At 71.7% G+C, this 53,725-nt stretch carries 66 protein-coding genes and 1 pseudogene (2 of these 67 cut by a window edge); 52 read left to right on the top strand and 15 right to left on the bottom strand.

All coding sequences use genetic code 11. The features are described 5' to 3' along the window. Both B086_RS0102260 and B086_RS0102265 read right to left on the bottom strand, forming a co-directional pair. Positions 1-257, bottom strand: the 5' end (the start) of a protein-coding gene (locus B086_RS0102260) for a LysR family transcriptional regulator (RefSeq protein ID WP_037872661.1). Its footprint begins 712 nt before the window's first position; the window shows 257 of its 969 coding nt (coding positions 1-257); it begins with the start codon at positions 255-257; the stop codon falls past the left edge of the window. Positions 258-473: 216 nt separating this feature from the next. Then, complete coding sequence (locus B086_RS0102265; RefSeq protein ID WP_018564796.1) at positions 474-1,094, bottom strand: hypothetical protein; 621 nt, start codon at positions 1,092-1,094, stop codon at positions 474-476. Positions 1,095-1,426: 332 nt separating this feature from the next. On the opposite strand from B086_RS0102265, the gene gdhA reads away from it, so the two are divergent. Then, positions 1,427-2,785, top strand: coding sequence for an NADP-specific glutamate dehydrogenase (gene gdhA, locus B086_RS0102270; protein WP_018564797.1), 1,359 nt, complete (start codon positions 1,427-1,429; stop codon positions 2,783-2,785). Positions 2,786-2,876: 91 nt separating this feature from the next. Here the strand turns inward: gdhA and B086_RS0102275 are convergent, their stop codons facing one another. Next, positions 2,877-4,397 carry an MFS transporter gene (locus B086_RS0102275; RefSeq protein ID WP_018564798.1) on the bottom strand — a complete coding sequence of 507 codons (1,521 nt, stop codon included), beginning with the start codon at positions 4,395-4,397 and terminating at the stop codon, positions 2,877-2,879. Between the two features lie 356 nt (positions 4,398-4,753). Here B086_RS0102275 and B086_RS38960 point away from each other — a divergent pair, with 356 nt between their 5' ends. Then, positions 4,754-5,248, top strand: a complete 495-nt coding sequence (locus B086_RS38960; protein ID WP_018564799.1) for a MarR family winged helix-turn-helix transcriptional regulator — start codon at positions 4,754-4,756, stop codon at positions 5,246-5,248. Positions 5,249-5,287: 39 nt separating this feature from the next. Here the strand turns inward: B086_RS38960 and B086_RS0102285 are convergent, their stop codons facing one another. Beyond that, positions 5,288-6,187 (bottom strand): hypothetical protein, encoded by a 900-nt coding sequence (locus B086_RS0102285; protein ID WP_018564800.1) that lies wholly within the window; start codon positions 6,185-6,187, stop codon positions 5,288-5,290. A 273-nt stretch (positions 6,188-6,460) separates the two neighbouring features. Beyond that, positions 6,461-6,727 (bottom strand): annotated as a pseudogene (locus tag B086_RS38965) (ATP-binding protein); the annotation flags it as partial. A gap of 34 nt (positions 6,728-6,761) precedes the next feature. Here B086_RS38965 and B086_RS0102295 point away from each other — a divergent pair. From B086_RS0102295 to B086_RS0102460, 33 genes are all read left to right on the top strand, one after another. Further along, entirely contained in the window at positions 6,762-7,013 is a 252-nt protein-coding gene (locus tag B086_RS0102295; RefSeq protein ID WP_018564802.1) for a DUF397 domain-containing protein, read from the top strand. Positions 7,014-7,539: 526 nt separating this feature from the next. Continuing rightward, positions 7,540-7,848, top strand: a complete 309-nt coding sequence (gene rpsJ, locus B086_RS0102300; protein ID WP_003948644.1) for a 30S ribosomal protein S10 — start codon at positions 7,540-7,542, stop codon at positions 7,846-7,848. Positions 7,849-7,865: 17 nt separating this feature from the next. Then, on the top strand, positions 7,866-8,510 hold the full coding sequence (rplC, locus tag B086_RS0102305) for a 50S ribosomal protein L3 (protein ID WP_018564803.1): 645 nt from the start codon (positions 7,866-7,868) through the stop codon (positions 8,508-8,510). Positions 8,511-8,518: 8 nt separating this feature from the next. Further along, positions 8,519-9,178, top strand: a complete 660-nt coding sequence (gene rplD / locus B086_RS0102310; RefSeq protein WP_018564804.1) for a 50S ribosomal protein L4 — start codon at positions 8,519-8,521, stop codon at positions 9,176-9,178. Continuing rightward, positions 9,178-9,597 carry a 50S ribosomal protein L23 gene (rplW, locus tag B086_RS0102315; protein ID WP_018564805.1) on the top strand — a complete coding sequence of 140 codons (420 nt, stop codon included), beginning with the start codon at positions 9,178-9,180 and terminating at the stop codon, positions 9,595-9,597. Before rplD ends, rplW begins: the two co-directional genes overlap by 1 nt. Positions 9,598-9,650: 53 nt before the next feature. Further along, positions 9,651-10,487, top strand: a complete 837-nt coding sequence (gene rplB, locus B086_RS0102320; protein ID WP_018564806.1) for a 50S ribosomal protein L2 — start codon at positions 9,651-9,653, stop codon at positions 10,485-10,487. A gap of 12 nt (positions 10,488-10,499) precedes the next feature. Beyond that, on the top strand, positions 10,500-10,781 hold the full coding sequence (gene rpsS, locus B086_RS0102325; RefSeq protein WP_003948639.1) for a 30S ribosomal protein S19: 282 nt from the start codon (positions 10,500-10,502) through the stop codon (positions 10,779-10,781). 44 nt (positions 10,782-10,825) lie between these two features. Continuing rightward, a complete protein-coding gene (gene rplV / locus B086_RS0102330) occupies positions 10,826-11,173 on the top strand; it encodes a 50S ribosomal protein L22 (protein WP_026252021.1) in 348 nt (115 codons plus the stop codon). Then, on the top strand, positions 11,173-12,003 hold the full coding sequence (rpsC, locus tag B086_RS0102335; protein WP_018564809.1) for a 30S ribosomal protein S3: 831 nt from the start codon (positions 11,173-11,175) through the stop codon (positions 12,001-12,003). Before rplV ends, rpsC begins: the two co-directional genes overlap by 1 nt. 5 nt (positions 12,004-12,008) lie before the next feature. After that, on the top strand, positions 12,009-12,428 hold the full coding sequence (gene rplP, locus B086_RS0102340; RefSeq protein ID WP_018564810.1) for a 50S ribosomal protein L16: 420 nt from the start codon (positions 12,009-12,011) through the stop codon (positions 12,426-12,428). Continuing rightward, positions 12,428-12,652 carry a 50S ribosomal protein L29 gene (gene rpmC / locus B086_RS0102345; protein WP_018564811.1) on the top strand — a complete coding sequence of 75 codons (225 nt, stop codon included), beginning with the start codon at positions 12,428-12,430 and terminating at the stop codon, positions 12,650-12,652. Before rplP ends, rpmC begins: the two co-directional genes overlap by 1 nt. Next, positions 12,649-12,933: a 30S ribosomal protein S17 gene (gene rpsQ, locus B086_RS0102350; protein ID WP_018543912.1), complete on the top strand. Its 285-nt coding sequence runs from the start codon at positions 12,649-12,651 to the stop codon at positions 12,931-12,933. Before rpmC ends, rpsQ begins: the two co-directional genes overlap by 4 nt. Before the next feature lie 105 nt (positions 12,934-13,038). Then, positions 13,039-13,407, top strand: a complete 369-nt coding sequence (rplN, locus tag B086_RS0102355) for a 50S ribosomal protein L14 (RefSeq protein ID WP_003998823.1) — start codon at positions 13,039-13,041, stop codon at positions 13,405-13,407. Between the two features lie 2 nt (positions 13,408-13,409). After that, positions 13,410-13,733, top strand: a complete 324-nt coding sequence (gene rplX / locus B086_RS0102360) for a 50S ribosomal protein L24 (RefSeq protein ID WP_024883202.1) — start codon at positions 13,410-13,412, stop codon at positions 13,731-13,733. Then, complete coding sequence (gene rplE / locus B086_RS0102365) at positions 13,733-14,290, top strand: 50S ribosomal protein L5 (RefSeq protein ID WP_018564813.1); 558 nt, start codon at positions 13,733-13,735, stop codon at positions 14,288-14,290. Before rplX ends, rplE begins: the two co-directional genes overlap by 1 nt. A gap of 5 nt (positions 14,291-14,295) precedes the next feature. Beyond that, positions 14,296-14,481 (top strand): type Z 30S ribosomal protein S14, encoded by a 186-nt coding sequence (locus B086_RS0102370; RefSeq protein ID WP_003948630.1) that lies wholly within the window; start codon positions 14,296-14,298, stop codon positions 14,479-14,481. A 212-nt stretch (positions 14,482-14,693) separates the two neighbouring features. Beyond that, a complete protein-coding gene (gene rpsH / locus B086_RS0102375; protein ID WP_026252022.1) occupies positions 14,694-15,092 on the top strand; it encodes a 30S ribosomal protein S8 in 399 nt (132 codons plus the stop codon). A gap of 24 nt (positions 15,093-15,116) precedes the next feature. Next, the gene (gene rplF / locus B086_RS0102380) at positions 15,117-15,656 is read left to right on the top strand and encodes a 50S ribosomal protein L6 (RefSeq protein ID WP_018564815.1); all 540 of its coding nucleotides are present in this window, start codon (positions 15,117-15,119) and stop codon (positions 15,654-15,656) included. Positions 15,657-15,659: 3 nt separating this feature from the next. Beyond that, entirely contained in the window at positions 15,660-16,043 is a 384-nt protein-coding gene (rplR, locus tag B086_RS0102385) for a 50S ribosomal protein L18 (protein WP_018564816.1), read from the top strand. Between the two features lie 40 nt (positions 16,044-16,083). Further along, positions 16,084-16,689, top strand: a complete 606-nt coding sequence (gene rpsE / locus B086_RS0102390) for a 30S ribosomal protein S5 (RefSeq protein WP_007494753.1) — start codon at positions 16,084-16,086, stop codon at positions 16,687-16,689. A 2-nt stretch (positions 16,690-16,691) separates the two neighbouring features. Then, entirely contained in the window at positions 16,692-16,874 is a 183-nt protein-coding gene (rpmD, locus tag B086_RS0102395; protein WP_009190145.1) for a 50S ribosomal protein L30, read from the top strand. Between the two features lie 2 nt (positions 16,875-16,876). Then, positions 16,877-17,332, top strand: a complete 456-nt coding sequence (rplO, locus tag B086_RS0102400) for a 50S ribosomal protein L15 (RefSeq protein WP_018564817.1) — start codon at positions 16,877-16,879, stop codon at positions 17,330-17,332. Positions 17,333-17,574: 242 nt separating this feature from the next. Continuing rightward, a complete protein-coding gene (secY, locus tag B086_RS0102405; protein ID WP_018564818.1) occupies positions 17,575-18,888 on the top strand; it encodes a preprotein translocase subunit SecY in 1,314 nt (437 codons plus the stop codon). Beyond that, positions 18,888-19,550: an adenylate kinase gene (locus tag B086_RS0102410; protein ID WP_018564819.1), complete on the top strand. Its 663-nt coding sequence runs from the start codon at positions 18,888-18,890 to the stop codon at positions 19,548-19,550. Before secY ends, B086_RS0102410 begins: the two co-directional genes overlap by 1 nt. A gap of 120 nt (positions 19,551-19,670) precedes the next feature. Next, positions 19,671-20,507 (top strand): type I methionyl aminopeptidase, encoded by an 837-nt coding sequence (gene map / locus B086_RS0102415; RefSeq protein WP_018564820.1) that lies wholly within the window; start codon positions 19,671-19,673, stop codon positions 20,505-20,507. 233 nt (positions 20,508-20,740) lie between these two features. Beyond that, entirely contained in the window at positions 20,741-20,962 is a 222-nt protein-coding gene (infA, locus tag B086_RS0102425; protein ID WP_004927214.1) for a translation initiation factor IF-1, read from the top strand. Between the two features lie 70 nt (positions 20,963-21,032). Then, positions 21,033-21,146, top strand: a complete 114-nt coding sequence (gene rpmJ, locus B086_RS0102430; protein ID WP_003974245.1) for a 50S ribosomal protein L36 — start codon at positions 21,033-21,035, stop codon at positions 21,144-21,146. Between the two features lie 202 nt (positions 21,147-21,348). Beyond that, positions 21,349-21,729: a 30S ribosomal protein S13 gene (rpsM, locus tag B086_RS0102435; RefSeq protein ID WP_018564821.1), complete on the top strand. Its 381-nt coding sequence runs from the start codon at positions 21,349-21,351 to the stop codon at positions 21,727-21,729. A gap of 66 nt (positions 21,730-21,795) precedes the next feature. Further along, positions 21,796-22,200, top strand: a complete 405-nt coding sequence (rpsK, locus tag B086_RS0102440) for a 30S ribosomal protein S11 (protein ID WP_003956432.1) — start codon at positions 21,796-21,798, stop codon at positions 22,198-22,200. Between the two features lie 140 nt (positions 22,201-22,340). Then, positions 22,341-23,363, top strand: a complete 1,023-nt coding sequence (locus B086_RS0102445) for a DNA-directed RNA polymerase subunit alpha (RefSeq protein WP_003966937.1) — start codon at positions 22,341-22,343, stop codon at positions 23,361-23,363. 171 nt (positions 23,364-23,534) lie between these two features. After that, positions 23,535-24,020 carry a 50S ribosomal protein L17 gene (rplQ, locus tag B086_RS0102450; protein ID WP_018564822.1) on the top strand — a complete coding sequence of 162 codons (486 nt, stop codon included), beginning with the start codon at positions 23,535-23,537 and terminating at the stop codon, positions 24,018-24,020. A 123-nt stretch (positions 24,021-24,143) separates the two neighbouring features. Next, entirely contained in the window at positions 24,144-24,998 is an 855-nt protein-coding gene (truA, locus tag B086_RS0102455) for a tRNA pseudouridine(38-40) synthase TruA (protein WP_018564823.1), read from the top strand. A 51-nt stretch (positions 24,999-25,049) separates the two neighbouring features. Next, positions 25,050-25,838 carry a polyprenol monophosphomannose synthase gene (locus B086_RS0102460; protein ID WP_018564824.1) on the top strand — a complete coding sequence of 263 codons (789 nt, stop codon included), beginning with the start codon at positions 25,050-25,052 and terminating at the stop codon, positions 25,836-25,838. 32 nt (positions 25,839-25,870) lie between these two features. Here the strand turns inward: B086_RS0102460 and B086_RS0102465 are convergent, their stop codons facing one another. Beyond that, entirely contained in the window at positions 25,871-26,749 is an 879-nt protein-coding gene (locus B086_RS0102465) for a hypothetical protein (protein WP_018564825.1), read from the bottom strand. A 317-nt stretch (positions 26,750-27,066) separates the two neighbouring features. Here B086_RS0102465 and rplM point away from each other — a divergent pair, with 317 nt between their 5' ends. From rplM to glmM, 3 genes are all read left to right on the top strand, one after another. Next, the gene (rplM, locus tag B086_RS0102470) at positions 27,067-27,510 is read left to right on the top strand and encodes a 50S ribosomal protein L13 (RefSeq protein WP_018564826.1); all 444 of its coding nucleotides are present in this window, start codon (positions 27,067-27,069) and stop codon (positions 27,508-27,510) included. Positions 27,511-27,552: 42 nt separating this feature from the next. Continuing rightward, positions 27,553-28,065: a 30S ribosomal protein S9 gene (rpsI, locus tag B086_RS38970; protein WP_018564827.1), complete on the top strand. Its 513-nt coding sequence runs from the start codon at positions 27,553-27,555 to the stop codon at positions 28,063-28,065. A gap of 294 nt (positions 28,066-28,359) precedes the next feature. Next, positions 28,360-29,718 (top strand): phosphoglucosamine mutase, encoded by a 1,359-nt coding sequence (gene glmM / locus B086_RS0102480; protein ID WP_018564828.1) that lies wholly within the window; start codon positions 28,360-28,362, stop codon positions 29,716-29,718. Positions 29,719-29,748: 30 nt separating this feature from the next. Here the strand turns inward: glmM and B086_RS0102485 are convergent, their stop codons facing one another. Beyond that, on the bottom strand, positions 29,749-30,699 hold the full coding sequence (locus tag B086_RS0102485; RefSeq protein ID WP_018564829.1) for a DUF389 domain-containing protein: 951 nt from the start codon (positions 30,697-30,699) through the stop codon (positions 29,749-29,751). 28 nt (positions 30,700-30,727) lie between these two features. Then, on the bottom strand, positions 30,728-31,696 hold the full coding sequence (gene coaA / locus B086_RS0102490) for a type I pantothenate kinase (RefSeq protein WP_018564830.1): 969 nt from the start codon (positions 31,694-31,696) through the stop codon (positions 30,728-30,730). 170 nt (positions 31,697-31,866) lie between these two features. Between coaA and glmS the strand changes: the two genes are divergently transcribed. The 3 genes from glmS to B086_RS0102505 all read left to right on the top strand — a co-directional run bounded on the left by glmS (position 31,867) and on the right by B086_RS0102505 (position 34,447). Beyond that, positions 31,867-33,714, top strand: a complete 1,848-nt coding sequence (gene glmS, locus B086_RS0102495) for a glutamine--fructose-6-phosphate transaminase (isomerizing) (RefSeq protein ID WP_026252024.1) — start codon at positions 31,867-31,869, stop codon at positions 33,712-33,714. Between the two features lie 113 nt (positions 33,715-33,827). After that, positions 33,828-34,040 (top strand): DUF4287 domain-containing protein, encoded by a 213-nt coding sequence (locus B086_RS0102500; protein WP_018564832.1) that lies wholly within the window; start codon positions 33,828-33,830, stop codon positions 34,038-34,040. Positions 34,041-34,075: 35 nt separating this feature from the next. Further along, positions 34,076-34,447, top strand: a complete 372-nt coding sequence (locus B086_RS0102505) for a holo-ACP synthase (protein ID WP_018564833.1) — start codon at positions 34,076-34,078, stop codon at positions 34,445-34,447. Positions 34,448-34,466: 19 nt separating this feature from the next. Here the strand turns inward: B086_RS0102505 and B086_RS38975 are convergent, their stop codons facing one another. Next, positions 34,467-36,254: a PP2C family protein-serine/threonine phosphatase gene (locus tag B086_RS38975; protein WP_018564834.1), complete on the bottom strand. Its 1,788-nt coding sequence runs from the start codon at positions 36,252-36,254 to the stop codon at positions 34,467-34,469. A 102-nt stretch (positions 36,255-36,356) separates the two neighbouring features. Between B086_RS38975 and B086_RS0102515 the strand changes: the two genes are divergently transcribed. From B086_RS0102515 to B086_RS0102535, 5 genes are all read left to right on the top strand, one after another. Further along, positions 36,357-37,811: a bifunctional ADP-dependent NAD(P)H-hydrate dehydratase/NAD(P)H-hydrate epimerase gene (locus B086_RS0102515; RefSeq protein ID WP_037872730.1), complete on the top strand. Its 1,455-nt coding sequence runs from the start codon at positions 36,357-36,359 to the stop codon at positions 37,809-37,811. A gap of 78 nt (positions 37,812-37,889) precedes the next feature. Further along, positions 37,890-39,086 (top strand): alanine racemase, encoded by a 1,197-nt coding sequence (gene alr / locus B086_RS0102520; RefSeq protein ID WP_026252025.1) that lies wholly within the window; start codon positions 37,890-37,892, stop codon positions 39,084-39,086. Positions 39,087-39,198: 112 nt separating this feature from the next. Next, positions 39,199-40,440, top strand: a complete 1,242-nt coding sequence (locus tag B086_RS0102525) for an alpha/beta fold hydrolase (RefSeq protein ID WP_026252026.1) — start codon at positions 39,199-39,201, stop codon at positions 40,438-40,440. Continuing rightward, on the top strand, positions 40,412-40,945 hold the full coding sequence (tsaE, locus tag B086_RS0102530; RefSeq protein ID WP_026252027.1) for a tRNA (adenosine(37)-N6)-threonylcarbamoyltransferase complex ATPase subunit type 1 TsaE: 534 nt from the start codon (positions 40,412-40,414) through the stop codon (positions 40,943-40,945). The genes B086_RS0102525 and tsaE overlap by 29 nt, the downstream gene beginning before the upstream one ends. Positions 40,946-41,100: 155 nt before the next feature. After that, entirely contained in the window at positions 41,101-41,283 is a 183-nt protein-coding gene (locus B086_RS0102535) for a hypothetical protein (RefSeq protein WP_018564840.1), read from the top strand. A 2-nt stretch (positions 41,284-41,285) separates the two neighbouring features. Here B086_RS0102535 and B086_RS0102540 read toward each other — a convergent pair whose 3' ends face one another. Then, positions 41,286-41,849, bottom strand: coding sequence for a hypothetical protein (locus tag B086_RS0102540; RefSeq protein ID WP_026252028.1), 564 nt, complete (start codon positions 41,847-41,849; stop codon positions 41,286-41,288). Between the two features lie 574 nt (positions 41,850-42,423). Between B086_RS0102540 and tsaB the strand changes: the two genes are divergently transcribed. Genes tsaB through B086_RS0102560 form a run of 4 tightly spaced genes read left to right on the top strand, consistent with a single transcriptional unit; the run spans position 42,424 to position 44,993 of the window. Continuing rightward, positions 42,424-43,077: a tRNA (adenosine(37)-N6)-threonylcarbamoyltransferase complex dimerization subunit type 1 TsaB gene (gene tsaB, locus B086_RS0102545; RefSeq protein ID WP_018564842.1), complete on the top strand. Its 654-nt coding sequence runs from the start codon at positions 42,424-42,426 to the stop codon at positions 43,075-43,077. A 44-nt stretch (positions 43,078-43,121) separates the two neighbouring features. Further along, entirely contained in the window at positions 43,122-43,595 is a 474-nt protein-coding gene (gene rimI / locus B086_RS0102550; RefSeq protein WP_086024155.1) for a ribosomal protein S18-alanine N-acetyltransferase, read from the top strand. Then, on the top strand, positions 43,588-44,730 hold the full coding sequence (gene tsaD / locus B086_RS0102555; RefSeq protein ID WP_018564844.1) for a tRNA (adenosine(37)-N6)-threonylcarbamoyltransferase complex transferase subunit TsaD: 1,143 nt from the start codon (positions 43,588-43,590) through the stop codon (positions 44,728-44,730). Before rimI ends, tsaD begins: the two co-directional genes overlap by 8 nt. Further along, positions 44,727-44,993 (top strand): hypothetical protein, encoded by a 267-nt coding sequence (locus B086_RS0102560; RefSeq protein WP_018564845.1) that lies wholly within the window; start codon positions 44,727-44,729, stop codon positions 44,991-44,993. Before tsaD ends, B086_RS0102560 begins: the two co-directional genes overlap by 4 nt. A gap of 269 nt (positions 44,994-45,262) precedes the next feature. Here B086_RS0102560 and B086_RS0102565 read toward each other — a convergent pair whose 3' ends face one another. From B086_RS0102565 to B086_RS0102580, 4 genes are read right to left on the bottom strand one after another with little or no spacing between them, the layout of a single operon-like run. Continuing rightward, entirely contained in the window at positions 45,263-47,623 is a 2,361-nt protein-coding gene (locus tag B086_RS0102565) for a glycoside hydrolase family 3 N-terminal domain-containing protein (protein WP_018564846.1), read from the bottom strand. 35 nt (positions 47,624-47,658) lie between these two features. Next, positions 47,659-48,558 carry a carbohydrate ABC transporter permease gene (locus B086_RS0102570; RefSeq protein ID WP_018564847.1) on the bottom strand — a complete coding sequence of 300 codons (900 nt, stop codon included), beginning with the start codon at positions 48,556-48,558 and terminating at the stop codon, positions 47,659-47,661. Position 48,559: 1 nt separating this feature from the next. Continuing rightward, positions 48,560-49,453, bottom strand: a complete 894-nt coding sequence (locus B086_RS0102575; protein ID WP_018564848.1) for a carbohydrate ABC transporter permease — start codon at positions 49,451-49,453, stop codon at positions 48,560-48,562. Next, entirely contained in the window at positions 49,450-50,757 is a 1,308-nt protein-coding gene (locus B086_RS0102580) for an ABC transporter substrate-binding protein (RefSeq protein WP_018564849.1), read from the bottom strand. Before B086_RS0102580 ends, B086_RS0102575 begins: the two co-directional genes overlap by 4 nt. Before the next feature lie 106 nt (positions 50,758-50,863). On the opposite strand from B086_RS0102580, the gene B086_RS0102585 reads away from it, so the two are divergent. Further along, a complete protein-coding gene (locus B086_RS0102585) occupies positions 50,864-51,889 on the top strand; it encodes a LacI family DNA-binding transcriptional regulator (protein WP_018564850.1) in 1,026 nt (341 codons plus the stop codon). A gap of 251 nt (positions 51,890-52,140) precedes the next feature. Further along, positions 52,141-53,127 carry an LCP family protein gene (locus B086_RS0102590; RefSeq protein WP_018564851.1) on the top strand — a complete coding sequence of 329 codons (987 nt, stop codon included), beginning with the start codon at positions 52,141-52,143 and terminating at the stop codon, positions 53,125-53,127. Positions 53,128-53,353: 226 nt separating this feature from the next. Here B086_RS0102590 and B086_RS0102595 read toward each other — a convergent pair whose 3' ends face one another. Continuing rightward, positions 53,354-53,725, bottom strand: partial view of a TetR/AcrR family transcriptional regulator gene (locus tag B086_RS0102595; RefSeq protein WP_018564852.1) — the 3' portion only. It continues 324 nt past the right edge of the window; only the last 372 of its 696 coding nucleotides appear in the window; the start codon falls outside the window, past its right edge; its stop codon occupies positions 53,354-53,356.

The raw sequence follows: 53,725 nt of genomic DNA on the forward strand, positions 1-53,725 counted from the left end.
CGGACGGCCTCCTGCTGGAGTTCGGTCACCGCGGGCAGCACGATCCGCGCGCGCTCCAGCACGAGCTCGCCGAGCGGGGTGGCGCGCACGCCGTGCCGCCCGCGTTCGAACAGTTCTCCGCCAAGGGCCCGTTCGATGCGTCTGAGCTGGGCGCTCAGCGCGGGTTGTGCGAGCCCTAAGACCGTTGCCGCTCTGGTGAGGCTGCCCGCCTCGGCTATCGCCCGGACCGTCTTGAGATGCCGCAACTCCAGCTCCATGTGGGGAGCTTGCTGCGCAGGCGGCGGAGGGGCAAGGGGTTGGTCCGGACCACTGGAAGCACCGCCGGGCGCACGGGCGGGGCGGTACCCGGGGCGCCTTCGGTCGAAACGTCCCGCCGGACCCGTACGCCCCGCCGGTCTCCTGTATTCCGTCAGTTCCGTCAGTTCCGTCAGTTCCGTCGGTTCCGTCGGTTCCGTCGGTTCCGTCGGTTCCGTCTATTCCGTCAGTTCCGTCGTCGGCTGGTGCCGCATGCATCCGCCGTCCGACGTCACGCGGGGCTCGCCCGTGAAGGAGTCGGGGCCGACCGACAGGGCGACGCCGTTCTCGTCGGTGGTCGCGATGCCGCGCAGACCGGCGCCGGGTGTGCCCGGGGGCGGGGCCTCCAGGGTGCGTACCGTCAGGCCGCGTCCGGTCCAGATCCCGCGCAGGCCGTCCAGGGCGGAGTGGTAGGCGGCGCGGTCGGCGTAGTCCACGCGCCACTCGTAGGCCGGCCGGTCGCGGGTGACTCCGTCGGCGTCGAAACCGAGGTCGTCGACGCAGGACGTGTCCGGCACCCTTCGGGGCGTGGCGTCGGCCGAGGCCGGGCGCGGGGCGAGGCCGTGCGGGGCGTTCTCGCCCGCCGCTCTGGTCACCGCCACGCGTTCGCGGTACGCCTCGGGTGTCCTGACCGGGCCGCCCTCCAGGGATTGCAGACCGACGCCGCAGAGGCCGATGAGCGCCGTCAGGAGCGCCGCGATCAGGGTGGCGGTGAAGTAGCAGCCACCGGAGGCGGACGGAGCCGCCTCGGTCGTCGCGGTCGTCGCAGTGATCGGAGCCGCCGGGGTCGCTGGAGCCACCGGCGCCGTCGGAGCCGTTGGAGTCGTCGTGGGCATGGGGCGATCGAAGCGGACGGCCCCCGGCCTGCGGCAGCGGTGCGCTACTTATTCTCCGCTGGGGACAGGTGCTCAGACGCACCGGGCCGGTGGTGGACGACCGCGCGCCGCGCGCCTCCGCAGGGTCCACCGTGTCTCAAATGATGGAAGACCGGCGTTCGATCACTGGTCAGTACATTCACAGAGGAGTAACACTGAAGCGTCACGCGCGCGGCAACGGCGCCGAGCGCTCAGCAAGCTCACCAAGCTCACCACCGGTCCCGGACCGGTGGCAGCCGTGCCATGAAGGGGACACCGTGACGACCCGACCGGACAGCCAGACCCAGCTCGACGCCCTCCGCGGCGAGATCGAGCGGCGCAATCCCGCTCAGCCCGAGTTCCACCAGGCCGTGCACGAGGTGCTGGACACCCTGGCCCCGGTGCTGGCGGCGCGCCCGGAGTACGCGGAGCCCGGCCTGGTCGAGCGGCTGTGCGAGCCGGAGCGGCAGGTGATCTTCCGGGTGCCGTGGCAGGACGACAAGGGCCGGGTGCACGTCAACCGCGGTTTCCGGGTGGAGTTCAACAGCGCGCTCGGCCCCTACAAGGGCGGCCTGCGCTTCCACCCCTCCGTCAACCTCGGCATCGTCAAGTTCCTCGGTTTCGAGCAGATCTTCAAGAACGCGCTGACCGGGCTCGGCATCGGCGGTGGCAAGGGCGGCAGCGACTTCGACCCGCACGGCCGCAGCGACGCGGAGGTCATGCGGTTCTGCCAGTCGTTCATGACGGAGCTGTACCGGCACATCGGTGAGCACACCGACGTGCCCGCCGGGGACATCGGCGTCGGCGGACGCGAGATCGGCTACCTCTTCGGGCAGTACCGGCGCATCACCAACCGCTGGGAGGCCGGTGTCCTCACCGGCAAGGGCCCCGGCTGGGGCGGCTCGGCGATCCGGCCCGAGGCCACCGGCTACGGCAGTGTCCTGTTCGCCGAGGCCATGCTGCGTGAGCGCGGCGAGGACCTGGAGGGCCAGACGGCCGTCGTCTCCGGCTCCGGCAACGTCGCCATCTACACCATCGAGAAGCTGCTCGCCCTCGGCGCCAACCCGCTGACCTGCTCGGACTCCGGCGGCTATGTCGTCGACGACAAGGGCATCGACCTCGATCTGCTCAAGCAGGTCAAGGAGGTCGAGCGCGGGCGGATCAGCGACTACGCCGAGCGCCGGGGCAGCTCGGCGCGCTATGTGTCCGGCGGCCGGGTGTGGGAGGTGCCGGCCGACGTCGCCCTGCCGTCCGCCACCCAGAACGAGCTGGACGAGAACGACGCCGCCACGCTGGTGCGCAACGGAGTGAAGGCCGTCTCCGAGGGCGCGAACATGCCGACCGTGCCTGAGGCCGTGCACCTGTTCCAGCGCGCCGGGGTCGCCTTCGGGCCCGGCAAGGCCGCCAACGCGGGCGGCGTCGCGGTCAGCGCCCTGGAGATGGCGCAGAACCACGCCCGTACGGCCTGGTCGCCCGCCCGGGTCGAGGAGGAGCTGGCGCGCATCATGGGCGACATCCACACCACCTGCCACGAGACCGCCGAGCGCTACGGCTCCCCGGGCGACTATGTGACCGGCGCGAACATCGCCGGGTTCGAGCGCGTCGCCGACTCGATGCTCGCCCAGGGCGTCATCTGACCGGGGCCGCCCGGGAGACATGAGTGCGCCCCGCTCCGGAACACATGCGTTCCGGAGCGGGGCGCGGTCACGCGGGGTGCCCGCCGTACGGCTAGTGCGCGGCGGCTCCCGCCGGGGCGCCGTGCCGGGACGGCCGGGCGGTCACCAGGAGGCCGGAGGCCACCGCGGCGAGCAGCATCGCGCCCACGCCCCACCAGATGGCCTGGGTGTAGCCGTGCACGATGCCCTCGCGCAGGACCTGCGCCTTGGCGGAGGGGTCGGTCAGGTGCTGCCCGACATAGGTGGAGGTCGCCGAGGTGGCGATGGTGTTGAGCAGCGCGGTGCCCAGCGAACCGCCCACCTGCTGCGAGGTGTTGACCATGGCGGAGGTCACACCGGCGTCCTGCGGCCGGACCCCGTTGGTCGCGGTGGAGAAGACCGGCATGAAGGTGAGGCCCATGCCGAGGCCGAGCAGCAGCTCGGCGGGCAGCACGTGCGTGGCGTACGCGGAGTCGACGCCGAGCTGGGTCAGCACCAGCAGTCCGGAGGCGGCGAGCAGCATGCCCGGCACCATCAGCAGGCGCGGGGGAGTGCGGGGCAGCAGCCGGGCGGAGATCTGCGTGGAGCCCAGGATGATCATGGCGGACATCGGCAGGAACGCCAGCCCGCTGCGGACCGGGGAGTAGCCGAGGATGCCCTGGAAGTAGTAGGTCATGAACAGGAACAGACCGAACATGCCGATGGTGGCCAGGGCCATCGTCAGGAAGCTGCCCGCGCGGTTGCGGTCGGAGACGACGCGCAGCGGCAGCAGCGGGTGCTTGGCCTTCATCTGCCACAGCACGAACGCCACCAGCAGCACCACACCGCCGGCCAGCAGGCCGACGACCAGGCTGTCGCTCCAGCCGCGCGGCTCGGCCTCGGAGAAGCCGTAGACGACGGCGACCAGGCCGCCGCAGCCGAGGATGACACCGGGGATGTCGAGCTTGGCCCCGCTGTGCCCGGGGCGGTCGCGCAGCAGGATGACGGCGCCGATCACGGCGACGGCGGCGATCGGGATGTTCACGTACAGGCACCAGCGCCAGTTCGCGTACGAGGTGAGGATCCCGCCCAGCAGCAGGCCGAGCGCGGCGCCCGCGCCCGCGATGGCGCCGTAGATGCCGAACGCCTTCCCGCGCTCGCGGGGGTCGGTGAAGGTCGTCGTCATCAGGGAGAGCGCGGAGGGCGCGAGGACGGCGCCGAAGACGCCCTGGAGGGCGCGGGCGCCGAAGAGCATGCCGGGGCTGCCGGCCGCGCCGCCGATCGCGGAGGCGACGGCGAAGCCGACCAGGCCGATGATGAAGGTGCGCTTGCGGCCGACCAGGTCGGCGATGCGGCCGCCGAGCAGCAGCAGGCCGCCGAAGGCGAGGGTGTAGGCGGTGATGACCCACTGCCGGTTGCCGTCGGACATGCCGAGGGCCTTCTGGGCGGAGGGCAGCGCGATGTTCACGATGGTCGCGTCGAGGACGACCATCAGCTGGGCGAGGGCGATGATGACCAGACCCCACCAGCGGCGGGGGTCGGGGGCATCGGCGGGTGTGTGCGCGGTGGCGGCCGGGGCCGTCCGTATCGCTTCGGTCGGAGGGGAGTCGCTCATGGGTCGGGCGTCGCTTCCTTGGCTGGTGGAGAGGCGTGCGGTGGTGGCGCGCCGCCGTGGCCGGTACGCCGGGGCGGTCCGCGGCCGTGGTCTGTGGTCTGTGGTGTGCGGGGTGTGGTCTGTGGTGTGCGGGCGGGTGACGGGGCGCGGTGGTGCGGCGGCCGGGCCCGGCTCGCGGCTCGGCGCGGCCGTGCGCGGCGACGGTGACCCGGACGTCCGTCCGGTCCGGTCCGGTCCCCCCGGCCCCGTTCCCCCGGGAGACCTCTCGTCCCCCGGTGGCCCCTGTGCCCCCACGCCATCGTCACCTTCGGAGATCGTCAGTGATCCTGATGGTCAGTGCAGTGTACGCTTCCCGCATGAACGACGTGCCCCCCGATGTCATGAGCCGTCGGCTCGGATATCTGCTGAAGCACGCCTACGCCACCCTCGCCGCCGAGCTGGGCGAGGCGCTCGCACCCTTCCGTCTCATCCCGCGCGAGCTGGGCGTCATGACGGTCATCGCCGCCGCCGGACAGCAGCAGTCCCAGCTGGAGATCGCCGCGCTGCTCGGCGTCGACCGCACCACGATGGTCGGGATCGTCGACGCCCTGGAGGACAAGGGCTATGTGGAGCGCCGCCGCAGCGACCAGGACCGGCGCCGCAACGTCGTCACGCTCACCCCGGCCGGACGGCAGTGCCTCGCCGAGGCCGAAGAGGCCCGCGAGCGCGTCGAGCACGACTTCCTCGCCCCGCTGGACGAGCCCGCCGTCGAGGCCCTGACCGACGCCCTGCGCACCCTGCGCCTGTCCCGCACGGACGCGGCAGCGGCGGCGGCCATCGGCCGCATGACGTGCGGGGGCCACCCGGGCTGAGGCCCGCTCTGCCCGCTCTGCCTGCCCTGGGCCCCTGGCTCAGGCAGCGGGCGCGGTGTCGAGACCGGCGGCGCGGCAGTCGCGGCAGTAGGCGCCGGGATGCGGGGTCCGGATCGCGCGTTCGCACCTCTCGCAGTTGTGGAAGGGCGGAGGGGCGGCTTCGGCGCCGGACGGTGGCGGTGCGGACACCGGGGGTGCGGGAGGCGGCAGCAGCTCGGTGAGGCGGTGGGCGAGCAGGGCCGCCGGGTGCCGCAGGGGGTCTCGGGGGAGGTTCGCGGTCAGGGCATGGCGTACGGCGTCGGGGTGGGCGCCGCGTTCGAGCCAGGCGGCGACGGCGGGGGCGAGCCGCCGGACGGCCCGCTCGGAGAGGAGCAGGCGGGGATCGTGGCGGTGCAGTCCGGCGAGGAGGGCGGTGGCCGTGCGGTGCCGGGCGAGGTCGGGGGCGAGCGGGGCCGGGAGCGGGGCCGGAGGTGGGGGTTCGGGAGCCGCCTCGGGGGCGGAGGGAGCCGGTGGCGGCGGATCCATCGGGGCAGGCGACAGGGGCTCGGGCGGCTCGGGCGTCTTGGGCGCGGCGGCCCGGGTGGGCCGGGGCTGGGGCTGGTTGTAGGACACCGTGTGCGTGACCATGCGGCCGCTGGGCAGGCGTTCGCGGATGCGGGCCAGGTAGCCGTGGGCCTCCAGCTCGCGCAGGGCGGCGGCGATACGGGTCTCGCCCTCGGGGAAGCGGGCCGCCAGCGTCTTGATGTCGACACGGGCACCGGAGGGCAGCGACTGGATGTGACAGGCCAGGCCGATCGCGGTGAGCGAGAGCACGTCGTGCTGGGCGAGGTGGTTGCCGACGACCGTGAAGCGGGTCGTGTGCCTGGTGTGGATGTGGGTGATGCCGCGCGGATTCAGCGGCTGGGCGCACGAGGGCGCGCTAAGGTTCTGGATACCCATCGGGAAGGTCCTACGCTTCCTTGGTGGTCAGGCCCTCGATCGGGATGCCAGTCCCGGCCGGGGGCCGTCGCATGTCTGCGGTGGTGGTGCGGTCGCGGCGAGCATATGCCAGCGAACGGGGCGGAAATCCAGCCGAGTTGGGCGTTGCCACTCTTCCGGGTGACGGGGTGCGGCGTGGGGGCCGGGGCGGACCGGCGAGGTGGGGTGGGTTGCTCGGTAGGTCTTCCCCCAGGTCCTTTCAAGCATTGATCACGCGCCGGACCGCGTCGCCGGTCACCGGGTCGTGACGGCCCGCGATCCGGTCGGCCCGGTCGCCACCTCCGCCCAGACGGTCTTGCGCGGGGGCGGCCCGGTGGTGACTCCCCAGCGGTCGGCGAGTGCCTCCACGAGGAGCAGGCCGCGGCCGGACTCGGTGTCATCGGAGGCGCGCTTCGGGTGCGGGAGCCGGTCGCCGCGCGTGTCGGTCACCTCGATACGGAGGGTGTCGCCGACGACGTAGACCAGGAGCCGGAAGTCGCGGCCGGGAACGCGGCCATGGGTCACTGGCCTTCATCGAGCAAGCGCTGGGAGCACTATGAGCACCCGGGAACTCCACTGGTTCAAGAGCAGCTACAGCAGCGGCCCCGATGTGAACGACTGCCTCGAAGTCGCCCTTGCCTGGTTCAAGAGCAGCTACAGCGACGGGACGGAGGGCGACTCCTGCGTCGAGGTGGCCCACGCTCCCGCCACCATCCACGTCCGCGACTCCAAGATCACCGGCGGCCCCCAGCTCGCGCTGGCGCCGGGCGTCTGGGCGGATTTCGTCTCCTACGCCTCGGAGAGCTGATCTCTCGACGGCCCCGCCTCACCAGGCGACGGCGGCGCCGTGACTCTGGACCAGATAGTCCATGAACTGCGGGCCCGCATCTGCCCGCGCCGCCCCGCCCGTCGGTTTGACCTGCGTCACCTTCGGGGTAATCTCTTCGGCTCGATTGGCCAGGCCGCCGTCCCGTATGGCAGACTGTCCGAGTTGCTCGGCCGAGTGTTGATGCTGCGCGCCTCCCGCCGGGAGGACCGGAAGCGAGTCCCACAGTACTCGTCGCCCTAACTGCCTCACGGCAGCGCTGGGGCGGACGTACGGGAATCTTCCGGGAAGTGTGGGCGCGGCACCGGCCAGGCGCCCGGTGGGTCTTCGATCCCCGGCCTGCGGTTCCGGTGGGGCCGCGCAATCCCGCAGGGATGTCCTCACAAGGGACATCCATGTCAGCGAGAGCGCGACACGCCCGACCGCGTGGGTCGGCGAGGACCAAGTACGGGAACCAGGAAGACACCGGGTTCCAGAGCGTAAGAAGAGACAGGACTACGAAGTAGCCATGGCGGGACAGAAGATCCGCATCCGGCTCAAGGCCTACGACCACGAGGTCATCGACTCCTCGGCGAAGAAGATCGTCGAGACGGTGACCCGCACTGGTGCGTCGGTCGCGGGCCCGGTGCCGCTGCCCACTGAGAAGAACGTGTACTGCGTCATCAAGTCGCCGCACAAGTACAAGGACTCGCGCGAGCACTTCGAGATGCGCACGCACAAGCGCCTGATCGACATTCTCGACCCGACCCCCAAGACCGTTGACTCTCTGATGCGACTCGACCTCCCGGCCGGTGTCGACATCGAGATCAAGCTCTGAGGGCTGGTGATCTGAGAATGGCTAAGCAGATCAAGGGCATCCTGGGCGAGAAGCTCGGCATGACGCAGGTGTGGGACGAGAACAACCGTGTTGTTCCGGTCACCGTCGTCAAGGCCGGCCCCAACGTCGTCACCCAGGTCCGTACGAACGATGTCGACGGCTACGAGTCGGTCCAGATCGCCTTCGGCGAGATCGACCCGCGCAAGGTGAACAAGCCCCTCAAGGGCCACTTCGCCAAGGCCGACGTCACCCCCCGCCGTCACCTCGTCGAGATCCGCACCGCGGACGCCTCCGAGTACACCCTCGGCCAGGAAGTCACCGCCGAGGTCTTCGAGGCGGGCATCAAGGTCGACGTCACCGGCAAGAGCAAGGGCAAGGGCTTCGCCGGTGTCATGAAGCGTCACAACTTCAAGGGCCTCGGCGCCGGTCACGGCACCCAGCGCAAGCACCGCTCGCCCGGTTCCATCGGTGGCTGCGCCACCCCGGGCCGTGTGTTCAAGGGCCTCCGCATGGCGGGTCGCATGGGCAACGAGCGGGTCACCACCCAGAACCTGACCGTCCACGCCGTTGACGCGGAGAAGGGTCTGCTGCTCATCAAGGGCGCGGTTCCCGGTCCGAACGGCGGCCTCGTCCTGGTCCGCACCGCGGCCAAGGGGGCCTGAGGTAACCGATGAGCACTGTTCAGATCCTTTCGCCGGCGGGCGAGAAGACCGGTACCGTCGAGCTCCCCGCGGAGATCTTCGGCGTTGAGAAGGTCAGCATTCCGCTGATCCACCAGGTCGTCGTCGCACAGCTGGCCGCTGCCCGTCAGGGCACCCACAAGACCAAGACGCGTGGCGAGGTCCGCGGCGGTGGCAGGAAGCCGTACCGCCAGAAGGGCACCGGCCGTGCCCGTCAGGGCTCGACCCGCGCGCCGCAGTTCGCCGGTGGTGGCGTCGTGCACGGTCCCGTGCCGCGCGACTACTCGCAGCGGACCCCGAAGAAGATGAAGGCCGCGGCCCTGCGCCACGCCCTCACCGACCGGGCCCGCCACAACCGCATCCACGTCGTCTCCGGCGTGGTCGAGGGTGAGACCGCCTCCACCAAGGCCGCCCGGACGCTGTTCGGCAAGATCTCGGAGCGCAAGAACCTGCTCCTGGTCGTCGACCGCGCCGACGAGGCCGCGTGGCTGTCCGCCCGCAACCTGCCCCAGGTCCACATCCTGGAGCCGGGCCAGCTGAACACGTACGACGTTCTCGTCTCGGACGACGTGGTCTTCACCAAGGCCGCTTTCGAGTCCTTCGTCGCCGGCCCGAACAAGGCCAACGACACCGAAGGGAGCGAGGCCTGATGGCTACGCGTCACCCCTCCATCGCCTCGAAGGCCGCCAAGGCCGCCAAGGCCGCGCGCGTCGCCAAGGCGCGCCGCCACGCCGCCGAGGGCAAGAACACCGTCGAGACCCCGCTGAGCAAGTCGTACACGGACCCCCGTGACGTCCTGCTCAAGCCGGTCGTGTCGGAGAAGAGCTACGCGCTCCTCGACGAGAACAAGTACACGTTCATCGTCGACCCGAACGCCAACAAGACCCAGATCAAGCAGGCCGTGCAGGCGGTCTTCGAGGTCAAGGTCACCGGCGTCAACACGATCAACCGCCAGGGCAAGCGCAAGCGCACCAAGACCGGCTTCGGTCAGCGTGCCGCCACCAAGCGCGCGATCGTGACCCTCGCCGACGGCGACCGTATCGACATCTTCGGCGGTCCGACCGCCTGACGGTGGTCTGGAGCGTCCAGATTTCGGAATCACTTTCCGAGGACTGAGAGACAATGGGTATCCGCAAGTACAAGCCGACGACTCCTGGCCGTCGTGGCGCCAGCGTCGCCGACTTCGTCGAGGTCACGCGGTCCACGCCGGAGAAGTCGCTGGTCCGTCCCCTGCACAGCAAGGGCGGCCGTAACAATTCCGGTCGTGTGACCGTTCGCCACCAGGGTGGCGGACACAAGCGCGCCTACCGCGTGATCGACTTCCGTCGTCACGACAAGGACGGCGTGCCGGCGAAGGTCGCGCACATCGAGTACGACCCCAACCGCACCGCGCGCATCGCGCTGCTGCACTACGCCGACGGCGAGAAGCGCTACATCCTCGCCCCGCGCAACCTCCAGCAGGGCGACCGCGTCGAGAACGGTCCCGGGGCCGACATCAAGCCGGGCAACAACCTGGCTCTCCGCAACATCCCGGTCGGTACCACGATCCACGCGATCGAGCTCCGTCCCGGTGGCGGTGCCAAGTTCGCCCGCTCCGCCGGTGCCTCCGTGCAGCTGCTCGCGAAGGAGGGCACGATGGCCCACCTCCGCATGCCGTCCGGTGAGATCCGCCTGGTCGACCAGCGCTGCCGCGCCACGGTCGGCGAGGTCGGCAACGCCGAGCAGAGCAACATCAACTGGGGCAAGGCCGGCCGCAAGCGCTGGCTGGGCGTCCGCCCGACCGTTCGCGGTGTGGCGATGAACCCGGTTGACCACCCCCACGGTGGTGGTGAGGGCAAGACCTCGGGTGGCCGCCACCCGGTCAGCCCCTGGGGCCAGAAGGAAGGTCGTACTCGTTCTCCCAAGAAGGCGAGCAACAAGTACATCGTCCGCCGCCGCAAGACGAACAAGAAGCGTTAAGGACGGGTTGAGATGCCTCGTAGCTTGAAGAAGGGGCCTTTCGTCGACGACCACCTGATCAAGAAGGTGGACGTACAGAACGAAGCAGGCACCAAGAACGTCATCAAGACCTGGTCCCGTCGCTCGATGATCGTCCCGGCGATGCTCGGCCACACGATCGCGGTGCACAACGGCAAGACCCACATCCCGGTGTTTGTCACCGAGTCCATGGTCGGCCACAAGCTCGGCGAGTTCTCGCCGACGCGCACCTTCCGGGGTCACGTGAAGGACGACCGGAAGTCGAAGCGCCGCTAGTCAGCGGGGTGTGAAAGATCATGACAAACACTGAAGGGACAACCATGGAAGCCAGGGCCCAGGCGCGGTACATCCGCGTCACGCCCATGAAGGCCCGCCGTGTGGTGGACCTCATCCGTGGCATGGATGCCACGGAGGCTCAGGCGGTCCTGCGTTTCGCCCCGCAGGCCGCGAGCGTGCCGGTCGGCAAGGTGCTGGACAGCGCCATCGCCAACGCCGCGCACAACTACGACCACACCGATGTCGACAGCCTCGTCATTTCCGAGGCGTACGTCGACGAGGGCCCGACCCTGAAGCGGTTCCGGCCGCGCGCCCAGGGCCGTGCCTACCGGATCCGCAAGCGGACCAGCCACATCACCGTGGTCGTCAGCAGCAAGGAAGGAACCCGGTAATGGGCCAGAAGGTAAACCCGCACGGGTTCCGGCTCGGTGTCACGACCGACTTCAAGTCGCGTTGGTACGCCGACAAGCTGTACAAGGACTACGTCAAGGAAGACGTGGCCATCCGTCGGATGATGACGTCCGGCATGGAGCGCGCCGGCATCTCGAAGGTGGAGATCGAGCGCACCCGTGACCGTGTGCGGGTGGACATCCACACCGCGCGTCCGGGCATCGTCATCGGCCGCCGCGGCGCCGAGGCCGACCGCATCCGCGGTGACCTGGAGAAGCTGACCGGCAAGCAGGTCCAGCTGAACATCCTCGAGGTCAAGAGCCCCGAGACGGACGCTCAGCTGGTGGCCCAGGCCGTCGCCGAGCAGCTCTCCTCCCGCGTCTCCTTCCGTCGCGCCATGCGCAAGAGCATGCAGGGCACGATGAAGGCCGGCGCCAAGGGCATCAAGATCCAGTGCGGCGGCCGCCTCGGTGGCGCCGAGATGTCCCGCTCGGAGTTCTACCGCGAGGGCCGTGTGCCCCTGCACACGCTCCGCGCGAACGTGGACTACGGCTTCTTCGAGGCCAAGACGACCTTCGGCCGCATCGGCGTGAAGGTCTGGATCTACAAGGGCGACGTCAAGAACATCGCCGAGGTCCGCGCCGAGAACGCTGCGGCCCGTGCGGGTAACCGCCCGGCCCGCGGCGGTGCCGACCGCCCGGCCCGTGGTGGCCGCGGTGGCGAGCGGCGCGGTCGCAAGCCGCAGCAGCAGCAGGCTCCGGCCGCCGAGGCCCCCAAGGCCGAGGCTCCGGCCGCTGCGGCTCCGGCTGAGAGCACCGGAACGGAGGCCTGACCACCATGCTGATCCCCCGTAGGGTCAAGCACCGCAAGCAGCACCACCCCAAGCGCGACGGCATGGCCAAGGGTGGCACGCAGGTTGCGTTCGGCGAGTACGGCATCCAGGCGCTGACCCCGGCCTACGTCACGAACCGCCAGATCGAGGCGGCCCGTATCGCGATGACCCGCCACATCAAGCGTGGCGGCAAGGTCTGGATCAACATCTACCCGGACCGTCCCCTCACCAAGAAGCCGGCCGAGACCCGCATGGGTTCCGGTAAGGGTTCGCCGGAGTGGTGGATCGCGAACGTCAAGCCCGGACGCGTCATGTTCGAGCTGTCGTACCCCAACGAGAAGATCGCCCGTGAGGCGCTGACCCGTGCGGCCCACAAGCTGCCGATGAAGTGCCGGATCGTCAAGCGCGAGGCAGGTGAAGCGTGATGTCGGCCGGTACCAAGGCGTCCGAGCTGCGCGAGCTGGGCAACGAGGAGCTTCTGGGGAAGCTCCGCGAGGCCAAGGAAGAGCTGTTCAACCTCCGTTTCCAGGCGGCGACGGGTCAGCTCGAAAACCACGGCCGTCTCAAGGCGGTCCGCAAGGACATCGCGCGGATCTACACCCTGATGCGCGAGCGTGAGCTGGGCATCGAAACGGTGGAGAACGCATGAGCGAGAAGAACGTGACTGAGAACGCAGAGGCGCGCGGCTTCCGCAAGACCCGTGAGGGTCTCGTCGTCAGCGACAAGATGGACAAGACCGTCGTCGTCGCCGTCGAGGACCGCGTCAAGCACGCGCTGTACGGCAAGGTCATCCGCCGTACGAACAAGCTCAAGGCGCACGACGAGCAGAACGCCGCGGGCGTCGGCGACCGCGTCCTCCTCATGGAGACCCGGCCGCTGTCCGCGACGAAGCGCTGGCGCGTCGTCGAGATCCTCGAGAAGGCCAAGTAATTCCTGCGGAGATCATCCGCAGGACAGTTCCGCCAGGCTCGGTGGGGCTCCGTAAGTTGACTTACGGAGCCCCACCGGGAACCGGCAGACAAACAGGAGATAGACGTGATCCAGCAGGAGTCGCGGCTGCGTGTCGCCGACAACACTGGTGCGAAGGAAATCCTTTGCATCCGTGTGCTCGGTGGCTCCGGTCGCCGCTACGCGGGCATCGGTGACGTCATCGTCGCCACCGTCAAGGACGCGATCCCCGGTGGCAACGTGAAGAAGGGTGACGTCGTCAAGGCGGTCATCGTTCGCACCGTCAAGGAGCGCCGCCGTCCGGACGGCTCGTACATCCGCTTCGACGAGAACGCCGCCGTCATTCTGAAGAACGACGGCGACCCTCGCGGCACCCGTATCTTCGGCCCGGTCGGCCGTGAGCTGCGCGAGAAGAAGTTCATGAAGATCATCTCCCTCGCGCCGGAGGTGCTGTGAGCATGAAGATCAAGAAGGGCGACCTGGTCCAGGTCATCACCGGTAAGGACAAGGGCAAGCAGGGCAAGGTCATCGCGGCCTTCCCCCGCGAGGACCGCGTCCTGGTCGAGGGTGTCAACCGGGTCAAGAAGCACACCAAGGCCGGCCCGACCGCCGGCGGTTCCCAGGCCGGCGGCATCGTGACCACCGAGGCCCCGATCCACGTCTCCAACGTCCAGCTGGTCGTGGAGAAGGACGGCAACAAGGTCGTCACGCGCGTCGGTTACCGCTTCGACGACGAGGGCAACAAGATCCGCGTTGCCAAGCGGACGGGTGAGGACATCTGATGGCTACCACCACTGCCCCGCGTCTGAAGCAGAAGTACCGCGGCGAGATCGCCCCCAAGCTGCGTGACGAGTTCAAGTACGAGAACGTCATGCAGATCCCGGGCCTCGTCAAGATCGTGGTCAACATGGGTGTGGGCGACGCCGCCCGCGACTCCAAGCTGATCGAGGGCGCCATCCGCGACCTCACCACGATCACCGGCCAGAAGCCCGCGGTCACCAAGGCCCGCAAGTCCATCGCGCAGTTCAAGCTGCGTGAGGGCCAGCCGATCGGTGCCCACGTCACGCTCCGTGGCGACCGCATGTGGGAGTTCCTGGACCGCACCCTGTCGCTCGCGCTGCCGCGCATCCGCGACTTCCGCGGCCTGTCCCCCAAGCAGTTCGACGGCCGTGGCAACTACACCTTCGGTCTCACGGAGCAGGTCATGTTCCACGAGATCGACCAGGACAAGATCGACCGTGTCCGGGGTATGGACATCACCGTGGTCACCACGGCGACCAACGACGAAGAGGGCCGCGCCCTTCTCCGTCACCTCGGCTTCCCGTTCAAGGAGGCGTGAGCGAGATGGCGAAGAAGGCTCTCATCGCGAAGGCTGCTCGCAAGCCCAAGTTCGGTGTGCGTGGCTACACCCGCTGCCAGCGCTGCGGCCGCCCGCACTCCGTGTACCGCAAGTTCGGCCTGTGCCGCGTGTGCCTTCGTGAGATGGCTCACCGTGGCGAGCTGCCGGGCGTGACCAAGAGCTCCTGGTAACAGCCCACTTGGGTTAACCAGGACTCTCGGTAAGCAACCGGGGTCGGCAGGCGACCCACCCCCCATGCCTTAGGCTTGTGGGGTTGGGCGCCCGCCGCGCCCTAAACGACTTACTACGCCGTAGGTCCACCGCGCCGCACCCGTCCCGTCTCGGATCGGGGAGAGGGATGGCGCACCAGGAAACCCCGGCGAGAGAGGCCGAAGGCCAATTCATGACCATGACTGATCCGATCGCAGACATGCTTACGCGTCTGCGGAACGCGAACTCGGCATACCACGACTCCGTGACGATGCCGGCATCGAAGATCAAGTCGCACATCGCGGAGATCCTCCAGCAGGAGGGCTTCATCACCGGCTGGAAGACCGAGGACGCCGAGGTCGGCAAGAACCTCGTCCTCGAGCTGAAGTACGGCCCGAACCGTGAGCGCTCCATCGCGGGCATCAAGCGGATCTCGAAGCCCGGTCTCCGGGTCTACGCGAAGTCCACCAACCTGCCCAAGGTGCTGGGCGGCCTCGGCGTGGCGATCATCTCCACGTCGCACGGGCTCCTCACCGACAAGCAGGCCGGCAAGAAGGGCGTGGGTGGGGAAGTCCTCGCCTACGTCTGGTAGCGGAAGGGAACGGAGGAAACAGCTATGTCGCGCATTGGCAAGCTCCCCATCACGGTTCCCGCCGGCGTGGACGTCACCATCGACGGCCGTACGGTCAAGGTCAAGGGCCCCAAGGGCGAACTGACCCACACCGTCGTGGCGCCGATCGACATCGCCAAGGGTGAGGACGGCGTCCTGAACGTCACCCGCCCCAACGACGAGCGTCAGAACAAGGCCCTGCACGGCCTGTCCCGCACGCTGGTGGCGAACATGATCACCGGCGTGACCCAGGGTTACGTGAAGAAGCTCGAGATCAGCGGTGTCGGTTACCGCGTGACGGCCAAGGGTTCGAACCTGGAGTTCGCGCTCGGCTACAGCCACCCGATCACCGTCGAGGCACCCGAGGGCATCACCTTCAAGGTCGAGGCCCCCACCCGCTTCTCGGTCGAGGGTATCGACAAGCAGAAGGTCGGCGAGGTTGCGGCGAACATCCGCAAGCTGCGCAAGCCCGACCCGTACAAGGCCAAGGGTGTCAAGTACGAGGGCGAAGTCATCCGCCGCAAGGTCGGAAAGGCGGGTAAGTAAGCCATGGCATACGGGCAGAAGATCCTCAAGGGCGACGCCTACAAGCGCGCCGCGATCAAGCGCCGTCACATCCGGATCCGCAAGCGGATCTCCGGTACGGCGGAGCGCCCCCGTCTGGTCGTGACCCGCTCCAACCGCCACATCGTGGCGCAGGTGATCGACGACCTCAAGGGCCACACCGTGGCATCGGCGTCCACGCTGGACACGTCGATCCGCGGCGGCGAGGGCGACAAGTCCGCGCAGGCCAAGCAGGTCGGCGCCCTGGTCGCCGAGCGTGCCAAGGCCGCCGGTGTCGAGGCTGTCGTGTTCGACCGTGGTGGCAACCAGTACGCCGGGCGCATCGCCGCCCTGGCGGACGCCGCCCGCGAAGCCGGCCTGAAGTTCTGAGCCGGTTCCGAGCTAGCGGAAACAGAGAGAGGTAATTCCAATGGCTGGACCCCAGCGCCGCGGTGGCGGTGCCGGTGGCGGCGAGCGGCGGGACCGGAAGGGCCGTGACGGCGGCGCAGCTGCCGCCGAGAAGACCGCGTACGTCGAGCGCGTCGTCGCGATCAACCGTGTCGCCAAGGTTGTGAAGGGTGGTCGTCGCTTCAGCTTCACCGCGCTGGTCGTGGTGGGCGACGGTGACGGCACCGTGGGTGTCGGATACGGCAAGGCCAAGGAGGTGCCGGCCGCCATCGCCAAGGGTGTTGAGGAGGCCAAGAAGCACTTCTTCAAGGTCCCCCGCATCCAGGGCACCATCCCGCACCCGATCCAGGGTGAGAAGGCTGCCGGCGTCGTGCTGCTCAAGCCCGCGTCGCCCGGTACCGGTGTTATCGCCGGTGGTCCGGTGCGCGCCGTGCTCGAGTGCGCCGGTATCCACGACATCCTGTCGAAGTCCCTGGGCTCCGACAACGCGATCAACATCGTGCACGCCACCGTGGCGGCCCTCAAGGGCTTGCAGCGTCCCGAGGAGGTCGCGGCCCGCCGCGGTCTGCCCCTCGAGGACGTCGCCCCCGCGGCTCTCCTTCGTGCGCGTGCCGGGGCGGGTGCGTAATCATGGCGCAGCTCAAGATCACGCAGACGAAGTCCTACATCGGCAGCAAGCAGAACCACCGCGACACCCTGCGTTCCCTGGGCCTCAAGCGCCTGGGTGACGTGGTCGTCAAGGAGGATCGTCCCGAGTTCCGCGGCATGGTGCACACCGTCCGCCACCTCGTGACGGTCGAGGAGGTCGACTGATCATGGCGGAGCAGAACCCGCTCAAGATCCACAACCTCCGTCCCGCCCCGGGCGCCAAGACCGCCAAGACCCGTGTGGGTCGTGGTGAGGCGTCGAAGGGTAAGACGGCCGGTCGTGGTACCAAGGGCACCAAGGCCCGCTACCAGGTTCCGGAGCGCTTCGAGGGTGGCCAGATGCCCCTCCACATGCGTCTTCCGAAGCTGAAGGGCTTCAAGAACCCGTTCAAGACCGAGTACCAGGTCGTGAACCTCGACAAGCTGGCCGCGCTGTACCCCGAGGGTGGCGAGGTCACCGTCGAGGACCTGGTGGCCAAGGGTGCCGTTCGCAAGAACAGCCTCGTCAAGGTTCTCGGCCAGGGCGAGGTCTCCGTGGCGCTCCAGGTGACGGTCGACGCCGTCTCCGGGTCCGCCAAGGAGAAGATCACCGCCGCCGGCGGTAGCGTCACCGAGCTCGTCTGAAACCCTCGGACGTCTCGATGACCTGAACGTCCCGACCGGGGATACCCACAAATGGGGTATCCCCGGTTGGTCGTTCCTAGGGGGGCGGTATCGCCGGTAAGGTGGCCTGCACTGTCCACTTCCACCGGACGCCGCACCTCGGGCACCCGGAGCGGCAGTCGTCCGTTGTCCATTCGTCGTTCTCTGTTGGAACCTCAAAACCGTCACCCTGACGCACGTGCGCGGGGGTCGCAGGAGGCACCGTGCTCACCGGCTTCGCCCGGGCGTTCAGGACGCCCGACCTGCGCAAGAAGCTGCTCTTCACGCTCGGCATCGTCGTGGTGTACCGCGTCGGTACCCACGTCCCGATCCCGGGCGTCAACTACAAGGCCGTGCAGCAGTGCGTGACCGAAGCCTCGGGCAACCAGGGGCTGTTCGGTCTGGTCAACATGTTCAGCGGCGGCGCGCTGCTCCAGATCACGATCTTCGCCCTCGGGATCCTGCCGTACATCACGGCGAGCATCATTCTTCAGCTGCTGACCGTGGTGATCCCGCGGCTGGAGGCCCTCAAGAAGGAGGGCCAGTCCGGCACCGCGAAGATCACCCAGTACACCCGCTACCTGACGGTGGCGCTCGCCATCCTCCAGGGCACCGGCCTGGTGGCCACCGCCCGCAGCGGCGCCCTGTTCTCCGGGTGCACGGTGGCGTCGAGCATCGTCCCGGACCAGGCGATCTTCAACACCGTCGTCATGGTGATCTGCATGACCGCCGGCACCGTCACGGTCATGTGGCTCGGTGAGCTGATCACCGACCGCGGCATCGGCAACGGCATGTCGATCCTGATGTTCATCTCGATCGCCGCCACCTTCCCGTCGGCCCTGTGGTCGATCAAGAAGTCGGGCAAGCTGGCCGACGGCTGGATCGAGTTCGGCACCGTGCTCCTGGTCGGCCTGATCATGGTCGGTCTGGTCGTCTTCGTGGAGCAGGCCCAGCGCCGCATCCCGGTGCAGTACGCGAAGCGCATGATCGGCCGCCGGTCCTACGGCGGTACGTCGACGTACATCCCGCTCAAGGTGAACCAGGCGGGTGTGATCCCGGTCATCTTCGCCTCGTCGCTGCTCTACATCCCGGCGCTCGTCGCGCAGTTCTCCGGCGGCAACTCCGGGTGGAAGACCTGGGTCCAGCAGAACCTGACCAAGGGCGACCACCCGATCTACATCACCGCGTACTTCTTGCTCATCGTGTTCTTCGCGTTCTTCTACGTGGCGATCTCCTTCAACCCCGAAGAAGTCGCCGACAACATGAAGAAGTATGGTGGCTTCATCCCGGGCATCCGGGCTGGCCGACCGACCGCTGAGTACCTTTCGTACGTGCTCAACCGGATCACCTGGCCGGGTTCGCTGTACTTGGGTCTGATCGCTCTCGTGCCAACAGTGGCGTTGGTCGGCTTCGGGGCAAGCCAGAACTTCCCGTTCGGCGGTACCAGCATCCTGATCATCGTGGGTGTCGGTCTGGAGACGGTGAAGCAGATCGAGAGCCAGCTCCAGCAGCGCAATTACGAAGGGTTCCTCCGCTGATGCGAATCGTCCTCGTCGGGCCGCCTGGCGCAGGCAAGGGTACGCAGGCCACGCGCCTTGCAGAGAAGCTGTCGATCCCGCACATCTCCACGGGTGACCTGTTCCGCGCCAACATCAGCAGGCAGACGGAGCTGGGCAAGCTCGCGAAGTCCTACATGGACGCCGGCAACCTGGTCCCGGACGAGGTCACCATCGCGATGGCCAAGGACCGCATGGAGCAGCCGGACGCCGAGGGCGGGTTCCTGCTCGACGGGTTCCCGCGCAATGTGTCGCAGGCCGAGGCGCTGGACGAGACGCTCAGCAGCGAGGGCATCCGGCTGGACGCGGTGCTCGACCTGGAGGCTCCCGAGGACGAGGTCGTGAAGCGGATCGCCGGCCGGCGCATCTGCCGCAACGACTCCAGCCACGTCTTCCACGTGACGTACAGCAAGCCGCAGCAGGAAGGCGTCTGCGACGTCTGCGGCGGCGAGCTGTACCAGCGGGACGACGACCACGAGGACACCGTCCGCAAGCGGCTCGAGGTCTACCACACGCAGACCGAGCCGATCATCGACTACTACCGGAAGCAGGGCCTGGTCGTGACGATCTCGTCGCTGGGTCCGGTGGACGAGATCACGCGGCGCGCCCTGGAGGCGCTCAAGCGCGAGGACGCCACGCAGTAGTCACCACGACGGTCGCAGCCGCGGTCCCTTCGCCGGGGGCCGCGGCTGCGCTGTGGGCGCCCCGAGGCGCCCTTATGGTTGAAGCAGTCGGCCCCCGGTTCCAAGAAAGGCCCCGTCCCCATGGTGCAGATCAAGACCCCCGAGCAGATCGCCACGATGCGTGCGGCGGGGCTGGTCGTCGCCGCGATCCACGCGGCCACCCGGGAGGCGGCCGTGCCGGGCGCGAGCACCAAGGACCTGGACCAGGTGGCCCGCAAGGTGCTGGCCGAGCACGGCGCCAAGCCGAACTTCCTCGGCTACGGCGGCTTCCCCGCCACGATCTGCACCTCGGTCAACGAGGTCGTGGTGCACGGCATCCCCGCCGAGGACGTCGTCCTCAAGGACGGCGACATCATCTCCATCGACTGCGGCGCGATCGTCGACGGCTGGCACGGTGACGCGGCGTACACCGCCTTCGTCGGTTCCGGGCACGCCCCGGAACTGGTCGAGCTGTCGCGGGTGACCGAGGAGTCGATGTGGGCGGGCATCGCGGCCATGAAGCAGGGCAACCGGCTCGTGGACATCTCCCGTGCCGTCGAGACGTACATCCGCCGCCAGCCCAAGCCCGGCGGTGGCAAGTACGGGATCATCGAGGACTACGGCGGCCACGGCATCGGCACCGAGATGCACATGGACCCGCATCTGCTGAACTACGTCGACCGCCGCCGCGGCAAGGGCCCCAAGCTGGTCCCCGGCTTCTGCCTGGCCATCGAGCCCATGGTCTCCCTCGGCACCCCGAGGACCCGTGTCCTGGACGACGAGTGGACGGTCATCACCACGGACGGCACCTGGTCCTCGCACTGGGAGCACTCGGTGGCCCTGACCGAGCAGGGCCCGCTGGTCCTGACCTCCCCGGACGGCGGCCGCGCGAAGCTGGCCGAGCTGGGCGTGACGGCGGCTCCGGACCCGCTGGGCTGATCCCGTCCGGCGAGGGCGCCGGCTTCTCCGTACCCACCCGCGGTCCGCTCGGACGTTTTGTCCGAGGGGGCCCGGCGTAACGATCTCCCGGGTGGGGCAGACTTTCCCGATTCGTGTTTCCGGGTGCGCTGACGTAGACTGACTCGTCGGCTCTCGTGCATCCGTATGTCCGCATGCGCCCGCAAGGGAAAGCACCGAGAGTCGATCAAGGTAGTCGATTCGAAGGGCGAAGCGTGGCCAAGAAGCAAGGTGCCATCGAGATCGAGGGCACTGTCGTCGAGTCTCTGCCGAACGCCATGTTCAGGGTCGAGCTCCAGAACGGCCACCAGGTCCTGGCACACATCAGCGGCAAGATGCGTATGCACTACATCCGCATCCTCCCTGACGACCGGGTCGTGGTGGAGCTTTCTCCGTACGACCTGACGCGTGGCCGGATCGTCTACCGGTACAAGTAGATCTTGCCCACGTCCCGTGGCCGCCAGGCCATGGGTCCGCCGGCAACTGACCCGGAGAACCTCACATCCCATGAAGGTCAAGCCGAGCGTCAAGAAGATCTGCGACAAGTGCAGGGTGATCCGCCGTCACGGTCGGGTCATGGTCATCTGCGACAACCCGCGCCACAAGCAGCGCCAGGGCTGACGCACGACCGACCGCTCCCTCTGCACCGCAATCGCAGAGATTCGCGCGACGCGAGCTGAATATGTTCATACGCAGGACCCGAGCGGCGTGCGCGCACGCTCGACACCCCCGGTTCGGAGGCCGGGGACCCAGTTCGTACCTGGTACGGCGGCTGGGCACCGGTCCTGTGGAAGACCTCCGAAGATCAAACTGGAGCCATTGAATGGCACGCGTTTCCGGTGTTGACATCCCGCGCGAAAAGCGTGTGGAGGTCGCCCTGACCTACGTGTTCGGCATCGGCCGGACCCTGTCCCAGCAGACGCTGGACGCCACCGGCATCGACCCGAACACCCGCGTTCGCGACCTCTCCGAGGAGCAGCTCGTCGCGATCCGCGAGTACGTCGACAACAACATCAAGACCGAGGGTGACCTCCGTCGCGAGATCCAGGCCGACATCCGCCGCAAGGTCGAGATCGGCTGCTACCAGGGTCTGCGGCACCGCCGCGGTCTGCCCGTCCGCGGTCAGCGCACCAGCACGAACGCCCGTACCCGCAAGGGCCCGCGTCGCGCCATCGCCGGCAAGAAGAAGCCGGGCAAGAAGTAGTCCGCAGCGGACTCGCCGTCCAGCGGTCTTCGCTGTAGGACCGACCACCTCCCGTAGGAGAACGACATGCCCCCCAAGGGACGTCAGGGCGCTGCCAAGAAGGTGCGCCGCAAGGAAAAGAAGAACGTCGCTCACGGCCACGCGCACATCAAGAGCACGTTCAACAACACCATCGTTTCGATCACGGACCCCAGCGGCAACGTGATCTCCTGGGCCTCCGCCGGCCACGTCGGCTTCAAGGGCTCCCGCAAGTCCACGCCGTTCGCCGCGCAGATGGCCGCCGAGTCGGCTGCCCGCCGCGCCCAGGAGCACGGCATGCGCAAGGTCGACGTGTTCGTCAAGGGCCCGGGTTCCGGTCGTGAGACCGCCATCCGCTCGCTCCAGGCGACCGGTCTCGAGGTCGGCTCCATCCAGGACGTCACCCCGACCCCGCACAACGGCTGCCGCCCGCCGAAGCGCCGTCGCGTCTGACGCCGTCTCGCAGTGTGTGCCGGGCGGTACGGCTCCTTCGGGCCGTGCCGCCCGTACCCTTGCAGTATCCGCACCCCTTCGGGTGCGGTCCGTCGGGCGTCAAATAGCGGGCGCCCACGAATGAAGGATCTGATCCACAGATGCTGATCGCTCAGCGACCTTCGTTGACCGAAGAGGTCGTCGACGAGTTCCGCTCCCGGTTCGTCATCGAGCCGCTGGAGCCGGGCTTCGGCTACACCCTCGGCAACTCCCTGCGCCGTACCCTCCTCTCCTCGATCCCGGGTGCGGCGGTCACGTCCATCCGCATCGACGGCGTGCTGCACGAGTTCACCACCGTGCCGGGCGTCAAGGAGGACGTCACCGACCTGATCCTCAACATCAAGCAGCTGGTCGTCTCCTCGGAGCACGACGAGCCGGTCGTGATGTACCTGCGCAAGCAGGGCCCGGGTCTGGTCACCGCCGCCGACATCGCGCCCCCGGCCGGTGTCGAGGTGCACAACCCCGACCTCGTCCTCGCCACGCTCAACGGCAAGGGCAAGCTGGAGATGGAGCTGACCGTCGAGCGCGGTCGCGGCTATGTCTCCGCCGTGCAGAACAAGCAGGTGGGCCAGGAGATCGGCCGTATCCCGGTCGACTCCATCTACTCGCCGGTGCTCAAGGTCACGTACAAGGTCGAGGCCACCCGTGTCGAGCAGCGCACCGACTTCGACAAGCTGATCGTCGACGTCGAGACCAAGCAGGCGATGCGTCCGCGCGACGCCATGGCCTCCGCGGGCAAGACCCTGGTGGAGCTGTTCGGTCTCGCCCGCGAGCTGAACATCGACGCCGAGGGCATCGACATGGGCCCGTCCCCGACGGACGCCGCGCTCGCCGCCGATCTGGCGCTGCCGATCGAGGAGCTGGAGCTCACCGTTCGGTCGTACAACTGCCTCAAGCGCGAGGGCATCCACTCCGTGGGTGAGCTCGTCGCCCGCTCCGAGGCCGACCTGCTCGACATCCGCAACTTCGGTGCGAAGTCGATCGACGAGGTCAAGGCGAAGCTGGCCGGCATGGGCCTGGCCCTCAAGGACAGCCCGCCCGGATTCGACCCGACCGCCGCCGCGGACGCCTTCGGCGCCGACGACGACGCGGACGCCGGGTTCGTCGAGACCGAGCAGTACTGACAGCTCGGGACCGACGGTCCGATGCCGGGTGCGGGGGCGCTGTGCCTGATCGCGCAGTTCCCCGCGCCCCTTCCGGGGCTGGAAGGCCCCGGATCTCCGACAGGCGACCGCCTGCTCGGATACTGACTCCGGTACCTCGTACGGCCGGGGCAGACACCTAGGAGAAACATCATGCCGAGGCCCACCAAGGGTGCCCGTCTGGGCGGCAGCGCCGCGCACGAGAAGCTCCTCCTCGCGAACCTCGCGAAGGCGCTGTTCGAGCACGGCCGTATCACCACCACCGAGGCGAAGGCCCGCCGCCTGCGCCCGTACGCCGAGCGTCTGGTCACCAAGGCGAAGAAGGGCGACCTTCACAACCGCCGTCAGGTGCTCCAGGTCATCACGGACAAGAGCGTCGTCCACACGCTCTTCACCGAGATCGGCCCGCGGTACGAGAACCGTCCCGGTGGCTACACCCGCATCACCAAGATCGGTAACCGCCGTGGCGACAACGCGCCCATGGCCGTCATCGAGCTGGTCGAGGCGCTGACGGTGCAGCAGAACGCCGTGGGCGAGGCCGAGGCCGCCACCAAGCGTGCGGTCAAGGAGGCCGAGGAGGCCAAGGTCGAGCAGACCGAGGCCACCGAGGCTCCGGCCGAGGAGTCCAAGGACGCCTGAGGCTGATGCCTGAAGCGGGCCCGTCCCTTTCCGGGGACGGGCCCGCTTTCGTGTTTTCCGGGTTCCCGGGTTTCCGGGTTTCCGTGTTTTCCGGACCGGCGGGTGTCCTGAGAGGATTCCGCCGTGAGTGACGAAGCAGAGCCCGGTCATGTCCGCGTCCGTCTCGACCTGTCCTACGACGGCGGCGGCTTCCACGGCTGGGCCAAGCAGGCCGGCGGGAAGCGCACCGTGCAGGGCGAGATCGAGGACGCGCTGCGCACGGTCACGCGCTCGCGGCGGACGTACGAGCTGACCGTGGCCGGGCGGACCGACGCCGGGGTGCACGCGCGCGGCCAGGTGGCCCACGTGGACCTGCCGGAGGAGGTCTGGCGCGAGCACCACGAGAAGCTGCTCAAGCGGCTCGCCGGGCGGCTGCCCAAGGACGTGCGGGTCTGGGCGCTGCGGCCCGCCCCGAGCGGTTTCAACGCCCGTTTCTCCGCCGTCTGGCGCCGCTACGCCTACCGGGTCACCGACAACCCGGGCGGGGTCGACCCGCTGCTGCGCGGCCACGTCCTGTGGCACGACTGGCCGCTGGACGTCGACGCCATGAACGAGGCCGCCCGCGCCCTGCTCGGCGAGCACGACTTCGCCGCGTACTGCAAGAAGCGCGAGGGCGCGACCACCATCCGCACCCTCCAGCGGCTCAGCCTGGAGCGCGGGGCGGACGGGATCGTCACGGCCACGGTCCGCGCGGATGCGTTCTGCCACAACATGGTGCGCTCGCTGATCGGCGCGCTGCTCTTCGTCGGCGACGGCCACCGGCCGCCCGACTGGCCGGGAAAGGTGCTGGCCGCGGGCGTACGGGACTCCGCCGTGCATGTGGTGCGGCCGCACGGGCTGACGCTGGAGGAGGTCGGCTACCCGGCCGACGAGCTGCTGGCCGCGCGCAGCCGGGAGGCCCGCAACAAGCGGTCGCTCCCGGCCGCCGGCTGCTGCTGAGCGGGCACCGCCCGGGGCGGGCGGGCAGCGGTGAGGGAGGCGGAGGAGCCGATGGGGCGATCTGGCGACGGCTGGGACGGCGGCGACGGCGGCGGTGAGGACGCGCGGGTCACGGTGGTGATGCCGACGTACGACGAGGCGGGGAGCCTGCCGCGCACGGCGGCGGCGGTGCTGGGGCTGCCGCTGGCCGGGCTGCGGCTGCTGGTGGTCGACGACGCCAGTCCGGACGGCACCGGCCGGATCGCGGAGGAGCTGGCGCGGGAGTACGGCACGGCCGGTGCCGGGGGCGGCGCCCGGATGAGGGTGCTGCACCGCACGGCGAAGGACGGTCTCGGCCGGGCCTACGTCGCGGGCATGACGGCCGCGCTGGCGGACGGCGCCGACTGGGTGGTGCAGATGGACGCCGACGGCAGCCACCCGGCGGAGGCGGTGCCGCGCATGCTGCGCGAGGCGCTCACCACGGGCGCCGGGCTCGTGGTGGGCAGCCGGTACGCGGCGGGCGGCTCGCTGGACGAGGAGTGGGGCGCGCACCGGGTGCTGCTGTCCCGGTTCGCGAACGCCTACGCGCGCGCCGTGCTCGGTACGCGGATCAAGGACATCACGGCGGGCTTCAACCTGTGGTCGGCGGCGGTCCTGCGCGAGGTGGGCCTCTCGACGCTGGACAGCGCGGGCTACAGCTTCCAGGTCGAGCTGAAGTACCGGGCGGTGCGGGCGGGGCACCGGGCCGCCGAGGTGCCGATCCGGTTCGGGCAGCGCGCCGAGGGTGTGTCGAAGATGACGCTGCGCACCCAGCTGGAGTCGGCGGTGGTGCCGCTGCGGCTGAGGCTGCGGCGCCGTTAGGACAGGTCCTGGCGGCCGGGCCCGCCCCGCGGCTACCGGGTGGCGGCCGCGGACGCCTGGGCCTCGCCGCGCCGGCGGATCTGCCGGAACGCGTACTCGGCGAGGTCGTCGCCGGTGCGGAAGACCTTGGTGTCCTTGGTCGTGACGTCCTTGTCGCCGGGGAAGCCGGCGAGGGTGAAGTAGGCGTAGCGGCCGTAGGAGTTGGTGGTGGAGCGGCAGACCGCGCCGGAGCAGAAGTCCTTGACGCCGCTGCCGGTGAGCGGCTTGACGATGCTCTTCTTGTCGGTCTGGCTCTTGGCCTCGGCCGCCTGTGCCGCACTGTCGAAGACGGCGACACCGACGGTGACGTCGACGCCGTCACGGGTGTAGGTGGCGCGGATCACACGGGTGCAGCCGTTGCCGGTGAGGGCCTTGGCCAGGCTGCCCTGGACGGCGGAGGCGCAGTCCTTGGTGTCGGCGGTGGGGCCCTTGGCGTAGGCGGCCTCGTTCATGGTGAGGCGGGTACCGGGGAAGAGCGTGTCCGGGCCGAGGGGGGCCGTGTCCTTGCGCGCGCTGGATATGAAGTCCTTCGGATCCAGCGGGGGCGGAGCGGTGGTCGGCTCGAAGGAGGGCGCCCCGGCCGAGCCGCTCGGCAGGGTGGCGGTGGAGGGCAGCTGGGAGGCGTGGCCGCCGGAGGCGTCGTCGTCGCTGTTCGCGGACACCACGGCGACGGCGACGGCCGCGCCCACGGCGACCGTGGCCAGCGCGCCGCCCCCGATGAACAGCAGCCTGCGCCGCTTGTTCCGGGTCGCGGACGCCTCGGCGAGTGCCGCCCAGTCCGGGGTCTGGTCGTCGCCGCCGGACGGCTGCTGCGAATGCGGTGTCCACGGGTCCCACTGGGACTGCGGGCCGCCCCCCTGCCCATAGCTCATGGGGCGCATCTTAACGGCGCCCGCCGCGGGCGCCGCCCGCCGTGGCAGGAGCCCGCCGCCCGTACACTGGGTCGCGGAACACGCGGGAACGACCCGGGCAACCCCGTTTTGACCCCCGGAGTGCCGCACGGGTATCCTGCATGTTCGTTGTGTATTGGCTTGGCTCTTCTCACGGACCCGGCCCTTACACCGGTCCACCGGGCCGATGACCAGCGACCAGCACGCGGTTTGCGTCACCGCTGTGCGGTCAGGGCTGTCGTGATCGTCTTCGGTGACCTTGTCAGGACCATTCACTGAAGAAGCGAAGGCTACGAACCGTGCGTACGTACAGCCCCAAGCCCGGCGACATCACGCGCCAGTGGCACGTCATCGACGCCCAGGACGTCGTCCTGGGTCGTCTGGCGACCACCGCCGCCACTCTCCTGCGCGGCAAGCACAAGCCGATCTACGCGCCGCACGTCGACGCTGGTGACTTCGTCATCATCATCAACGCCGACAAGGTGCACCTGTCCGGCAACAAGCGGCAGCAGAAGCTGGCCTACCGCCACTCCGGCTACCCGGGTGGTCTGCGGTCCGTCCGCTACGACGACCTGCTCGCGAACAACCCCGAGAAGGCCGTCGAGAAGGCCGTCAAGGGCATGCTCCCCAAGAACACCCTGGGCCGTCAGATGCTCTCGAAGCTGAAGGTCTACAGGGGTGACCAGCACCCGCACGGCGCCCAGCAGCCGGTGCCGTTCGAGATCACCCAGGTCGCGCAGTAAGTCCGGCCACCCCCTAAGACCGAACAGAATCTGAGGAGAATCGTGGCCGAGACCACTGCCGAGCAGCCGCTCGAAGAGCTTGACATCGACAGCTACACCACCGAGTCCGAGGTGCCCGTCGAGGGCGAGTACACCTCGGAGTCGATGGCCTCCCGTTTCGGTGAGCCGCAGCCGGCCGCCGGCCTGGGCCGCCGCAAGAACGCCATCGCCCGCGTCCGGATCGTCCCGGGCACCGGCAAGTGGAAGATCAACGGTCGCACCCTCGAGGACTACTTCCCGAACAAGGTGCACCAGCAGGAAGTCAACGAGCCCTTCAAGGTGCTGGAGCTCGAGGGCCGTTACGACGTCGTCGCCCGCATCTCCGGCGGCGGTGTCTCCGGTCAGGCCGGTGCCCTCCGTCTCGGAGTCGCCCGCGCCCTGAACGAGGCCGACGTCGACAACAACCGCGGCCCGCTCAAGAAGGCCGGCTTCCTCAAGCGCGACGACCGTGCGGTCGAGCGCAAGAAGGCCGGTCTGAAGAAGGCCCGCAAGGCTCCGCAGTACAGCAAGCGCTAAACAGCGGCTGCCTGCGGACAGGCCTACTCCGAACGCCCCGGCGGCACGCCATTGTGCCGCCGGGGCGTTCGTTTATCACCGGCCTTGGGCGTATAACGGCACAAGGTGCTCAAGTGCTCAGCCGCACAGGTGCTCAGCGGATGGTCCGACCGGATGTCCGGATCCGGCGGGGTCCGGCGGGGTCCGGCTACCGGGATCCGCGGGCGCACCGGGACCATCGAACCCAGTGAACGGTGAACGCGCGTCGGACATCACGGCACGGCTTCACGAACTGACGCTTTCTCAGGAGGACAAGTGGGACGACTCTTCGGCACGGACGGCGTGCGTGGCGTCGCCAACGCGGACCTGACCGCCGAGATGGCGCTCGGCCTGTCCGTCGCCGCGGCGCACGTACTGGCCGAGGCGGGCACCTTCGAGGGGCACCGCCCGAAGGCCGTGGTCGGCCGGGACCCGCGCGCCTCCGGTGAGTTCCTGGAGGCCGCCGTGGTCGCGGGCCTGGCCAGCGCCGGTGTGGACGTGCTGCGGGTCGGCGTGCTGCCGACGCCCGCCGTCGCGTATCTGACCGGCTCGCTCGGCGCCGACCTCGGCGTGATGCTCTCGGCCAGCCACAACGCCATGCCGGACAACGGCATCAAGTTCTTCGCCCGCGGCGGCCACAAGCTCGCCGACGAGCTGGAGGACCGGATCGAGAAGATCTACCAGGAGCACCGCACCGGCGCCCCCTGGGACCGGCCGACCGGCTCCGGTGTCGGCCGGGTGCGCGACTACGACGAGGGCTTCGACAAGTACGTCGCCCATCTCGTCGGGGTCCTGCCCAACCGGCTCGACGGCCTGCGGATCGTGCTGGACGAGGCGCACGGCGCCGCCGCCCGGGTCTCGCCCGAGGCGTTCGCGCGGGCCGGTGCCGAGGTCGTCACCATCGGTGCCGAACCGGACGGCCTCAACATCAACGACGGCTGCGGCTCCACCCACCTGGGCCAGCTCAAGGCCGCCGTCGTCGCGCACGGCGCCCACCTCGGCATCGCGCACGACGGCGACGCCGACCGCTGCCTGGCCGTGGACCACACCGGCGAGGAGATCGACGGCGACCAGATCCTGGCCGTGCTCGCGCTGGCGATGCGGGAGCGTTCCGCGCTGCGCTCCGACACCGTCGTCGCGACCGTCATGTCCAACCTGGGCTTCAAGCTGGCCATGGAGCGCGAGGGCATCCACCTCGTGCAGACCGGTGTCGGCGACCGGTACGTCCTGGAGGAGATGAAGTCCGGCGGGTTCGCCCTCGGCGGCGAGCAGTCCGGCCACGTCATCATCCTCGACCACGCCACCACCGGCGACGGCACGCTGACCGGCCTGATGCTGGCGGCCCGGGTCGCGGACACCGGCCGTACGCTGCGGGATCTGGCCGGGGTGATGGAGCGCCTGCCGCAGGTCCTGGTCAATGTGCCGGACGTGGACAAGTCCCGGGTGCAGACCTCCGCCGACCTGGCCACCGCGGTCGCCGAGGCCGAGCACGAGCTGGGCCAGACCGGCCGGGTGCTGCTGCGCCCGTCGGGCACCGAGCCGCTGGTGCGTGTGATGGTCGAGGCCGCGGACATCGAGCAGGCCCGCTCGGTGGCGGGACGGCTGGCGGACGCGGTGAAGTCGGCGCTGGGCTGAAGAGCGTGAGCACGCGGTGCGCCGGGCGTCCTACGGGCGCCCGGCGGGCCTGCGCATCCGGGCGCGCTGGGTGGACCACAGCCACTTCTGGAGGAGCAGGGTGAGGGTCCCGGCGAGCACGATGCCGAAGAGGTTCAGCAGGAGCTGCTTGCTGGAGCCCCAGGTCTGGGCGGTGTCGCCGTAGGCGAGGGCGACGGCCGCGTTGGCGGCGGCCGGGACGGTGGTCACCGAGATCGCCACGCCGACCAGGGCGCCGGACTTGGCGGAGGTCAGCGAGAGCGTGCCGGCGGCCCCGGCGAGGACCGCCACCACGAAGGAGAACGCGTCGGGCGCGTACACGAAGCTGGTGTTGGGCCGGGACGCCTCCAGCTTCGCCCTGCTGAACAGGCCGAGCGCGTCCATGAACAGGCTGAAGCCCACGGTCACGGCCATCGCGAGCGCGAACCCGGCCAGCAGCGCGACCAGTGAGCGCAGCGCGAGCCGCGGCGCCCGCCGCACCAGGGCCGTGCTGACCCCGGCCAGCGGGCCGAACTCCGGGCCCACGGCCATCGCGCCGACGATCAGGACGGCGTTGTCGAGCACCACACCGCAGGCCGCGATCATGGTGGCCAGGGTGATGAACGCCAGATAGGTGATCGACAGCGTCGACTCCTCGTGGGTGGCGTCGGTCAGCTCCTCCCACAGCACCGCGTCGGCGGCCTCGCCCGGTGCCTCCTCCTCGGCCCGCTCCGCCCGGTCGGACAGCGTCAGGTCGATGCTCTCCACGGCGATGGAACCGCTGCGGTCGATGCCCAGCTCCCGCAGTCCGTCGAGGAGTTCGTCGGCGGCCTCGCGGGCGACATCGCACATCACGACGTCCCCGGCGGGGCTGCGGGCGGCGCCCGGCAGCACCACGAGGTGGGCGGTGCCGACCGTTCCCTCGATCAGCGCCGCGACCTCGTCGGTGCGGCCGGCGGGGGTGATCAGTCGCAGATGCAGCATGCGGGGCAGCGTAGACGCCGCCGCGGCCTCACAGCTTGCGCAGCCGCAGCCGCTGCACCTTGTGGTCGGGGCCCTTGCGCACGACGAGGGTGGCCCGGCCGCGGGTGGGGGCGATGTTCTCCACCAGGTTCGGCCGGTTGATGGTCCGCCACATGGTGCGGGCGTAGTCGAGGGCCTCGTCCTCGGACACCTGGGTGTACTTGCGGAAGTACGAGGAGGGGTCCTGGAAGGCGGTGTCGCGCAGCTTGCGGAACCGGTTCAGGTACCAGCGCTCGATGTCCTCGGTGCGCGCGTCGACGTAGACGCTGAAGTCGAAGTAGTCGGCGAGCCCGACCCGGGTGCGGCCGTCCTGCCCCGGCAGCGCGGGCTGGAGGACGTTCAGGCCCTCCACGATCAGGATGTCCGGGCGGCGGACGGTCAGCTTCTCGCCGGGCACGATGTCGTAGATCAGGTGCGAGTAGACGGGCGCGGTCACCTCCGCCTTGCCCGCCTTCACATCGGCGACGAACCGGGTGAGCGCCCGGCGGTCGTACGACTCCGGGAACCCCTTGTGGGACATCAGGCCGCGCGCCTGGAGCTCCCGGGTCGGCAGCAGGAACCCGTCCGTGGTCACCCGCTCCACCCGCGGGTGCTCGGGCCAGCGCGACAGCAGCGCCTGGAGCAGCCGGGCCACCGTCGACTTGCCGACCGCGACCGATCCCGCCACCCCTATGACGAACGGCGTCCCGGACTGCGAGCCCTGCTCGCCGAGGAACGTGTTCAGCGCGCCGCGCAGGGCGTCGGTCGCGCCGACGTAGAGGTTGAGCAGCCGGGACAGCGGCAGGTACACGTCCCGCACCTCGTCCAGGTCGATGACGTCCCCGAGCCCGCGCACCCGCTCCACCTCCTCGGCGGTGAGCGGCAGCGGCGTCTTGTCACGCAGCGCGCTCCACTCGTCACGCGTGAGGTCGACATAGGGAGTCGCCTCCGGCCTTGACCGGTGGGCGCTCCGCGGCATCGAGGGCACCGGAGAGATCACAGTCCATTGTTAACGGAGTTCGAACGCGGCGGGGGGTGGGGTCGGTCACGTGGCGGCGGCCGCACGAGGTTCGTACCCCCGTGGGAATTTCCGAATTCGGGCAGGCGGCGGCCGGTTTCGCGGGGTGACGGGTCGTAAGGTGCGGAAGCATGTGCGGAATCGTGGGATATGTGGGGGCGCAGTCGGCGCTCGACGTGGTGATGGCGGGGCTGCGGCGGCTGGAGTACCGGGGGTACGACTCGGCGGGGGTGGCGGTGCTCGCGGACGGCGGGCTCGCGGCGGCCAAACGGGCCGGGAAGCTGGTCAATCTGGAGAAGGAGCTGGTGGAACGGCCGCTGCCGACCGGGTCCACCGGCATCGGGCACACCCGGTGGGCGACCCACGGCGGGCCCACCGACGCCAACGCGCACCCGCACCTCGACAACGCCGGGCGCGTCGCCGTCGTGCACAACGGGATCATCGAGAACTTCGCGCCGCTGCGCGCCGAACTCGCCGGGCGCGGGCACGACCTGGCCTCCGAGACGGACACCGAGGTCGTCGCGCATCTGCTCGCCGAGGCGTTCTCCTCGTGCGCGGATCTCGCCGAGGCCATGCGGCAGGTGTGCCGACGGCTCGAAGGGGCGTTCACGCTGGTGGCCGTGCACGCCGACGCGCCCGGTGTGGTCGTCGGGGCCCGCCGCAACTCGCCGCTGGTCGTGGGGGTGGGGGAGGGCGAGGCGTTCCTCGCCTCCGATGTCGCCGCGTTCATCGCGCACACCCGCTCCGCGATCGAACTCGGCCAGGACCAGGTCGTCGAACTGCGCCGGGACGGCGTCACCGTCACCGGGTTCGACGGACGGCCCGCCGAGGTCCGCTCCTACAACGTCGACTGGGACGCGGCCGCCGCCGAGAAGGGCGGCTACGACTACTTCATGCTCAAGGAGATCGCCGAGCAGCCCAAGGCGGTCGCCGACACCCTGCTCGGCCGGATCGACGCGGCCGGCTCGCTGACCCTGGACGAGGTGCGCATCGACGCCGCCGAGCTGCGCGAGACGGACAAGGTCGTCATCGTCGCCTGCGGTACGGCCTTCCACGCGGGCCTGATCGCCAAGTACGCCATCGAGCACTGGACCCGCATCCCCTGCGAGGTCGAGCTGGCCAGCGAGTTCCGCTACCGGGACCCCATCCTCGACGCCCGGACCCTGGTCGTGGCCATCTCCCAGTCCGGGGAGACCATGGACACCCTGATGGCGCTGCGGCACGCCCGCGAGCAGGGCGCCCGGGTGCTCGCCATCTGCAACACCAACGGCTCCACCATCCCGCGCGAGTCGGACGCGGTGCTCTACACCCACGCCGGGCCCGAGGTCGCCGTCGCCTCCACCAAGGCGTTCCTCACCCAGCTGGTCGCCTGCTATCTGGTCGCCCTCTATCTCGGCCAGGTGCGCGGCACCCAGTGGGGCGACGAGATCCGCGCCGTCATCCGCGACCTCTCGCGCATCGGCGGCGCCGTCGAACGCGTCCTGGAGACCATGGAGCCGGTGCGGGAACTCGCCCGCTCGCTGGCGGACAAGAACACTGTGCTCTTCCTCGGGCGGCACGTCGGCTACCCGGTCGCCCTGGAGGGCGCGCTCAAGCTCAAGGAACTCGCGTACATGCACGCCGAGGGCTTCGCGGCCGGTGAGCTGAAGCACGGGCCGATCGCCCTCATCGACCAGGACCTGCCGGTCGTGGTGGTCGTCCCCTCGCCGCGCGGCCGGTCCCTGCTGCACGGCAAGATCGTCTCCAACATCCAGGAGATCCGCGCCCGGGGCGCCCGGACCATCGTGATCGCCGAGGAGGACGACGAGGCGGTCGTCCCCTACGCCGACCACCTCATCCGCATCCCGGCCACACCCACCCTGCTCCAGCCGCTGGTCGCCACGGTGCCCCTCCAGGTCTTCGCCTGCGAACTGGCCACCGCCCGGGGCAACGAGGTGGACCAGCCCCGCAATCTGGCGAAGTCCGTGACCGTGGAGTAGCGGGAACCGGGCGGGCGCGCCGCCGGGAAGGCGGGGCGCGGCGATGAGTTCCGGCGCCGTTGTCAGTCCCATGGGGGACAGTCGTACCGACCGACCGACGAGAGGACGCCGCCATGACCGCACCCGTCAAGGGCCCCGCCAGCTACTTCCCCGCCATCGAGAAGAAGTACGGCCGGCCGGTCGCCGAGTGGAAGGAGCTGATCCGCTCCTCGGCGCCGGCCAAGCACATGGAACTGGTCGCCTGGCTCAAGACCGAGCACGGCCTCGGCCACGGCCACGCCAACGCCCTGGTGGCGCACACCCTGGCCGAGGACAGCGGCAAGTAGGGGCCCGGCGGCCCGGTGCCCCGTAGGGTCCCACCATGAGCATCATCGGGGTCGGTATCGACGTGGCCGAGATCGACCGGTTCGCGGCGTCGCTGGAGCGGACGCCCGGACTGGTCGCCCGCCTCTTCGTGGAACGGGAGCTGCTGCTGCCCAGCGGCGAGCGCCGGGGCATGGCCTCGCTCGCCGCCCGGTTCGCCGCCAAGGAGGCCGTGGCCAAGGCGCTCGGCGCCCCGGCCGGGCTGCTGTGGACGGACGCGGAGGTGTACGTCGAGGACAGCGGACGGCCCCGGCTGCGGGTGAAGGGCTCGGTGGCGGCGCGCGCCGCGGAACTCGGCGTACGGTCCTGGCACCTCTCGCTCAGCCATGACGCGGGCGTGGCCTCCGCGGTCGTCGTCGCGGAGGGGTAGCCGCCGCCGCGACGGCGCGTCAGTCTCCCTTCCCCTCCCGCGCGTCCGGGTCCACCACGCGGAACGCCAGCACCGTCGCGTCGTCCTCCGCGTGCGGGCCGGTGAGGCCGTCGACCAGGTCCCGTACGAAGGTGCCGAGCGCGTCGCGCCCCGGCGGGACGCCGCCCGCCGCGCCCCGCGCGACGGCCCGCAGCAGCCGCGCGGAGTCCTGGTCGAGGTCGGAGCCGCGGCGCTCGATCAGACCGTCCGAGTAGAGCAGCACCACGTCCCCGGGGCGCAGCGGCGTCTCCGCCGCCGTGTACGTCTCCTCCGGCAGCACGCCCAGCGGCATGCCGGGGCCGCCCGGCGGCGGATCGAGCAGCCGGGGCTCGCCGTCGCGGACCAGGACCGGCGCCGGGTGGCCCGCGCAGGTCCAGCGCAGCAGCCGGCGGTCGGGGTGGTAGCGGGCGATGACCGCCGTGGCGGTGGACTCCTCGCCGTCGTCGCAGGCGACCGCGTTGAGCCAGCCGGTGAGCCGTTCCACCAGCTCGCCGGTGTAGGCGAGACCGGCCAGCGCGTACCGCAGCTTCGCCATCAGCGTGACGGCGGCCAGGCCGTGGCCGCGGGCGTCGCCGAGCGCGACGAGCAGCTTGCCCGAGGGCAGTACGCGGGTCTTGTACCAGTCGCCGCCGACCCGGGCGGCGCGCGCCTCGGGCCGGTAGACGGCCACCGCCTCCACACCGTGCCGGGCCAGCTCCGCCGGGAAGCCGGGCAGGACGGCGTCGCGGAGCCGTTCGGCCACCTCGGCGACGGTGTCCGCGCGTTCCCGCTGGGCCTGGGCCTCCCGGGTCGCCCGCTCGGCCAGCGCGTGGCTGCGCCGGTCGGAGGTGGCGTCGTGCAGCACCGCGCGCACCGCCCACACCGGGCCCGAGGCGAGCCGCACCGGCTCGGCGACGAGATGGACGATCCGGTCGTCGGGGCCGGTGAGATGCAGGTCGCACTCCGCCACCGGCGCGCTCAGCAGGATGTCGTGGACCGCCCGGTACAGCGCGTCCAGGCTCTGCGGTGTCACCCGCCGCCCCAGCTCCAGCAGACCGGGCGGCGGCTCGCCGTCGGCCGCCCCGAGGACGTGCCCGAACCCGGAGGACACCTCGACGGCGCCGTCGCCCAGGCTCCACTCGGCCCAGCAGACCCCCACCAGGCGCTGCGCCTCCTGCGCCATCAGGGACTCGTGGCCGCGTTCCCAGCTGAGCAGCAGCAGATCGTCCGAGGGGGTCACCCGCACCTCGCTGCTCACCCGGACGGTGAGCCCGTCGGGGCCGGGCAGCGGCCACTCGGCGGCCTCCGGGCCCTGCGGCTCACCGGTGCGGTGCGCCGCGTCGAGCAGCCGGGGCACGGCGGTACCGGCCAGCGTGGGGAAGCGCTCGAACAGCGGTACCGGGCCGGACCACGCCGCCAGCCCGCCCGGCGGCAGGACCCGGGCGCCGTACTCGCGGGCGGCCCGGTTCTGGGCCACGTACAGGAACCGGTCGCGCGGGTCCCGCGTGCCGGGCAGCGGGCGGATCACCGTGACCGGGACCGGCAGCGCGTCGAGCAGGCTCTGCACGGCCCGGCCCACGGGCGCGGCGGCCGGGTGGGGGAGCGTGGACCTGTCGGCGCCGCCCCGGTCCGGTCCGGCGCCCCCGCACGCGCTCACATGCCGGCCGATCCGGAAGCGCTGCTCGGTCAGGAGCAGCTCCAGGGCCTGGAGGCGCTGGAGGCGCGCCGCGTCGTCACCGGGCGCCGCCCATGGGGGCGAGGCGCCGGAACCCGCCGGGTCCTCGGCCATGCGCCCGCCTCCCTCCGGGGTCCGGTCCCCGCCGCGTCGCTCGTCACCGGGACCACCGGGTTCCCGTGCGGCACCGCACGTATGCGGGGCAGACTCGACGACATGCGTATCGCCCACAGCGTCGAGACGGTCAGGACAGCCGAGCGCGCCCTCATGGCGCGGCTTCCCGAGGGGGCGCTCATGCAGCGCGCCGCCGCCGGGCTCGCCGCCGCCTGCGCGGACCTGCTCGGGCGGGTGTACGGCCGCCGGGTGGTGCTGCTGGTGGGCAGCGGCGACAACGGCGGCGACGCGCTGTACGCGGGCGCCCGGCTGGCCCGCCGCGGCGCCGGGGTCACCGCGGTCGAACTCGCCCCCGGCCGCACCCACCCGGGCGGACTCGCGGCCCTGCGGCGCGCGGGCGGCACGGTCACGACCGCGGACGCGGGACCGGCCGCGGTCGACGGGGCCGACCTGGTCGTCGACGGGATCGTGGGCATCGGCGGCAGGGGCGGGCTGCGCCCCGAGGCCGTACCGCTCGCCGAGCACGCGGCCCGCGCCCGTGCCGCCGTGGTCGCCGTCGACCTGCCCAGCGGGGTCGAGGCGGACAGCGGCGAGGTGCGCGGGGCGGCCGTCCGCGCCGACCTGACCGTCACCTTCGGTACGCACAAGCCGGGGCTGCTGGTCGACCCGGCCCGCGAGTACGCCGGTACGGTCCGGCTCGTCGACATCGGCCTGGGCGCCGAACTGCCCGCCGCGCCCGAGCTGGAGGCGCTCCAGCACGCCGACGTGGCCGCGCTGCTGCCGCGCCCCGCCGCCGAGAGCGACAAGTACCGGCGGGGCGTGGTCGGGGTCGCCGCGGGCTCGGCCCGCTATCCGGGCGCGGCGGTGCTCGCGGTGTCGGGCGCGCTGCGCGGCGGGGCGGGCGCCGTACGGTACGTCGGTCCCGCCGGGCAGGCGGTGATCGCCCGGTTCCCGGAGACCCTGGTGTCCGACCGGGGGCCGCGCGAGGCGGGCCGGGTGCAGGCATGGGTGGTGGGCCCGGGGGCCGGGGACGACGCGGCGACGGTGGCCGAGGTGCTGGCGTCCCAGGTGCCCGTGCTGCTGGACGCGGACGGGCTGCGGCTGGCCGGCCGCGCCGCCGTACGGGACCGCGGGGCGCCCACCCTGATGACCCCGCACGCGGGCGAGGCCGCCGCCCTGCTGGGGGTGGCGCGCGAGGAGGTCGAGGCGGCCCGGCTGTCCGCCGTGCGGGAGCTGGCCGCCGCCTACCGGGCGACCGTGCTGCTGAAGGGCTCGACCACGCTCGTCGCCGGTCCGGACGGCGGTCCGGTCCGGGTCAACCCGACCGGCACCCCGTACCTCGCCACGGCGGGGAGCGGCGATGTGCTGTCCGGTCTCGCGGGCTCCCTGCTGGCGGCCGGGCTCTCCCCCCTGGACGCGGGCAGCGCGGGCGCCTATCTGCACGGCCTCGCCGGGCGCTTCGCCTCGGCCGGCGCCCCCGCCGGTGCCCACGACGTGGCGGCCGCGATCCCGGACGCGTGGCGGGACGTACGGGACGTACCGGACGCACGGGGCTGAGGTGGCCGCCCGCGGCCCGGACCCGGGGCCGCGGGACCTCCCGCCGCCCCGGACGCCCTCTGAGAGACTGGGGGCGCGATGAACGAGACAGCACACCCGCGGACGGCCCCGTTGCGCGCCCGCGCCGAGATCGATCTGGCCGCTCTGCGGGCCAACGTGCGGGCCCTGCGCGAGCGGGCGCCCGGTGCCGCCCTGATGGCCGTGGTCAAGTCCGACGCGTACGGCCACGGCGCCGTGCCGTGCGCCCGCGCGGCCGTCGCCGCCGGTGCCACCTGGCTCGGCACCGCCACGCCCGAGGAGGCGCTGGCGCTGCGCGCGGCCGGGCTCTCGCCCGAGCAGGTCCGGGTGATGTGCTGGCTGTGGACGCCGGGCGGCCCGTGGCGGGAGGCGATCGAGGCCGACGTGGACGTGTCGGTGAGCGGGCTGTGGGCCATGGCGGAGGTGCGGGAGGCCGCGCGCGCCGCCGGACGCCCCGCCCGGGTGCAGCTGAAGGCCGACACCGGGCTCGGCCGCAACGGCTGCCAGCCCGCCGACTGGCCCGCGCTCGTCGCCGAGGCCCTGCGCGCCGAGGCCGAGGGCCTGGTCCGGATCACCGGACTGTGGTCCCACTTCGCCTGCGCCGACGAGCCGGGGCACCCCTCGATCACCGCGCAGCTCGACCGGTTCCACGAGATGACCGCGTACGCCGAGGCGCGCGGCGTGCGCCCCAAGGTGCGGCACATCGCCAACTCGCCCGCCACGCTCACCCTGCCCGAGACCCACTTCGACCTGGTCCGCACGGGCGTCGCCGTCTACGGCCTCTCGCCCAGCCCCGAACTGGGCACCCCGGCCGACTTCGGACTGCGCCCGGTGATGACCCTGTCCGCCTCCCTCGCCCTGGTGAAGCACGTGCCCGGCGGCCACGGCGTCAGCTACGGGCACCACTACGTCACCCCGGGCGAGACCACCCTCGGCCTGGTCCCCGTCGGCTACGCGGACGGCGTCCCGCGCCACGCCTCCGGCACCGGGCCGGTGCTGATCGGCGGCAAGTGGCGCACGGTCGCGGGCCGGATCGCCATGGACCAGTTCGCCGTCGACCTGGGCGGCGACGAACCGGAGACCGGGTCCGAGGCCGTGCTGTTCGGGCCGGGCGACCGGGGCGAGCCCACCGCCGAGGACTGGGCGCAGGCCGCCGGAACCATCGCGTACGAGATCGTCACACGCATCGGAACACGCGTCCCCCGCGTCCATCTCCACGAGACCTGTCCCCGCGGGGCGGCGGGCGAGCGGGAGTAACGGCCGAAGGGGCGCAGTCCGGCCGGGGCGCCCGAGGACACCCCGGCGGGACGCCCCGGACGAGCAGGACACGGCACGGCACACGCCGGACCGTCACACGGAGGAGCGGTACGTGAGCGAGAGCAGTGCGGCTGCCGGCGCCTCGGGGGCGTTCGGCGGCTGGCGCAGGGCGACCGGTATCGCGGGCGCCGCGATAGGCGTGGTGGCGGCGGGCGCCGCCGCCACCGTCGCCGTCGAACGGATGACCGTGGGCCGGAACATGCGCAGGAAGGCCCGGCTCGCCCTGGACTCGGCGGGGCCGTACGGATCGCTGCGCGGCACCCCGGGACGGGCGTACGCCGACGACGGCACCGAGCTGTACTACGAGACCGACGAGGCCGACGACCTCGACCCGGCCGCCGAGGCGCTCTCCCCGCGCCGCCGCCGGCTCTTCGGGCTGAAGGACCCCGCGCCCGTGACCGTCGTCTTCAGCCACGGCTACTGCCTCGGGCAGGACTGCTGGCACTTCCAGCGGGCCGCGCTGCGCGGGGTGGTCAGGTCCGTGTACTGGGACCAGCGCAGCCACGGCCGGTCCGGGCGGGGCGTGGCCCAGAGCCGGGACGACGTGCCGCTCACCATCGACCAGCTGGGCCGCGATCTGAAGGCCGTCCTCGACGCCGCCGCGCCGAAGGGCCCGGTCGTGCTGGTCGGGCACTCCATGGGCGGGATGACCGTGATGGCCCTGGCCGCCCAGTACCCGGAGCTGATCAGGGACCGGGTCGTCGCCACCGCCTTCGTGGGCACCTCCTCGGGGCGGCTGGGCGAGGTCGACTTCGGGCTGCCGCCGGCCGGGGTCAACGCGGTGCGGCGGGTGCTGCCCGGGGTGCTCAAGGCGCTCGGACAGCGCGCGGAGCTGGTGGAGCGGGGGCGGCGGGCCACCGCCGACCTGTTCGCCGGGGTCATCAAGCGGTACTCCTTCGCCGGGCGGGACATCGACCCGGCCGTCGCCCGGTTCGCCGAGCGGATGATCGAGAGCACCCCCATCGACGTGGTCGCCGAGTTCTACCCGGCCTTCACCGACCACGACAAGACCGAGGCGCTGGCCCTCTTCGCCCGGCAGCCGGTGCTCGTGCTGGCCGGGGTGCAGGACCTGGTCACGCCCAGCGAGCACAGCGAGGCCATCGCGGATCTGCTGCCCGACGCCGAGCTGGTGCTGGTGCCGGACGCCGGGCACCTGGTGATGCTGGAGCACCCGGAGGTCGTCACCGACCGGCTCGCCGACCTGCTGACCCGGGCGGGCGCGGTCCCGGCAGGCGCTACCGTGGGTGACCATGGAAAGGCCAGCAATGCCAGCAGCACCGCACAGCGCGGCTGACCCCGTGTCCGTCGAGCTCACCCTCACCGCCGCCGAGCAGACGCGGGAGCTGGGCCGCCGGCTCGCCGGTCTGCTGCGCGCGGGCGACCTCGTGATGCTCAGCGGGGAGCTGGGCGCGGGCAAGACCACGCTGACCCGCGGACTCGGCGAGGGCCTGGGCGTGCGCGGCGCCGTCACCTCCCCGACCTTCGTGATCGCCCGGGTGCACCCGTCGCTCGGCGACGGGCCGCCGCTCGTCCACGTCGACGCGTACCGCCTGGGCGGCGGGCTCGACGAGATGGAGGACCTCGATCTGGACGTCTCGCTGCCGGACTCGGTGATCGTCGTCGAGTGGGGCGAGGGCAAGGTCGAGGAGCTGACCGAGGACCGCCTCCAGATCGCCATCCACCGCTCGACCGGGACGGCTTCCGGGGCCGGGGAGGCGGACGACGAGACGCGTCGGCTGACGGTGACCGGGATCGGCCCGCGCTGGTCGGCCGCGGATCTGAGCGTTCTCACCGCGTAGCGGCCGCCGGGGGCCGGGGGAGCCCTTCGTTCCGTCCTTCGTTCCGACAGGCTGTCGGCAAGCCTTGCGTCGGGGCTCCCGGGCGTGGTCACATGGTAGCCAGCTCGTGGTTAGGTCTACCTAACTACGCCCGCCCCCGGCCCTAGGAGGCGTCCATGCCGGCTGCCGAGAACCCGCCCCGCCCGTATCCGGCCCAGCCGGTCACCGGGGTGAGCATGCGCGACCTGCTGGCCTCCTGCGCCGCGGCCGAGGCCGTCTCGCGTCCGCCGCGTGCCCCGGAGCCCGCCGGGGGGCGCTCGGTCCCCCGCCCGGTGGAGGAGCAGCGGCGCGCGGCGTAGCCCTATCGGATGACGACGATCTTCTGGCCGATCGTCGCGAACATCCACATCGTCCCGCCGTCCGGCCGCGACTCGCGGATGCCGCCCGTCTGCACGGAACCGGACGTGTCCACCTCGGGCGGCGTGCTGTCCACGGCCGCGCTGAAGCCGATCACGACCCCGTTGACACTCGCGAACCGCACGACGTGCTCGACGGGGACGCCGTCCGTCCCGGTGACCGCCTTGGAGCGCGAGGTGACCGCGTAGGTGCCCGGTGCCGGGTCCACGGTGCCCGGGACGACCTTGAAGCTGTTCTCCACCCGGCCGCCCGCGCCGACCAGCCAGACCCGGTCGTCGTCCACCGAGTACACGACCCGCTCGCCCGTGCCGGACCCGGCCGGCAGAGCCGCCGGGTGGCGCCGGTCGCGGGGCGCCTTGCTGGCGCTCGCCGCGGCCGTCGCCGAGGCGCCCGGCCGGCCGGACAGGTCCGGCGGCACGTTCGCCTGTGCCCGGTAGGCGAGGAACCCGACCGTGACGACGGCGGCGGCGGTGAGCCCGGCCACGAATCCCGAGCTGCTCCTTGCCACGGTCGCCCACCTTTGTGTCGGTTGCTGCACCACTCGCCGTCTTGCGACGGTAGCAGCCGCAATGTCCCCCGCCGGGGCGCCCGGCCCGGCACCGGGGCCGTGTCGGCCCTGGGGTGGCGCGGGGGTGGTACGGGCGGCGGTGCGGTCGGTGGGGTGTGTGTCGGTTCGACCAGTGGGAGGTGGGGGCTGCGCCGGTTCTGGGTCGGCCCGCCCGTGGCTTGCTTCACTTCGTGCCCCGGTCTGCCGCCCCCTTGCCGGCTCGGTGTCTCCCCCGTCTCCCCACCGGTCCGCCGCCCGGTCCACGCCCGGGTCCGCCCCCCGTCCGGCCCGCGCCCGGGTCTGCTGCCAGGTCTCCTGCCTGGTCTGCTGCTCTGCTGTCGGGCCTTGTGCGCCGGTCCGGCGTCCGGCCCGCGACGGGACCGTGCCCGGTCTGCCACGGGAACCGGCCCGGTCCCGCCACAGGGCCCGGCACCGCCTCACCGCCCCGCCTCCAGGACCCCCGCACCCTGCCCCCTCCAGGCCCCCGTCCGCCCGCCGCGTCCCCCACCACCCCCCGGCGCCGTAGGCTGTTCGCGTGCTCTTGCTCGCTCTGGATACCGCCACCCCCGCCGTCACCGTCGCCCTGCACGACGGGACGGCCGTCATCGCCTCGTCCGGTCAGGTGGACGCGCGTCGGCACGGAGAGCTGCTGCTTCCGGCCGTCGACCGGGTCCTGACCCAGGCCGGTGTCACGCTGGACGCCGTCACGGGCGTCGTGGTGGGCATCGGCCCCGGCCCCTACACCGGACTGCGCGTCGGCCTGATGACCGCCGACACCTTCGGGCTCGCGCTCGGCGTCCCCGTGCACGGCGTGTGCACGCTCGACGGGCTCGCCTACGCCGCCGACGTCCCCGGCCCCTTCGTGGTGGCCACCGACGCCCGCCGCAAGGAGGTCTACTGGGCGCGCTACGCCGACTCGCGCACCCGGCTGACCGACCCGGCCGTCGACCGGCCCGCCGACATCGCCGAGCAGGTCGCGGGGCTGCCCGCGGTCGGCGCGGGCGCGCTGCTCTACCCGGACACCTTCCCGAAGGTGCACGAGCCCGAGCACGTGTCGGCCGCCGCCCTCGCCTCGCTGGCCGCCGAGAAGCTGGCCGCCGGTGAGGAACTGCCCGCCCCCCGCCCGCTGTACCTGCGCAGGCCGGACGCGCAGGTGCCCAAGAACTACAAGGTGGTCACCCCGAAGTGACCGGAGCGACGACGAACCGGGCCGCCGGGCACCCGCTGCGCGAGATGCGCTGGTGGGACATCGACCCGGTGCTGGAGCTGGAGAAGGAACTCTTCCCCGAGGACGCCTGGTCACGGGGCATGTTCTGGTCCGAGCTGGCGCACTCGCGCGGCCCGGAGGCCACCCGGCGCTATCTGGTGGCCGAGGCGGAGGGCCGCATCGCCGGCTACGCGGGGCTGGTCGCCTCCGGCGGCCAGGGCGACGTGCAGACCATCGCGGTCGCCCGCGCCCTCTGGGGCAGCGGGCTCGGCGCCCGGCTGCTGACCGAGCTGCTGCGGGCCGCGACCGCCTTCGAGTGCACCGAGGTGATGCTGGAGTGCCGCGTGGACAACATCCGCGCGCAGAAGCTCTACGAGCGCTTCGGCTTCGCCCCCATCGGGGTCCGCAGGGGCTACTACCAGCCGGGGAACGTGGACGCCCTGGTGATGCGCCTGTCCGACCCCTCCGCCTCCGTACAAGGAACCGAGATCCATGGCTGACCTGCGCGACGAGCCTCTCGTCCTCGGTATCGAGACCTCCTGCGACGAGACCGGTGTCGGCGTCGTCCGCGGCACCACCCTGCTGGCGGACGCCGTCGCCTCCAGCGTCGACGAGCACGCCCGCTTCGGCGGTGTCGTGCCCGAGGTCGCCTCCCGCGCCCACCTGGAGGCGATGGTGCCCACCATCGACCGGGCGCTGAAGGAGGCCGGGGTGAGCGCCAGGGACCTGGACGGCATCGCGGTCACCGCGGGGCCGGGGCTGGCCGGTGCGCTGCTGGTGGGCGTGTCGGCGGCGAAGGCGTACGCCTACGCGCTCGGTAAGCCGCTGTACGGCGTCAACCACCTCGCCTCGCACATCTGCGTGGACCAGCTGGAGCACGGCCCGCTGCCCGAGCCGACCATGGCGCTGCTGGTCTCCGGCGGCCACTCCTCGCTGCTGCTGGCCACCGACATCACCTCCGACGTGCGGCCGCTGGGCGCGACGATCGACGACGCGGCGGGCGAGGCGTTCGACAAGGTCGCCCGCGTGCTGAACCTCGGCTTCCCGGGCGGCCCGGTCATCGACCGCTACGCGCGCGAGGGCGACCCCGCGGCCATCGCCTTCCCACGCGGTCTGACCGGTCCGCGCGACGCCGCCTACGACTTCTCCTTCTCCGGTCTGAAGACGGCGGTGGCCCGCTGGATCGAGGCTCGGCGGGCGGCCGGCGAGGAGGTGCCGGTGCGGGACGTGGCGGCGTCCTTCCAGGAGGCGGTCGTGGACGTCCTCACCCGCAAGGCCGTGCGCGCCTGCAAGGACGCGGGCGTGGACCATCTGATGATCGGCGGCGGGGTGGCCGCCAACTCCCGGCTGCGCGCCCTCGCCCAGGAGCGCTGCGAGGCGGCCGGGATCCGGCTGCGCGTGCCCCGCCCCAAGCTGTGCACGGACAACGGCGCGATGGTGGCGGCGCTCGGCGCCGAGATGGTCGCCCGCAACCGCGCGGCCTCCGACTGGGACCTGTCCGCGGACTCCTCGCTGCCGGTGACCGACCCGCATGTGCCGGGCACGTCCCAGCCGCACGGCCACGGCCACGGCCATGGGCACGGCCACAGCCACGACCATGTGCACGAGGTCAGCAAGGAGAACCTGTACTCGTGACCGTCGCGCTGATGTGGGAGGCCCGCGCGGCCGAGGGCCGGGGCGGCGAACTCCTCGACTGGGCGCAGCGGCAGACGCTCCCTCGGGAGCCACTGCGCCGCGAGACGTTCCGCGCCCCGCAGGACCGGGTGCTCGTCATCACCTGGTGGGACGCCGCCGGTCTCGGCGCCGATCTCCCGGAACTGCCCGAGCCCGCACCGGGGTTGGTGGCCAGGGCCGTCCACCGCTGGCGCTTCGAGCAGGTCGACGACGGTCCGCAGTAGGCGAGTTGGCGTACCGCCCCGCGTCTGCGCTATGATCATCACACAGCAAGCGGCCGGAAAACGGCCCGCGAGCAGTGCGTTGGTGGTCCAAGGAAAGACGCCCCGCTTCCTGCGGGGAGATGCAGGTGCAAGGCCGGCCCAGCGCTCGATCAGACCCCGTCCCGGTTCGTCCGGGGCGGGGTCTTGTGCTGTCGCCGCCCGGAGGCAGGGGCGGCGCCGTGTGCCGTACGGGTCCGGCCGGGACACCGCGCCCGGCCGGACCCCGCCGCTCACTCCACCGCCGTCACCCGCGCCTCGCAGCGCAGCCGCCGGTCCGGGCCCGCCTCCCGCACCGGACCCGTCAGGGTCAGCCGGACCGTGTGCCGCACGTCCGCGCTGGAGGCGGCCCACCGCAGCTCCAGCGCGCCCGGTTCGACGATCCGGCGGCCGGTGCGGTCGGTGAAGGCCGCCAGGTCCGCTTGGAAGCCGAACGTGACCCGGCGGGCCTCGCCGGGGGCCAGCTCAAGACGCTGGTAGCCGATCAGGCGGACATCGGGCCGGGTCACCGAGGCCACCGGGTCGTGCAGATAGAGCTGGACCACCTCGGCGCCCGCCCGGCCGCCCGTGTTGCGGACGGTCACCGACAGGTCGTACCCGCCGTCCGTGCCGATCGCCGCCACCTCGTCGCCGTCGCCGCGGTCGCGGTCGCGGTCCGCCGTCCAGGCGAACGTCGTGTACGAGCGGCCGTGCCCGAACGGGTAGAGCGGGGTCGGGTCCAGGCTGCTCACCTCGTCGGCCAGGCCCAGCGGCGGCTGGAGATAGGTCCAGGGCTGGCCGCCGGGACCGCGCGGCACGCTCACCGGGAGGCGGCCGGACGGGTTCACCCGCCCCGACAGCACGCCCGCCACCGCGGGGCCGCCCTCCTCGCCGGGGAAGAACGCCTGCACGACGGTGCCCAGCCGGCCCGCCCAGCGGCCCAGCGCGTAGGGGCGGCCGGTGAGCAGCACCAGGACGACGGGCACCCCCGTGGCGACCAGCGCGTCCAGCAGCTCGCCCTGCGCACCGGGCAGCGCGAGGTCCGCCACGTCGCAGCCCTCGCCCGAGGTGCCGCGCCCGAACAGGCCCGACCGGTCGCCCAGCACGGCCACGCACACCTCGGCCTCCGCCGCGCGGGCCACCGCCGCCGCGAAACCGGCGGTGTCCGGATCCGCGACGCCGCAGCCCTCGGTGAACGTCACCCGGGCGTCCGGCAGTTCGCCGCGCAGCGCCTCCAGCAGGGTGGGGATCGCGATGCCCAGGGGGACCTCGGGGTGCTGGGCGCCGACGTGGGAGGGGAAGGAGTAGCAGCCGAGCATCGCCAGCGCGTCGTCCGCGCGCGGGCCGACGACCGCGATCCGGGCGGCGGGGGAGAGGGGCAGCAGACCGCCGGGGTTGTCGAGGAGCACCACCGACTCCTCGGCCAGGCGGCGGGCCACGGCGCGGTTCTCCGGCGGGTCCAGGTCGACGGGTCCGGCGGGCGGCCCCGGGTCCCAGCCGGCGTCCAGCAGGCCCAGTTCGCACTTCTGGAGCAGCACGCGGCGGGCGGCCCGGTCCACCAGCTCCTCCGGTACGGTGCCCGCGCGCACGGCGGCGGCCAGCTCGTCGCCGTAGCACTTGACGGTCGGCAGCTCGACGTCGATCCCGGCCGCCAGCGCCAGGTGCGCCGACTCCGCGGGTCCGCCGGACACCTTGTGCAGGGTCTGGAGGAAGTCGACGCCGAAGTAGTCGGCGACGACCGTGCCGGTGAACCCCCAGCGCTCGCGCAGCAGTCCGGTGAGCAGGGCGGGGTCGGCGGAGGAGGGGACGCCGTCGGTCTCGGTGTAGGCGGCCATCACCGAGCGGGCGCCGCCCTCGCGCAGCGCCATCTCGAACGGCACCAGCGTGACGTCGGCGAACTCGCGGCCGCCCGCCCGGACCGGGGCGAGGTTGCGGGCGCCCGCGGAGGAGGCGTACCCGGCGAAGTGCTTGAGCGTGGCGACGACGCCCGCCGACTCCAGGCCGCGTACGTAGGCGGTGCCGAGGGTGGCGACCAGGTACGGGTCCTCGCCGATGGTCTCCTCGACCCGGCCCCAGCGCGGGTCGCGGACCACGTCCAGGACGGGCGCGAGGCCCTGGTGGACGCCGAGCGAGCGCAGGTCCCGGCCGATGCGCGCGGCCATCTCCGCCACCAGGGGCGGGTCGAAGGCGGCGCCCCAGGCCAGCGGGACCGGGTAGGCGGTCGCGCCCCAGGCGGTGACGCCGGCCAGGCACTCCTCGTGGGCGACGGCCGGGACGCCGAACCGGCCGGCCCCGGCGATCGCGCGCTGGGCGCGGGCCAGGGCGCGGGCCCCGGCGGCGGGCTCCACCGGCGCGGTGCCGAAGGACCGGGTGAGCTGGCCGAGGCCCCGGGTGATCAGCGCCTCCCAGTCGGGCCCGGCGTCCATGTGCTGCTGGAGCGGGGCGACCCCGGCGCCGTCCGCCGAGGCCCCCACCCACACGCCGTACAGCTGGGCCGTCCTCTCCTCCAGGGTCATCCGGGACAGGAGGTCCTCGACGCGGGCGGCGGCGGGCCGGGCGGGGTCCTGCCAGGGACGGGGACGGGGACGGGGACGGGAACCGGAACGGGGGGTCATGGAACTCCTGGGGGAGGCACCGGCGGCGGACGGGTTCACTTGCCGCCCACCCCCATCAGGCCGCCGACGAGGGCGCGTCGCGCCACCAGGTAGACGGCGAGGACCGGGATGCCGGAGAGGACGACCGAGGCGAGCAGCGCGGGGATGTCCACGCCGAACTCGCTGACGTAGGTGAACAGGCCGAGGGTCAGCACCCGCGGGCCGTCGGACTGGGTGAAGATCAGCGGGAAGAGGAAGCCGTTCCACGCCTGGAGGGAGGCGTAGACGACGACCGTGCCGATGCCGCCCCTGGCCAGCGGGACCACGAGCCGGAACAGCATGCGGGTGGTGGATGCGCCGTCCAGCGCCATCGCCTCGTACAGCTCCTCGGAGATGTCCCGCAGGGTGCCGGTGAGGACCAGCACCGAGACGGGCATGGCGAAGGCGGCGGTCGGCAGGATCACCGCGAGCAGGCTGTCGTAGAGGTTCAGCTTGGCGATCATCAGATAGAGCGGGACGACCACCGCCTGCGCGGGGATGGCCACGCCCAGCAGGAACAGCCGGAAGGACGCGCCCGACCAGAAGGAGCGGGAGCGCACGGCCGCGTAGGACAGCGGGACGCACAGCACGAGGACGATCGCCACGACGGCGGCGGCCACCAGGACGGTGTTGGCCAGGAAGTGGCCGAAGCCGCTGTGCAGGACGGTGTCGTAGTTGCGGAGCGTGGGGTGGGCGGGCGGCCGGAGCGCGTTGTGGCCGAGGGCCTCGTCCTGGCGGGTCAGCGAGGCCGAGATCATCGCGTAGAGCGGGACGAGCACCACGGCCAGCCACAGTACGGAGGCGACGCCCGCGACCGGGTTGGCGCGCCGGATCCGGCGGCGGCGCCCGGCGGCGGGCGGCGGCCCGCCGGGGGTCCGTACGGGGCGCGGGCGGCGCAGCGTGTCGGGTGAGGTCATGTCACATCCCCTCGCGGGTGCTGCGCATGGCGCCGAAACCGGTCAGCCGGACCAGCGCGAGGGAGAGCGCGGTGGCGGCCACGACGAGGAAGGAGGCGAGGGCACCGGCGTAGCCGAAGTCGTAGTTCTTGAAGCCCGCCTCGTACATCAGGTACGGCAGGATCGCGGTGTCGGTGCCCGGACCGCCCTGGGTGAGGATCAGCACGGTCTCGAAGTACGTCAGCGAGCCGACGACCATCAGCACGCCGGACGTGGTCGCCGTGTGGCGCAGCTGCGGCAGGGTGATGGAGCGGAACCGGCGCAGCCGCCCGGCGCCGTCGATGGCCGCCGCCTGGTGCAGGACGTCCGGGATCTGCCGGGCGCCGCCCTGGTAGATCAGGGTGTGGAAGGGGATGAACTGCCAGCCGCCGACGAAGACCAGCGCGAGGAGCGCGCCGGAGGTGGAGCCCAGCGTGTCCCCGTGCACGATGCCGAAGTTCGGGTCGAGCAGGGCGTAGAAGAGCAGCGAGATCGCCGTCGAGGAGAGCAGGAACGGCACGAAGAAGACCGCGGAGAGGATCGCGCGGTTGCGCTGGCGGCCCGCCGCCCACACCCCGAGCAGCAGCGAGACCACGGTCTGGAAGGCCCAGCTGGCGGCGGTCAGCGCGACGGTCACCGTGAGGGACTGGGTCAGGCGCGGGTCGTGCAGCAGCTTGCTCCAGTTGGCCAGGCCCACCGGCTCGGGGTCGCCGAGGCCGTTCCAGCGGGTGAAGGACAGACCGAAGGCCAGCGCCATGGGGACCACGGCGAAGAACGTGAAGAACAGGACGGCGGGCAGCGCCCAGACGGCGTGCGGCCGCCCCGCCCCGCGCCCGCGGCGCGGCGCGCCCGCCTCGGTCCTCGTCCCGGTCCTCACTTCAGTCCCTGGAGCGCGGAGACGAACCGGCTCGGCGAGGACTTGCCCACGAACAGCTTGTCGATCTCCGTGAGCATCGGCGTCTGCACGGCCGGGTCGACGGCCTGGTCCCAGCTCAGCGTGAACGCCGGTGCCTGCTGCACCAGTCGGTACTGGAACGCGGCGAACTCCGGGTTGGGGGCGGCGGCCAGCAGCTTCGCCGCGCCGGACGTGGCGGGGATGCTGCCGTTGGCGACCAGGGCCTTGGCGTAGGTCTCGGAGGCGCAGTCCCGCAGGAAGGCGAGCACGGTGTCCTTGTCGGACGTACGGGCGTTCACGGACCAGTAGTTGGTGGGGTTGCCGACCACGTTGCGGATGTCACCGGCGCCGCCCTCGTACCTCGGGAACGCGCACCAGCCCAGGTCCTTCCGGGCGAAGCCGGGGAACTTGCCGAGTTGGGTGGAGTACTCCCAGGAGCCCATCAGGTGCATCGCGGCCCTGCCCCTGGCGAAGACGGCGGGCGCGCCGCCGTTGGTGTACGCCACCGAGCTGAAGCCGGTGCCGAACGCGCCGTCGTCGATGAGCTGCCTGACGGTCTCGGCGGCCTTGAGGACGGCCGGGTCGCCCCAGCCGGCCGGGTCGCCGTTCTTGACCCGGTCGAAGACCTCGGGGCCGCCGATGCGGTCGACCAGGTACTCCAGCCACATCAGCTCGGGCCAGATGTCGGAGCCGCCGAGCGCGAAGGGGGTGATCCCGGCCTTCTTCAGCCTGGCGTTGTTGTCGAGCAACTGGTCCCAGGTGGTGGGCGGTCGCAACCGGTGCTCGGCGAACAGCGCCTTGTTGTAGAAGAGGATGACCGGCTGCATGCCGCGCATCGGGATGCCGTAGTCGCGTCCGCCGAGCGCGCCCGCGGCCAGCACCGAGGGCAGGAAGCCGTTCCTGAGCACCGGGTCGGCGGCGATGGCGTCGGTGAGGTCGACGAGCTGTCCGGCGTCCTTGTACGCCTTGATGGAGCCGCCGCCCCAGTTGAAGAAGAGGTCGGGGGCGCCCGGCGAGCCCATCGCGGTGCGCAGCTTGGCCGGGTACTCCGAGCCGGGCACCTTCTGGAGCTCGATCCTGCCCTTGGTCCGCCGGGCGGCGGCCGAGGCGTTGAACCGGTCGACCGCCGCGGCCTGGATCTTCGCCTCGTCGTCGCCGTACACCAGCGCCGTGAGGGCGCCGCCCGAGCCGCCCGAACCGCCGGAACCGCAGGCCGTGAGCCCGGCGGCCGAGACCAGGGTGGTGGCGCCGGCGCCGAGCAACCAGCGTCTGCTGTAGGACTCCATGGTGACGGCACCTCTCGAATGTTTCGGTTGAAGCATCGAATGTTCCGGGAACGTAAGGCGCGCACCTGGGTTCGTCAAGGGGTCGCGCAGAGATACGATCCCGGCCATGAAGCCGACCAAGCCCGTGGAAACCCGTACCGCCACCCTCGCCGAGATCGCCCGCGAGGCCGGGGTGTCGGCTCCGACTGTTTCGAAGGTCCTCAACGGGCGTGCCGATGTCGCCGCGGCCACCCGCAGCCGGGTCGAGGAGCTGCTGCGCGCCCACGGCTACCGGCGCAGGCGCGCCGAGGCCACCCGCTCCCCGCTGATCGACGTCGTCTTCCACGAGCTGGAGAGCGCCTGGGCGATGGAGGTCATCCGGGGCGTGGAGAACGTGGCGCGCGACGCGGGCCTGAGCGTGGTGCTCTCCGAGAGCGCGGGTCGGCTCACCCCGGGGCGGACCTGGGCCGACCAGGTCGCCGCCCGCCGCCCGCACGGCGTGGTGCTGGTCCTGTCCGGGCTCGACGGGTCCCAGCGGGCGCTGCTGGCCAGCCGTTCCATCCCGTTCGTGGTGATGGACCCGGCCGGTGACCCGGGCGCCGACGTGCCCTCGATCGGCGCGACCAACTGGCAGGGCGGTCTGGCCGCCACCCGGCATCTGGTCGAGCTGGGCCACACCCGTATCGGCGCGCTCAGCGGTCCGTCCCGGATGATGTGCAGCCGGGCCCGCCTGGACGGCTACCGGGCCGCGCTGGAGACGGCGGGCGTGCCCGTGGACCCCTCGCTGATCCTCACCGGCGACTTCCACCACGAGGCCGGCCACCGCCTCGGCCTGGACCTGCTGCGCCGCGCCGACCGGCCGACCGCCGTCTTCGCGGGCAACGACCTCCAGGCGCTCGGCCTGTACGAGGCGGCGCGCGAACTGGGCCTGCGCGTCCCGGAGGACCTGAGCGTGGTCGGCTTCGACGATCTCCCGGTGGCCCGCTGGGTGGGGCCGCCGCTGACGACCGTACGGCAGCCGCTGACGGAGATGGCGGAGGCGGCGGCGCGGCTGGTGCTGGACCTCGGGCGGGAGGGGGAGGCGGCGGCCACCCGGGTGGAGCTGGCGACCAGCCTGGTGGTGCGCAGCAGCACGGCGGCACCGGCGGGGTGAGCCACGCCCCTCCTCGAAACTTTCGAAGAGGGTGACGAGGGGCGGGTGAGGAGTGGTTGAAGATGAGATTTTCCCGAGAAAGACGTCGTGGTGACGACTTCCTGACATCTCGCTCATAATTCGGACGTACGTTCCTGCCTGTGAGGGGACACACGGCGGGGAACGCGGCGGAGCCCGCTCCGGAGACGGGGCACACGACGGAGGGCACCGGGGGACGCAGGGGGAGGCGGCGCCTGCGGGCCGCCGCGCTGGTGCTGGCCGGGGTCGTGGTGCTGGGCACGGCCACCGCGGGCTGGGCCTACTGGCATCTGAACCAGAACATCACCGGCGTCGACATCGACGGCGCCCTCGGCGACGACCGTCCGGCGCGCCCGGCCGCCGGTCCCGCGGAACCGGCCGCGTCCGGCGCCCCGGCCACCGCGCCGCCCCTGCCGAGCGGCGCCCTCAACCTGCTCGTCCTCGGCTCCGACTCGCGCAGCGGCGCCAACCGGGCGCTGGGCGGCGGCGACAGCGAGGGTGCCCGGTCCGACACCGCGATGGTGGTGCACATCGACGCGGGCCGCAGCTCGGCCACCGTGGTGAGCATCCCGCGCGACACCCTGGTGACCCGGCCGTCCTGCCCGCTGGCCTCGGGCGGGTCCACGTCACCGGCGTACCGGGCGATGTTCAACACCGCCTACGAGGTGGGCGGTCCGGTGTGCGCGGTCAAGACGGTGGAGGCCATGACCGGCGTCCGCATGGACCACTACCTGGAGCTGGACTTCACCGGCTTCGCGAAGCTGGTCGACGCCCTCGGCGGGGTCACCGTCACCACGGACCAGGACATCGACGACGACCAGAGCCATCTGCATCTGAAGGCGGGCACCCACCGGCTCGACGGCACCCGGGCCCTCGCCCTGGCCCGCACCCGGCACGGCATCGGCGACGGCAGCGACCTGGGCCGCATAGGGCTCCAGCAGCAGTTGGTGACCGCGCTGCTGAAGGAGGTCTCCAGCACCGGCCTGCTCACCGACCCGGCCCGCCTCTACCGCGTCGCGGACGCGGTCACCGGCAGCCTCACCACGGACACCGGCCTGGACTCGCTCCCCGAACTGATGCGACTCGGCCAGAGCCTGAAGGACCTGCCCGACGGCAAGGTCCGCACCGTGATGATGCCGGTGGTACAGGCCCCCTCCGACCACAACCGGGTGGTGGCGAAGGAACCGGCGGCCGGCGAACTGTGGGCTGCGCTGCGCTGAGCGAGGGCACCGGGCCCGGCACGGGGCGGCCTGCGCCCGGCGATGAGTGGCGTGGGGGGCTAGCGGTGCGGATCCGGGGCCGATGTCCACGCCGGGCTCCGGCCGGGCAGGGCCGGCCGGGAGCGGCCCGCACCCGGTTCCGAGCCCCGCACCCGGCTCCAAGCCCCCGCGCCCGCCATCGCACGTCCGCGCCCGGCCGCCCCGCGGCGAGCGGCCCGTGCCCGCGTCAGTCCCGCTGGGCTCCCGCCTGCGCCAGCAGCCCGTCCACCACCGCCGCGAGCTGGCCCGCCACGTCGTAGTCCGCGGTGGCCAGGCCCTCCCAGCGCTCGGACAGGGCGGTCAGCCGCGGGTAGCGGTCGGCGTCCTCGGGGGTCAGCAGGGTGGGGAACAGGTCCGGCCGGTCCGGGTCGGCGCCGCGCCGGGCGGCGGCGCGGCGGAAGACCAGGTCGCCGTGGACGACGTACCACAGGGTGCGGTAGGCGAACACTGCCTGTTCCTGCGTCAGGCCGCAGGCCATCGCGGAGTCGATGATCTCCTCGGGCATCCACAGGGCGTTCTTGTCCGTGATGTCCCCGAGGCTCAGCACGTCCACGACCCA

The sequence above is a fragment of the Streptomyces sp. PsTaAH-124 genome, from assembly GCF_000373685.1.
In the GTDB taxonomy this organism is placed as follows: domain Bacteria; phylum Actinomycetota; class Actinomycetes; order Streptomycetales; family Streptomycetaceae; genus Streptomyces; species Streptomyces andamanensis.

Coding starts and splice junctions, on each gene's coding strand:
- B086_RS0102275 (WP_018564798.1), bottom strand. CDS start 4,397: ATGAGCGACTCCCCTCCGACCGAAGCGATACGGACGGCCCCGGCCGCC.
- B086_RS0102410 (WP_018564819.1), top strand. CDS start 18,888: ATGCGAATCGTCCTCGTCGGGCCGCCTGGCGCAGGCAAGGGTACGCAG.
- B086_RS0102445 (WP_003966937.1), top strand. CDS start 22,341: ATGCTGATCGCTCAGCGACCTTCGTTGACCGAAGAGGTCGTCGACGAG.
- rplR (WP_018564816.1), top strand. CDS start 15,660: ATGGCATACGGGCAGAAGATCCTCAAGGGCGACGCCTACAAGCGCGCC.
- rpsH (WP_026252022.1), top strand. CDS start 14,694: ATGACCATGACTGATCCGATCGCAGACATGCTTACGCGTCTGCGGAAC.
- B086_RS0102585 (WP_018564850.1), top strand. CDS start 50,864: ATGAAGCCGACCAAGCCCGTGGAAACCCGTACCGCCACCCTCGCCGAG.
- rplB (WP_018564806.1), top strand. CDS start 9,651: ATGGGTATCCGCAAGTACAAGCCGACGACTCCTGGCCGTCGTGGCGCC.
- rpsC (WP_018564809.1), top strand. CDS start 11,173: ATGGGCCAGAAGGTAAACCCGCACGGGTTCCGGCTCGGTGTCACGACC.
- B086_RS0102565 (WP_018564846.1), bottom strand. CDS start 47,623: ATGACCCCCCGTTCCGGTTCCCGTCCCCGTCCCCGTCCCCGTCCCTGG.
- coaA (WP_018564830.1), bottom strand. CDS start 31,696: ATGCCGCGGAGCGCCCACCGGTCAAGGCCGGAGGCGACTCCCTATGTC.
- B086_RS0102505 (WP_018564833.1), top strand. CDS start 34,076: ATGAGCATCATCGGGGTCGGTATCGACGTGGCCGAGATCGACCGGTTC.
- rpsJ (WP_003948644.1), top strand. CDS start 7,540: ATGGCGGGACAGAAGATCCGCATCCGGCTCAAGGCCTACGACCACGAG.
- B086_RS0102570 (WP_018564847.1), bottom strand. CDS start 48,558: ATGACCTCACCCGACACGCTGCGCCGCCCGCGCCCCGTACGGACCCCC.
- rpsM (WP_018564821.1), top strand. CDS start 21,349: ATGGCACGCGTTTCCGGTGTTGACATCCCGCGCGAAAAGCGTGTGGAG.
- rplO (WP_018564817.1), top strand. CDS start 16,877: ATGGCGGAGCAGAACCCGCTCAAGATCCACAACCTCCGTCCCGCCCCG.
- rpsK (WP_003956432.1), top strand. CDS start 21,796: ATGCCCCCCAAGGGACGTCAGGGCGCTGCCAAGAAGGTGCGCCGCAAG.
- rplX (WP_024883202.1), top strand. CDS start 13,410: ATGAAGATCAAGAAGGGCGACCTGGTCCAGGTCATCACCGGTAAGGAC.
- rplE (WP_018564813.1), top strand. CDS start 13,733: ATGGCTACCACCACTGCCCCGCGTCTGAAGCAGAAGTACCGCGGCGAG.
- B086_RS38975 (WP_018564834.1), bottom strand. CDS start 36,254: ATGGCCGAGGACCCGGCGGGTTCCGGCGCCTCGCCCCCATGGGCGGCG.
- map (WP_018564820.1), top strand. CDS start 19,671: ATGGTGCAGATCAAGACCCCCGAGCAGATCGCCACGATGCGTGCGGCG.
- rplP (WP_018564810.1), top strand. CDS start 12,009: ATGCTGATCCCCCGTAGGGTCAAGCACCGCAAGCAGCACCACCCCAAG.
- B086_RS38960 (WP_018564799.1), top strand. CDS start 4,754: ATGAACGACGTGCCCCCCGATGTCATGAGCCGTCGGCTCGGATATCTG.
- tsaD (WP_018564844.1), top strand. CDS start 43,588: ATGGCTGACCTGCGCGACGAGCCTCTCGTCCTCGGTATCGAGACCTCC.
- B086_RS0102460 (WP_018564824.1), top strand. CDS start 25,050: ATGGGGCGATCTGGCGACGGCTGGGACGGCGGCGACGGCGGCGGTGAG.
- B086_RS0102500 (WP_018564832.1), top strand. CDS start 33,828: ATGACCGCACCCGTCAAGGGCCCCGCCAGCTACTTCCCCGCCATCGAG.
- B086_RS0102465 (WP_018564825.1), bottom strand. CDS start 26,749: ATGAGCTATGGGCAGGGGGGCGGCCCGCAGTCCCAGTGGGACCCGTGG.
- B086_RS0102285 (WP_018564800.1), bottom strand. CDS start 6,187: ATGGGTATCCAGAACCTTAGCGCGCCCTCGTGCGCCCAGCCGCTGAAT.
- glmS (WP_026252024.1), top strand. CDS start 31,867: ATGTGCGGAATCGTGGGATATGTGGGGGCGCAGTCGGCGCTCGACGTG.
- B086_RS0102580 (WP_018564849.1), bottom strand. CDS start 50,757: ATGGAGTCCTACAGCAGACGCTGGTTGCTCGGCGCCGGCGCCACCACC.
- B086_RS0102295 (WP_018564802.1), top strand. CDS start 6,762: ATGAGCACCCGGGAACTCCACTGGTTCAAGAGCAGCTACAGCAGCGGC.
- rpsS (WP_003948639.1), top strand. CDS start 10,500: ATGCCTCGTAGCTTGAAGAAGGGGCCTTTCGTCGACGACCACCTGATC.
- B086_RS0102535 (WP_018564840.1), top strand. CDS start 41,101: ATGCCGGCTGCCGAGAACCCGCCCCGCCCGTATCCGGCCCAGCCGGTC.
- rplD (WP_018564804.1), top strand. CDS start 8,519: ATGAGCACTGTTCAGATCCTTTCGCCGGCGGGCGAGAAGACCGGTACC.
- alr (WP_026252025.1), top strand. CDS start 37,890: ATGAACGAGACAGCACACCCGCGGACGGCCCCGTTGCGCGCCCGCGCC.
- rimI (WP_086024155.1), top strand. CDS start 43,122: ATGCGCTGGTGGGACATCGACCCGGTGCTGGAGCTGGAGAAGGAACTC.
- rpmC (WP_018564811.1), top strand. CDS start 12,428: ATGTCGGCCGGTACCAAGGCGTCCGAGCTGCGCGAGCTGGGCAACGAG.
- B086_RS0102370 (WP_003948630.1), top strand. CDS start 14,296: ATGGCGAAGAAGGCTCTCATCGCGAAGGCTGCTCGCAAGCCCAAGTTC.
- rplQ (WP_018564822.1), top strand. CDS start 23,535: ATGCCGAGGCCCACCAAGGGTGCCCGTCTGGGCGGCAGCGCCGCGCAC.
- tsaE (WP_026252027.1), top strand. CDS start 40,412: ATGCCAGCAGCACCGCACAGCGCGGCTGACCCCGTGTCCGTCGAGCTC.
- rplC (WP_018564803.1), top strand. CDS start 7,866: ATGGCTAAGCAGATCAAGGGCATCCTGGGCGAGAAGCTCGGCATGACG.
- rpmD (WP_009190145.1), top strand. CDS start 16,692: ATGGCGCAGCTCAAGATCACGCAGACGAAGTCCTACATCGGCAGCAAG.
- B086_RS0102515 (WP_037872730.1), top strand. CDS start 36,357: ATGCGTATCGCCCACAGCGTCGAGACGGTCAGGACAGCCGAGCGCGCC.
- B086_RS0102485 (WP_018564829.1), bottom strand. CDS start 30,699: ATGCTGCATCTGCGACTGATCACCCCCGCCGGCCGCACCGACGAGGTC.
- rplF (WP_018564815.1), top strand. CDS start 15,117: ATGTCGCGCATTGGCAAGCTCCCCATCACGGTTCCCGCCGGCGTGGAC.
- rpsQ (WP_018543912.1), top strand. CDS start 12,649: ATGAGCGAGAAGAACGTGACTGAGAACGCAGAGGCGCGCGGCTTCCGC.
- rpsE (WP_007494753.1), top strand. CDS start 16,084: ATGGCTGGACCCCAGCGCCGCGGTGGCGGTGCCGGTGGCGGCGAGCGG.
- rplV (WP_026252021.1), top strand. CDS start 10,826: ATGGAAGCCAGGGCCCAGGCGCGGTACATCCGCGTCACGCCCATGAAG.
- rpmJ (WP_003974245.1), top strand. CDS start 21,033: ATGAAGGTCAAGCCGAGCGTCAAGAAGATCTGCGACAAGTGCAGGGTG.
- rplW (WP_018564805.1), top strand. CDS start 9,178: ATGGCTACGCGTCACCCCTCCATCGCCTCGAAGGCCGCCAAGGCCGCC.